51 protein-coding genes, 1 tRNA gene and 1 riboswitch (1 of these 53 only partly in view) are annotated in these 57,102 nt (G+C 69.7%); of the genes, 36 read left to right on the forward strand and 16 right to left on the reverse strand.

Going from position 1 to position 57,102, the window contains the following annotated elements; translation table 11 throughout:
• The 3 genes from topA to ACFVVM_RS23180 all read left to right on the forward strand — a co-directional run.
• Positions 1-1,335: the final stretch of a type I DNA topoisomerase gene (gene topA / locus ACFVVM_RS23170; RefSeq protein ID WP_387622350.1), read on the forward strand. The gene continues 1,551 nt to the left of window position 1, outside the view; only the last 1,335 of its 2,886 coding nucleotides appear in the window; its start codon lies off the left edge, out of view; the stop codon is at positions 1,333-1,335.
• Between the two features lie 201 nt (positions 1,336-1,536).
• Positions 1,537-2,736 (forward strand): DNA polymerase III subunit delta', encoded by a 1,200-nt coding sequence (locus ACFVVM_RS23175; RefSeq protein WP_387621774.1) that lies wholly within the window; start codon positions 1,537-1,539, stop codon positions 2,734-2,736.
• A gap of 57 nt (positions 2,737-2,793) precedes the next feature.
• Positions 2,794-2,869 (forward strand) — tRNA-Thr (locus ACFVVM_RS23180).
• Positions 2,870-2,977: 108 nt separating this feature from the next.
• On the opposite strand, the gene ACFVVM_RS23185 is transcribed toward ACFVVM_RS23180, so the two are convergent.
• The gene (locus ACFVVM_RS23185) at positions 2,978-4,330 is read right to left on the reverse strand and encodes a DUF1214 domain-containing protein (RefSeq protein WP_387621777.1); all 1,353 of its coding nucleotides are present in this window, start codon (positions 4,328-4,330) and stop codon (positions 2,978-2,980) included.
• Positions 4,327-5,709 (reverse strand): DUF1214 domain-containing protein, encoded by a 1,383-nt coding sequence (locus ACFVVM_RS23190; protein WP_387621779.1) that lies wholly within the window; start codon positions 5,707-5,709, stop codon positions 4,327-4,329. The genes ACFVVM_RS23185 and ACFVVM_RS23190 overlap by 4 nt, the downstream gene beginning before the upstream one ends.
• A gap of 236 nt (positions 5,710-5,945) precedes the next feature.
• On the opposite strand from ACFVVM_RS23190, the gene ACFVVM_RS23195 reads away from it, so the two are divergent.
• Positions 5,946-6,497, forward strand: a complete 552-nt coding sequence (locus tag ACFVVM_RS23195) for a dihydrofolate reductase family protein (protein ID WP_387621782.1) — start codon at positions 5,946-5,948, stop codon at positions 6,495-6,497.
• On the opposite strand, the gene ACFVVM_RS23200 is transcribed toward ACFVVM_RS23195, so the two are convergent.
• Complete coding sequence (locus tag ACFVVM_RS23200) at positions 6,491-7,375, reverse strand: hypothetical protein (RefSeq protein WP_387621785.1); 885 nt, start codon at positions 7,373-7,375, stop codon at positions 6,491-6,493. The genes ACFVVM_RS23195 and ACFVVM_RS23200 overlap by 7 nt on opposite strands.
• A 105-nt stretch (positions 7,376-7,480) precedes the next feature.
• On the opposite strand from ACFVVM_RS23200, the gene ACFVVM_RS23205 reads away from it, so the two are divergent.
• Positions 7,481-8,065 (forward strand): ArsR/SmtB family transcription factor, encoded by a 585-nt coding sequence (locus tag ACFVVM_RS23205; RefSeq protein WP_387621788.1) that lies wholly within the window; start codon positions 7,481-7,483, stop codon positions 8,063-8,065.
• 9 nt (positions 8,066-8,074) lie between these two features.
• Positions 8,075-9,439 carry an alpha/beta hydrolase family protein gene (locus ACFVVM_RS23210; protein ID WP_387621790.1) on the forward strand — a complete coding sequence of 455 codons (1,365 nt, stop codon included), beginning with the start codon at positions 8,075-8,077 and terminating at the stop codon, positions 9,437-9,439.
• Positions 9,440-9,532: 93 nt separating this feature from the next.
• Here ACFVVM_RS23210 and ACFVVM_RS23215 read toward each other — a convergent pair whose 3' ends face one another.
• Entirely contained in the window at positions 9,533-10,603 is a 1,071-nt protein-coding gene (locus tag ACFVVM_RS23215) for an alpha/beta fold hydrolase (RefSeq protein ID WP_387622353.1), read from the reverse strand.
• Positions 10,604-10,831: 228 nt separating this feature from the next.
• On the opposite strand from ACFVVM_RS23215, the gene ACFVVM_RS23220 reads away from it, so the two are divergent.
• Together ACFVVM_RS23220 and ACFVVM_RS23225 are read left to right on the forward strand one after the other, a co-directional pair.
• Entirely contained in the window at positions 10,832-11,293 is a 462-nt protein-coding gene (locus ACFVVM_RS23220) for a DUF2752 domain-containing protein (RefSeq protein ID WP_387621792.1), read from the forward strand.
• Positions 11,294-11,331: 38 nt separating this feature from the next.
• On the forward strand, positions 11,332-11,517 hold the full coding sequence (locus tag ACFVVM_RS23225) for a hypothetical protein (protein ID WP_387621795.1): 186 nt from the start codon (positions 11,332-11,334) through the stop codon (positions 11,515-11,517).
• On the opposite strand, the gene ACFVVM_RS23230 is transcribed toward ACFVVM_RS23225, so the two are convergent.
• From ACFVVM_RS23230 to ACFVVM_RS23240, 3 genes are all read right to left on the reverse strand, one after another.
• Positions 11,502-12,857: a M1 family metallopeptidase gene (locus ACFVVM_RS23230; protein ID WP_387621798.1), complete on the reverse strand. Its 1,356-nt coding sequence runs from the start codon at positions 12,855-12,857 to the stop codon at positions 11,502-11,504. The two genes, ACFVVM_RS23225 and ACFVVM_RS23230, sit on opposite strands and share 16 nt — an antisense overlap.
• On the reverse strand, positions 12,857-16,783 hold the full coding sequence (locus ACFVVM_RS23235) for a Pls/PosA family non-ribosomal peptide synthetase (RefSeq protein WP_387622355.1): 3,927 nt from the start codon (positions 16,781-16,783) through the stop codon (positions 12,857-12,859). Before ACFVVM_RS23235 ends, ACFVVM_RS23230 begins: the two co-directional genes overlap by 1 nt.
• Before the next feature lie 156 nt (positions 16,784-16,939).
• Complete coding sequence (locus ACFVVM_RS23240; RefSeq protein ID WP_387621801.1) at positions 16,940-17,374, reverse strand: MarR family winged helix-turn-helix transcriptional regulator; 435 nt, start codon at positions 17,372-17,374, stop codon at positions 16,940-16,942.
• A 240-nt stretch (positions 17,375-17,614) separates the two neighbouring features.
• Positions 17,615-17,729: riboswitch (SAM riboswitch) on the forward strand.
• Between the two features lie 48 nt (positions 17,730-17,777).
• On the opposite strand from ACFVVM_RS23240, the gene ACFVVM_RS23245 reads away from it, so the two are divergent.
• A complete protein-coding gene (locus tag ACFVVM_RS23245; RefSeq protein WP_387621804.1) occupies positions 17,778-19,094 on the forward strand; it encodes an aminotransferase class V-fold PLP-dependent enzyme in 1,317 nt (438 codons plus the stop codon).
• A 254-nt stretch (positions 19,095-19,348) separates the two neighbouring features.
• On the forward strand, positions 19,349-19,891 hold the full coding sequence (locus ACFVVM_RS23250) for an excalibur calcium-binding domain-containing protein (RefSeq protein WP_387621806.1): 543 nt from the start codon (positions 19,349-19,351) through the stop codon (positions 19,889-19,891).
• Positions 19,892-19,990: 99 nt separating this feature from the next.
• On the opposite strand, the gene ACFVVM_RS23255 is transcribed toward ACFVVM_RS23250, so the two are convergent.
• Positions 19,991-20,626, reverse strand: coding sequence for a Uma2 family endonuclease (locus tag ACFVVM_RS23255; protein ID WP_387621809.1), 636 nt, complete (start codon positions 20,624-20,626; stop codon positions 19,991-19,993).
• Between the two features lie 40 nt (positions 20,627-20,666).
• On the reverse strand, positions 20,667-21,134 hold the full coding sequence (locus tag ACFVVM_RS23260) for a flavin reductase family protein (protein ID WP_302876327.1): 468 nt from the start codon (positions 21,132-21,134) through the stop codon (positions 20,667-20,669).
• Positions 21,135-21,349: 215 nt separating this feature from the next.
• Between ACFVVM_RS23260 and ACFVVM_RS23265 the strand changes: the two genes are divergently transcribed.
• Complete coding sequence (locus ACFVVM_RS23265; protein WP_387621811.1) at positions 21,350-22,492, forward strand: Fic family protein; 1,143 nt, start codon at positions 21,350-21,352, stop codon at positions 22,490-22,492.
• 1 nt (position 22,493) lies between these two features.
• On the opposite strand, the gene ACFVVM_RS23270 is transcribed toward ACFVVM_RS23265, so the two are convergent.
• Positions 22,494-22,970 carry a YbaK/EbsC family protein gene (locus ACFVVM_RS23270; protein WP_387621814.1) on the reverse strand — a complete coding sequence of 159 codons (477 nt, stop codon included), beginning with the start codon at positions 22,968-22,970 and terminating at the stop codon, positions 22,494-22,496.
• Between the two features lie 141 nt (positions 22,971-23,111).
• On the opposite strand from ACFVVM_RS23270, the gene ACFVVM_RS23275 reads away from it, so the two are divergent.
• From ACFVVM_RS23275 to ACFVVM_RS23290, 4 genes are all read left to right on the forward strand, one after another.
• Positions 23,112-23,933, forward strand: coding sequence for a crotonase/enoyl-CoA hydratase family protein (locus tag ACFVVM_RS23275; RefSeq protein ID WP_387621817.1), 822 nt, complete (start codon positions 23,112-23,114; stop codon positions 23,931-23,933).
• An 87-nt stretch (positions 23,934-24,020) separates the two neighbouring features.
• Positions 24,021-24,512, forward strand: a complete 492-nt coding sequence (locus ACFVVM_RS23280; RefSeq protein WP_387621820.1) for a MarR family winged helix-turn-helix transcriptional regulator — start codon at positions 24,021-24,023, stop codon at positions 24,510-24,512.
• Positions 24,509-26,284, forward strand: a complete 1,776-nt coding sequence (locus ACFVVM_RS23285) for an MDR family MFS transporter (RefSeq protein WP_387621822.1) — start codon at positions 24,509-24,511, stop codon at positions 26,282-26,284. The genes ACFVVM_RS23280 and ACFVVM_RS23285 overlap by 4 nt, the downstream gene beginning before the upstream one ends.
• Positions 26,285-26,425: 141 nt before the next feature.
• On the forward strand, positions 26,426-29,404 hold the full coding sequence (locus ACFVVM_RS23290; protein WP_387621825.1) for a BTAD domain-containing putative transcriptional regulator: 2,979 nt from the start codon (positions 26,426-26,428) through the stop codon (positions 29,402-29,404).
• A 177-nt stretch (positions 29,405-29,581) separates the two neighbouring features.
• Here the strand turns inward: ACFVVM_RS23290 and ACFVVM_RS23295 are convergent, their stop codons facing one another.
• Positions 29,582-30,070 (reverse strand): inorganic diphosphatase, encoded by a 489-nt coding sequence (locus tag ACFVVM_RS23295; RefSeq protein ID WP_387621828.1) that lies wholly within the window; start codon positions 30,068-30,070, stop codon positions 29,582-29,584.
• 165 nt (positions 30,071-30,235) lie between these two features.
• Between ACFVVM_RS23295 and dacB the strand changes: the two genes are divergently transcribed.
• The 5 genes from dacB to ACFVVM_RS23320 all read left to right on the forward strand — a co-directional run bounded on the left by dacB (position 30,236) and on the right by ACFVVM_RS23320 (position 35,450).
• Positions 30,236-31,687, forward strand: a complete 1,452-nt coding sequence (dacB, locus tag ACFVVM_RS23300; protein ID WP_387621831.1) for a D-alanyl-D-alanine carboxypeptidase/D-alanyl-D-alanine-endopeptidase — start codon at positions 30,236-30,238, stop codon at positions 31,685-31,687.
• Between the two features lie 12 nt (positions 31,688-31,699).
• Positions 31,700-32,758 carry a zinc-dependent metalloprotease gene (locus tag ACFVVM_RS23305; protein ID WP_387622357.1) on the forward strand — a complete coding sequence of 353 codons (1,059 nt, stop codon included), beginning with the start codon at positions 31,700-31,702 and terminating at the stop codon, positions 32,756-32,758.
• Positions 32,759-32,842: 84 nt separating this feature from the next.
• Positions 32,843-33,955, forward strand: coding sequence for a tRNA lysidine(34) synthetase TilS (tilS, locus tag ACFVVM_RS23310; protein ID WP_387621833.1), 1,113 nt, complete (start codon positions 32,843-32,845; stop codon positions 33,953-33,955).
• Positions 33,925-34,476: a hypoxanthine phosphoribosyltransferase gene (gene hpt / locus ACFVVM_RS23315; RefSeq protein ID WP_387621836.1), complete on the forward strand. Its 552-nt coding sequence runs from the start codon at positions 33,925-33,927 to the stop codon at positions 34,474-34,476. The genes tilS and hpt overlap by 31 nt, the downstream gene beginning before the upstream one ends.
• A 101-nt stretch (positions 34,477-34,577) precedes the next feature.
• Positions 34,578-35,450 (forward strand): GyrI-like domain-containing protein, encoded by an 873-nt coding sequence (locus ACFVVM_RS23320; protein WP_387621839.1) that lies wholly within the window; start codon positions 34,578-34,580, stop codon positions 35,448-35,450.
• Here the strand turns inward: ACFVVM_RS23320 and ACFVVM_RS23325 are convergent.
• On the reverse strand, positions 35,443-37,833 hold the full coding sequence (locus ACFVVM_RS23325) for a protein kinase (protein WP_387621841.1): 2,391 nt from the start codon (positions 37,831-37,833) through the stop codon (positions 35,443-35,445). The two genes, ACFVVM_RS23320 and ACFVVM_RS23325, sit on opposite strands and share 8 nt — an antisense overlap.
• Before the next feature lie 223 nt (positions 37,834-38,056).
• Between ACFVVM_RS23325 and ACFVVM_RS23330 the strand changes: the two genes are divergently transcribed.
• Positions 38,057-39,391: an amidase gene (locus ACFVVM_RS23330; RefSeq protein ID WP_387622359.1), complete on the forward strand. Its 1,335-nt coding sequence runs from the start codon at positions 38,057-38,059 to the stop codon at positions 39,389-39,391.
• On the opposite strand, the gene ACFVVM_RS23335 is transcribed toward ACFVVM_RS23330, so the two are convergent.
• The gene (locus ACFVVM_RS23335) at positions 39,388-40,284 is read right to left on the reverse strand and encodes a LysR family transcriptional regulator (protein ID WP_387621844.1); all 897 of its coding nucleotides are present in this window, start codon (positions 40,282-40,284) and stop codon (positions 39,388-39,390) included. The genes ACFVVM_RS23330 and ACFVVM_RS23335 overlap by 4 nt on opposite strands.
• Positions 40,285-40,654: 370 nt before the next feature.
• On the reverse strand, positions 40,655-42,205 hold the full coding sequence (locus ACFVVM_RS23340) for an aldehyde dehydrogenase family protein (RefSeq protein WP_387621847.1): 1,551 nt from the start codon (positions 42,203-42,205) through the stop codon (positions 40,655-40,657).
• 106 nt (positions 42,206-42,311) lie between these two features.
• Between ACFVVM_RS23340 and ACFVVM_RS23345 the strand changes: the two genes are divergently transcribed.
• The gene (locus ACFVVM_RS23345) at positions 42,312-43,529 is read left to right on the forward strand and encodes a PucR family transcriptional regulator (RefSeq protein ID WP_387621850.1); all 1,218 of its coding nucleotides are present in this window, start codon (positions 42,312-42,314) and stop codon (positions 43,527-43,529) included.
• On the opposite strand, the gene ACFVVM_RS23350 is transcribed toward ACFVVM_RS23345, so the two are convergent.
• Positions 43,514-43,786, reverse strand: coding sequence for a DUF2277 domain-containing protein (locus tag ACFVVM_RS23350; protein WP_387621853.1), 273 nt, complete (start codon positions 43,784-43,786; stop codon positions 43,514-43,516). The two genes, ACFVVM_RS23345 and ACFVVM_RS23350, sit on opposite strands and share 16 nt — an antisense overlap.
• Before the next feature lie 74 nt (positions 43,787-43,860).
• Here ACFVVM_RS23350 and ACFVVM_RS23355 point away from each other — a divergent pair, with 74 nt between their 5' ends.
• Entirely contained in the window at positions 43,861-44,718 is an 858-nt protein-coding gene (locus ACFVVM_RS23355; RefSeq protein ID WP_387621855.1) for a DUF1266 domain-containing protein, read from the forward strand.
• Between the two features lie 21 nt (positions 44,719-44,739).
• On the opposite strand, the gene ACFVVM_RS23360 is transcribed toward ACFVVM_RS23355, so the two are convergent.
• On the reverse strand, positions 44,740-45,675 hold the full coding sequence (locus ACFVVM_RS23360) for a hypothetical protein (protein WP_387621858.1): 936 nt from the start codon (positions 45,673-45,675) through the stop codon (positions 44,740-44,742).
• A gap of 275 nt (positions 45,676-45,950) precedes the next feature.
• Between ACFVVM_RS23360 and ftsH the strand changes: the two genes are divergently transcribed.
• The 13 genes from ftsH to ACFVVM_RS23425 all read left to right on the forward strand — a co-directional run bounded on the left by ftsH (position 45,951) and on the right by ACFVVM_RS23425 (position 56,985).
• The gene (ftsH, locus tag ACFVVM_RS23365) at positions 45,951-48,293 is read left to right on the forward strand and encodes an ATP-dependent zinc metalloprotease FtsH (RefSeq protein ID WP_387621861.1); all 2,343 of its coding nucleotides are present in this window, start codon (positions 45,951-45,953) and stop codon (positions 48,291-48,293) included.
• Positions 48,294-48,455: 162 nt separating this feature from the next.
• On the forward strand, positions 48,456-49,046 hold the full coding sequence (gene folE, locus ACFVVM_RS23370) for a GTP cyclohydrolase I FolE (RefSeq protein ID WP_387622362.1): 591 nt from the start codon (positions 48,456-48,458) through the stop codon (positions 49,044-49,046).
• Positions 49,043-49,912, forward strand: a complete 870-nt coding sequence (folP, locus tag ACFVVM_RS23375; RefSeq protein ID WP_387621863.1) for a dihydropteroate synthase — start codon at positions 49,043-49,045, stop codon at positions 49,910-49,912. The genes folE and folP overlap by 4 nt, the downstream gene beginning before the upstream one ends.
• A complete protein-coding gene (gene folB / locus ACFVVM_RS23380; protein WP_387621866.1) occupies positions 49,909-50,331 on the forward strand; it encodes a dihydroneopterin aldolase in 423 nt (140 codons plus the stop codon). The genes folP and folB overlap by 4 nt, the downstream gene beginning before the upstream one ends.
• Positions 50,328-50,867, forward strand: coding sequence for a 2-amino-4-hydroxy-6-hydroxymethyldihydropteridine diphosphokinase (gene folK / locus ACFVVM_RS23385; protein ID WP_387621868.1), 540 nt, complete (start codon positions 50,328-50,330; stop codon positions 50,865-50,867). The genes folB and folK overlap by 4 nt, the downstream gene beginning before the upstream one ends.
• Complete coding sequence (locus ACFVVM_RS23390; protein WP_387621871.1) at positions 50,861-51,334, forward strand: DUF3180 domain-containing protein; 474 nt, start codon at positions 50,861-50,863, stop codon at positions 51,332-51,334. The genes folK and ACFVVM_RS23390 overlap by 7 nt, the downstream gene beginning before the upstream one ends.
• A 68-nt stretch (positions 51,335-51,402) precedes the next feature.
• Entirely contained in the window at positions 51,403-52,509 is a 1,107-nt protein-coding gene (locus ACFVVM_RS23395; RefSeq protein ID WP_387621874.1) for a DUF6779 domain-containing protein, read from the forward strand.
• Positions 52,510-52,690: 181 nt separating this feature from the next.
• The gene (locus ACFVVM_RS23400; RefSeq protein ID WP_387621877.1) at positions 52,691-53,605 is read left to right on the forward strand and encodes a Rossmann-like and DUF2520 domain-containing protein; all 915 of its coding nucleotides are present in this window, start codon (positions 52,691-52,693) and stop codon (positions 53,603-53,605) included.
• A complete protein-coding gene (gene panC, locus ACFVVM_RS23405; RefSeq protein ID WP_387621880.1) occupies positions 53,605-54,561 on the forward strand; it encodes a pantoate--beta-alanine ligase in 957 nt (318 codons plus the stop codon). Before ACFVVM_RS23400 ends, panC begins: the two co-directional genes overlap by 1 nt.
• A gap of 14 nt (positions 54,562-54,575) precedes the next feature.
• Positions 54,576-54,995 carry an aspartate 1-decarboxylase gene (panD, locus tag ACFVVM_RS23410; RefSeq protein WP_302876420.1) on the forward strand — a complete coding sequence of 140 codons (420 nt, stop codon included), beginning with the start codon at positions 54,576-54,578 and terminating at the stop codon, positions 54,993-54,995.
• A gap of 18 nt (positions 54,996-55,013) precedes the next feature.
• The gene (locus ACFVVM_RS23415; RefSeq protein ID WP_387621883.1) at positions 55,014-55,796 is read left to right on the forward strand and encodes a type III pantothenate kinase; all 783 of its coding nucleotides are present in this window, start codon (positions 55,014-55,016) and stop codon (positions 55,794-55,796) included.
• 161 nt (positions 55,797-55,957) lie between these two features.
• Positions 55,958-56,554: a cysteine dioxygenase gene (locus tag ACFVVM_RS23420; protein WP_387621885.1), complete on the forward strand. Its 597-nt coding sequence runs from the start codon at positions 55,958-55,960 to the stop codon at positions 56,552-56,554.
• Between the two features lie 8 nt (positions 56,555-56,562).
• Entirely contained in the window at positions 56,563-56,985 is a 423-nt protein-coding gene (locus ACFVVM_RS23425) for a rhodanese-like domain-containing protein (protein WP_387622364.1), read from the forward strand.
• The last annotated feature ends 117 nt before the right edge of the window (positions 56,986-57,102 follow it).

Raw genomic sequence — 57,102 nt, forward strand, 5'->3', positions numbered from 1 at the left:
TCCTCGATCATCAAGACGATTCTCGATCGCGGCTATGTCTACAAGCGTGGCAGCGCGCTGGTGCCGTCGTGGGTGGCGTTCGCGGTGATCGGTCTGCTCGAGTCGTACTTCGGCCGGCTCGTCGACTTCGACTTCACCGCGGCCATGGAGGACGATCTCGACGCGATCGCCGGTGGCCGCGAGCAGCGCGGAAACTGGTTGTCCAGCTTCTATTTCGGTGGCGATCACGGTGCCGAGGGTTCGGTCGCGCGGTCGGGCGGCCTCAAGAAGATGGTCGGCACGCAGCTCGACGACATCGACGCCCGAGAAGTGAACTCCATCAAGATGTTCCGCGACGAGGAGGACCGTGATGTCGTGGTCCGCGTCGGCCGGTTCGGGCCGTATCTGGAGCGGATGGTCGTCAATCCCGATGACCCGGACGGTGATCCGATCTCGCAGCGGGCGAACCTGCCCGACGATCTGCCGCCGGACGAGCTGACGCCCGAGGTCGCCGAGAAGCTGTTCTCGACGCCGCAGGAGGGTCGTTCGCTCGGCGTCGACCCGGTGTCGGGGCACGAAATCGTCGCCAAGGAAGGACGTTTCGGCCCGTACGTCACCGAGATCCTGCCGGAACCGCCCGCGCCGGACCCGGCCGCGACGCCCGCGAAGAAGACCACCAAGAAGGCGGCCGAGGTCAAGCCGCGGACCGGTTCGCTGTTCAAGTCGATGGATCTGGCCACGATCACCCTCGACGACGCGCTGTTGCTGCTGTCGCTGCCCCGGGTGGTCGGCGCCGACCCCGCCTCGGGCGAGGAGATCACCGCGCAGAACGGCCGCTACGGCCCGTACCTGAAGAAGGGCACCGACTCGCGCTCGCTCGCGACGGAGGACCAGCTGTTCACCGTCACCCTGGAGGAGGCGCTGAAGCTCTACGCCGAACCCAAGCGGCGGGGTCGGCAGGCGGCCAGCGCGGCACCTCTGCGAGAACTGGGCAAGGACTCGGCCACCGACAAGCCGATGGTGATCAAGGACGGCCGGTTCGGTCCGTACGTCACCGACGGCGAGACCAACGCGAGCCTGCGCAAGGGCGACGAGGTCGAGTCGATCACCGACGCCCGCGCCTCCGAACTCCTCGCCGACCGCCGTGCGCGCGGGCCGGTGAAGAAGGCGGCCAAGAAGACCACCGCGAAGAAGGCGGCCAAGAAGGCGCCCGCCAAGAAGACCGCGGCGAAGTCCACCGCGACCAAGACGGCCACCAAAACCGCGGCCAAGAAGACGGCCGCGAAGAAGACGGCCGCCAAGAAGGCCCCGGCGAAGAAGGCCGCGGCCAAAACTGTTGCCACGGAAGAGGACTGAGTAGTCCAGCGCCCACTGGGCGGCTCCGCCCTTTCGCGCGGGCCTTGACCTGGACCGTTGATCACCAGGCGGTGGTGGCGTTCGCTACTCGGCCGATGCTTACCTGAGTGCCTGGTGATCAATCGTCCAGCATCGAGGCATGGAGGATTCGTGGGTCGGCCGTCCGGTGACCTGTCGGAGTGCGCGACTAGGGTGTGTGCCGTGGCAGGTGTCTTCGATCGACTGGTCGGCCAGGACGTGGTCGAGGCGGAACTGACCGCTGCCGCGACGGCGGCGCGGGGCGGGATCGTCACCGGGGCGATGACGCATTCGTGGCTGTTCACCGGGCCGCCCGGTTCGGGGCGTTCGGTGGCGGCGCTGTGTTTCGCGGCGGCGCTGCAGTGCACCGATCCGGATGTCGTCGGGTGCGGGCGTTGTCACGCGTGCACCACGACGATGGCGGGCACGCACGGTGACGTCCGGCGGATCATTCCCGAGGGCCTGAGCATCAGTACCAAGGAGATGCGCGCGATCGTGCAGATCGCGGCGCGCCGGCCGAGCACCGGCCGCTGGCAGGTCGTGGTCGTCGAGGACGCCGACCGGCTCACCGAGGGCGCGGCCAACGCGCTGCTCAAGGTGGTCGAGGAGCCGCCGGACCGCACGGTGTTCCTGCTGTGCGCGCCCACCGTCGACCCCGAGGACATCTCCGTCACCCTGCGCTCACGCTGCAGGCATGTGCACCTGGTGACACCGTCGGTCCCGGCCATCGCGCAGGTGCTGCGCGAGCAGGACCAGCTGGACGCGAAAACCGCCGACTGGGCGGCCGCGGTGAGTGGCGGCCATGTCGGCCGAGCCCGACGCCTGGCCACCGACGAGGACGCCCGCGCACGTCGCCAGCGCGCACTCGCCCTGGTCACCGCGACCGAGCGCCCCGGCGCCGCCTACACCGCCGCCGACGAACTGGTGAAATCGGCCGACGACGAGGCCAAGCTGATGAGCTCCGACCGCGACGACCGCGAACGCGACGAACTCGCCACCGCCCTCGGCGCGGGCGGCACCGGCAAGGGCGCCGCCTCGGCCACCCGCGGCTCGGCGGGCATTCTCAAGGAACTGGAACGCCGCCAGAAATCCCGCGCCACCCGCACCGGCCGCGATGCCCTCGACCGCGCCCTCATCGACGTCGCGGGCATGTACCGCGACGCCTTGGCCATGCGCTTCGCCGGCCGCGGCGCCACCATCACCCTCACCCACCCCGACATGGCCGCCGAGATCACCGACCTCGCCACCAACGTCCGCCCCGAAGGCCTCCTGCGCAGCATCGACGCCGTCCTCGCCTGCCGAGAAGCCCTCGACCTCAACGTCAAACCCCGCTTCGCCGTAGCCGCCATGGTCGCCACCCTCATCACCGCCCGCTCCACCTGACCACCCGTTTTCGCGTTCTGCCCGCTCCCGCGATAGACTCTCGTCGCCGAAAGGCACGCCGCCTTAGCTCAGTCGGTAGAGCGCTTCACTCGTAATGAAAAGGTCGGGGGTTCGATTCCCCCAGGCGGCTCCAAAACTCCAGTTCAGGGCGGGTATCGGGATGAGTCTCGGTGCCCGCCCTGACCTGATTTCCCAACTAGTTCCCTATGTTGGCCGTTGCGGACCGGGCAGGGCCGATCGTTCAGGTGGGGTTGGCGAGGCGTTCGGCGTCGCGTAGGGACCATTGCTTGGTGAGGACCTCTGGGCCGACTCCGTAGAACCGGAACATCAATTCGAAGCCGGTGGAGTTGCCTGTTTCGATGAAGTTGGCTTCGTGGCCGGGCAGGGCGTGTGGACCGAAGTAGACGTCGACCGTGCCGTCTGGGTTGGTCGTCAGGCCGGGGGTTTGGGAGGAGACCGAGTATTTGGTGTTGCCGCGGATGAATCCGTGGGTGTCGGCGTCGTACATGGTGACGGACCAGTACTGCGAGACCGGTACGTCGGCTGGTACCGGCATGCGATAGGTGTTGGTGGAGTCGAAGAGGGCGCCGTCCTTGTCGCGTAGGTTCACGAGGTAGAACTGGCCGACGCCGAGGTGTTTGAGGCCGATGAAGGCCATGTGGTAGATCACTCCGCGGCTGGTGTACGGGTACAGCTGGTCGTGTGCCTCGAACCCGTCGCGCTGGGCTTCGATGAAGTCCTGGGTGGCGGGGAAGAACCACTGGCTGCCGGTGAAGAACGGCTCGAACGTCTCCCGGTATGCCGTGCGCAGCCATTCGTGCGCCTCGGCGATGGCCGCTTCGAGAACGGCGATGTGCTGTGGGCTCGGGTTGAAGTCTTTGCCCTTCTCGATGCCGATGCCGGCGAGCATTTCCGCGAATGCCCGATCGCGGGCCAGCCACGGCTCGTCCTGGATGACGCGGTGCAGCAGCCGGTAGAACCGGATGTCGTAGGGGATCGTGGTGTCGACGATCGCACCGTCGAGATCGCGCGCCCGGGTCGGCGGCGGGTCGGCGGCCTGTGCGAGCGGATAAACCTGGATCCGTCGGCACAGTTCCAGTCCGCGGTCCAGCGCCTGCTGGGTTCCTTCGCTGAGCACCGAGCGCAACAGCGCGTAGCTGCCATAGGTCTCCGAGCGCAGGGCGATGTACTCCTCGGGGACCGGGCTGTCCCATTCGGGCGGGAGGATGAGGTATTTCGCCCCGCGTCCCTGGTCGACGCCGAAGTGGCCGACGTCGGCGAGGGGCACCTGCCACAGGTTGCAGATGGTGCCGTTGAGGGCTTGGCCCGCGCTCTCGGCCGGGATCTCCACCACGACGGGTCCATCGTGGGTGTCGAAGAACGCCATGTAGTAGATGAGATCGGGGTTCGGGGTGAGTGTCTGGTTGTGCCAGTCCAGCAGATGTGACCAGTACACGAACGTGTTCGATTCTCCCGCGGCCAGCACTTCGCGCATCAGTTCGAAGTTGACCGCCGGCATCGCCCACACGGCCGACTCCACTGCTCGTCGATGGATGCCGCGGTCGAGCGTGCTGCGAACCGGATCGGCGTTCATGCGAGCCCTCCATCGATCGTGGGCTCGAAATCGCCCGGCTTCCAGCTGTTGTCGAACGCGCCTTCGGTGGGGCCGTAGATGCGGAAGTACACGAACCAGCCCGCGCCGGGAATGGTCTGGATCCATGGCTGTCCGGCGGGTGCGGTGGGACCGAAGTACACGGTGACGGTGTCGCGGTCCAGGTGTTCGCGCAGTTCGAACAACGATCGCAGTGCCGCCTGTCCCTGGGCGGTGTCGATCTGGCTGCGGGTGCGCGCGTCGTAGACGGTGATGCTCCAGAAGAGCGCGGCCGGTACCGGAAGTGGCAGTGTGAGTGAGTAGTTCGAGCCGCCGTCGAGATAGCGGCCCGTGCTGTCGTGCGCGCAGAACCAGTACAGCGACCCACCACCGGCCCGGCGGCGGAACATCGCCGGGGAAGTGGCGATGGCCTGGTAGAACCAGGTTTCGCGGGCGGTGACGTCGAGCATGCCGTCTCGTTCGAACGCGGCGTTCTCCGGGCGCAGGCTCACCCACTCCCACTGACGGTCCGCCCACGCGACGCGATCGTCGCGACGATCGGCCAGCGACTGCACCCGCATCTGGGTATCGGCGTCGGTGGCGGCACGGGCGAGCAGGGACACCGCGCGTTCGTCGGTGGGCAGCGGCTCCCCGGCCCGGATGCCGAGCTCGGCCAGGTGCGCGGCGTAGATCTCGTCCGTCGCGGTCGCGCCTTCGACGGTGAGGTAGTCGCGCACGAGTTCCCAGAACTTCGGTGTTCCCTGCACCGCGTTAGGACTGGTGTCCTGGGCGACTCCGGTCATGTCGATCCAGGTCGGCTCGCTCCACGGTGTCTCGGGGTTCACGGGGGTCACTCGCGTTCGGCGCAGCAGCGCGATCGCGGTGTCCAGGTCACCCGCCAGTGGCACCGCCCGCAGGCCGGCCAGCACGTGCCGGGTGGTCGCGCGCACGGTGATCGCGTCCGCGATGTCGACGTGCTCGCTCTCGCGGGGCAGCACGAGGTATCGGCCGCCTTCCCCGTGATCGGCGCCGGGGATGCCGACGTCGGCGATCCAGGACTGATCGGCGTTCAAGATCGCCCCGAGCATCGCTCCGGCGGGAATGTCGAGGAACATCGGGCCGAGGGCGAGGTCGAGGACGACCGGCGCGTACGGGGTGTCGGAATTGAGCGTCAGCCCGACCTGCCCGGGGCGGGTGTCCATCGTCCCGAAGATCTGGTTCGGCACGATCCCCGCCGCCGCGCACCCTCGCAGAATGGCCATGCCCGACACCGCGGGGAAGAAGTGTTTGTAGCAGGTGATCGCCCGGGTGAGGTCGGCGGCGTCGTAGGCCGCCTGGACGACGTCCGGTGCCGGAAATCCGTCCGGGTTCGTTGCCGGCATTGCAGCTCCTCATCTGGACCATCGGAACGATGTCCGCTCTTCGGCACTGCTGATGCCGGTGTCCGCGCCGGTGGGGCCGCCCGCGCAGCTGTCACGGTATGGCTGGGCCTCGTGCGTGACCTCACCCGATGGGGGTGAATTCGCCAGCGACCCGCGTTCGTCTTCGGCGTGTGCGATGAATGTCGGGGTGTGAGCTCGTCTGAAGTAGAAGGGGGTTCGAGGAGAGGAGGGCTGGGATGCGGTCGTTGGTGGTCACGCAGAACATCACGGTGGATGGGGCGGTGGAGATGTTGGGAGACTGGTTCGATCCGGAAGGGGCGGACGACTCCGAGCAGGTGGGTGAGTTGCTGGCGCAGACGGCGCGGTCCGATGCGTTGGTGCTGGGGCGGCGGACATTCGAGGATTTTCGGAGTTACTGGCCGAAGCAGGTGGACGATCGGACGGGGATCACCGAATCGCTGAATCGGCAGAACAAGTACGTGGTGTCGGCGACGATGACCGATCCGGAGTGGGAGAACACCACGATTCTGGACGGTGATCCGGTCGAGCGGGTGCGGCGGCTCAAGGAGCAGGCGGGGGCGGACATCGTGGTGACCGGGAGTATTCGACTGTGTCACGCGCTCATCGGTGCGGGGTTGGTCGACGAGTATCGACTGTTCGTCTATCCGGCTGTGCAGGGTGGTGGGCGCCGGTTGTTTCCGGCCGGATACGAGGTGCCGCGGCTGTCGCTTCGGGAGTCCAGGGTGTTCGCGGGTGGGGTCGTCTACTCCCGCTACTCGGTTCACTGAGTTCGGGGGCCGCCGAGGAGGGTCCAGACTGTTTCGCGTTCCTGGGGGACGTCGATGGGGGTGTCGGCGAGGGTGGACAGCAATTCTGGGAGGGGCCAGGTGGCGAGGTGGCCGTAGCGGGCGGAGTAGAGGGCGAGGTCGGTGAGGGCGTAGGTGTCGGTGTGGTCGAAGAGGGCGTAGGCGATGAGTTGGTAGAGGTCGGTGGTGGTGAGGGCGTCGGCGCGGGTGCCGGTGCGGGGGTTCTTCGGGCCGAGGTGGGTTTTGAGGTCGAGGAGCAGGCCGCCTGCGATGAGGTCGGCGTCGGCGTTGCAGAGGATCGAGGCGTCGAAGGTGGGGCCGGGGTGAATGGGCGGTGCGAGGTGGGGGAGGAGGTGTTCTTCGGCTACGCCGCGGAGTTCCCAGAGTTGGCGGATGGCGTCGGCGGGGGTGAGGGCGAGCAGGGTGGGGACGGTGAAACGGTTGCTCGTGAGCAGGTTGTCGAGGGCCGAGCCGCGCAGGAGGCCGCGGCGGTAGATGTCGGTGCACAGGGCAAGGGCCCAGCAGGCGCGGCTGAGGCGGTCGACGTCGGAGGCGGCGACGGCCTCGTGGGCGGCCTCGATGACGCCTTCGACAACGGCGGATTCTCGCGGGTGGCCGAAGAAGCCGAGCAGGGGCAGGAGGGGCGCGTGGCCGGGGGCCGCGAGGACGCGGGTGGCGAAGTCGAAGGCGGCGCCGAGGGTGGCGGGGTTGGCGCCGCCGGTGTCGACGAGCAGCGGTCCGGCCGTGCGGCGGTACTCGGCCTGGACGGGCCGGGTGTGCGGGTAGCGCTGGTGCAGGTACTCGCGCAGCGGTGAGGTCTTGTCGCGCAACGCGGCGGACAGGTTCGTATAGACGTACACGGGCCCTCCGTCTCCGGACGAGTCGAGCGTGCTTTCGATGGTGCCACGCCGCTCATGCAAAGAAATATTTGCATAGATAGTTGTGCAAAGAGTACTCTGCAACTCATGGCCGACGAGATTCCCGCACCCAGGGAGATCAGCGATCCCGCCGCACTGCGGGCCCTGGCACACCCCCTTCGACAGCGCATCCTGCGCGCGCTCGCCGAGAACGGTCCGTCCACCGCGACGGCACTGGGCGCGCTGCTGGGCGAGAACACCGGTGCGACCAGCTACCACCTGCGTCAGCTGGCCGAGCACGGGTTCATCGAGGAGGCGCCGGAGCTGGCGAAGGGCAAGGAGCGGTGGTGGCGGTCGCCGCCGAAGGACCTGCGGTATCGGATGGATCGCGCGCAGTCCCCGGAACTGCGCGGGCTGCTGGAAGGGCTGTTCGAGCAGCACATCGCCGATGATGTCGCGGCCTTCCAGCAGTACCAGGCCGAGCGCGACGAGCTGGGCGAGTGGGCCGACATGATGCCCTTCTCGCGCGGCGCGATCTACGCGACGCCCGCCGAACTCGAAGCCTTCTTCGAGGACTATCTGACGTTGCTCAAACGCTTCCAGGCCACCCACGACCGTGACCGCCCGGGCACCCGCCGCGTGCTGACCCGCTTCCTCGCCTTCCCGGCACCCCGCACGACTCCCGCAGAGTAAGGCTCCGAAGTGTTGTTCCGCCGAATCCTCCTGCTCGCGTTCCTCTTCGCCGCCGTGATCGGGTTCCCGCCCGCGCACACGCAGACCACGACGACCGACATCACCTTCGCCCGCGGTGACGGCACCACGACCACCGGCACGGTCCACGCACCGCCCGGGGCCACGGGCAGGCCGGGCGTGGTGCTGGTCCACGGTTCGGGCGACGGCACCGGGAAACAATTCGACCTGGTCGCGAAGGCGCTCGCCGATGTGGGCGTGGTCGCGCTGCGCTACACCAAGCGCACCGAGGACTACACGCCCATGCACCGCGACTACTCCCTGCTCGCCGACGACGCGCTGGCCGCCCTCGCCGCGTTGCGTGCGCGGCCCGAGGTGGACCCGTCCATGGTGGGAATCTGGGGACTCTCCGAAGGCGGTTGGGTGGCGCCACTGGCTGCCTCGCGTTCGGCCGAAGCCGCCTTCCTGATCACGATCGCGGCGAACTCCCGCCCGCCCGCCACCCAGCAGGCGTGGGCGAACGAGACCTGGCTGGCGGCGGCCGGGGTGCGCGGCTCGATGAAGGACGCGCTGGCGCACAACGCCCTTCGCCAGCTCGTCGCGGCCGGTCAGTTCGCCCAGGCCGACTACGACCCGATCCCGGTGCTGGCGGCGATCCGTCAGCCGGTGCTGGCCATCTGGGGCGACAAGGACCGGCTGACCCCGCCGGGCGACAGCCTGCGCGAGTTCCAGGCCACCTTCGACCGGGTCGGGAAGACGAACTACACGCTGCGCACCCTGCCCGATGCCCAGCACGGCGGGCATCCGACCACCGACGGCTTCGACAAGCTGCCCGGCCTGGCGCCCGGCTACGCGGAACTCATGGGCGAGTGGATCACGGGACTTCCCGCGACAGCCGCCGGGCCATCAGTGGATGAGCCTGCGGTGCAGGAACGTTCGGTGCGCGCGCTCGAACCCACCGCCTGGTGGGAGTCGACTGGTGTGCAACTCGCCCTGCTGTTCGGTGTGGTGCTCGCCTTCGGCGGCTACGTGGTCACCGGCCTGGTCAGGACATGGCGATTGTCGACGCCACTGCCGGGCCGAATCCTGGTGTGCACGACACTGATCGCGATCGCCGGGACGATCGTTCAGCTCGGCAGTCTGCTCACCAACCGCGCGATGTCCTTCGGTCCCTTGCTGTTCGGGCGCACCCTGCCCTGGCTGGCGCTGCAGGCGACGGCCCTCGCCGCGCTGGTCGCGCTGGGCTTCGTCCTCGCCCGGGCCCGGCCGGTGCTCGCCGGAGCGAGCACGGGCGCGCGCGTTCGCTGGGCCGTACTCGTCGGCGGGGGAACGGGATTCGTGCTCTGGGCGCTGTATTGGGGACTGCTGCTGCCCTGAAACGCCGAGAAGGCCCCCGACCGAGGTCGTGGGGCCTTCTGCGTGACTCCTGAGCCGATCGCCGTTGACCGCGCTCAGGAGACCTGACTCGGGTCAGCGGGCGGCGACGTTGCGGCGGGTGGCCCGAGAGTTCTTGGTGGAGCGCAGGATCTGACGCAGGACACGATCGAAGGCGTCGGTGTCTTCGATATTGCTGAGGTGGCCGTGCGGCAGCACGTGGAAATCGGCCAGATGACCGGTGCGGCGCAGGATCTCGACCAGCGGGCGGGACATGCGCTGCGGGAGCAGGCGATCCTTGGCACCGGCGATCACGGTGGTCGGCACCGTCAGGTTGGCCGTGCCCTCGGACAGATCCATATCGGCCATCGCCGCGGCATGACGGCCACGAGCGAGCGGACGACAGGAACGGATGATGCCGATCGCGAAGTCGACCTCTTCGTCGCTCGCCTCCGGCGTGAGGATGCGGTTGCGGAAGACCTGCTCGGTGACCCAGCCGCCGGGAATCGGCAGCGGGGCGAACAGCAGCGACTCGCTGACCGGCTGCGGCATGCGCACGGGCGCGCCGAGCACGGTGACCGGGTGCGTCGCGATGGTCAACTGCTTGTTCAGCAGCGGCAGCAGATCGGTTTCGCCGCGGATCTCGCCGTTGGCGGTGTTGGCCAGCAGCACCGCGGCGGCGCGCTCGCGGACCTGCTCGGGATGATGCTTGGCCCAGGCCTGGATGGTGAGCCCGCCCATGCTGTGCCCGGCGAGTACGGCCCGTTCGCCCGGACGCAGCGTCGCGTCGAGGACGGTGGCGAGGTCGTCGGCGAGGGTGCGCTCGCTGGGTGCGACGGTGCCGAGGGTGGACTCGCCGTGCCCGCGCTGGTCGTAGGTGACCACCCGGTACTCGTCGGCGAAGGCGCTGATCTGCGGGTTCCAGTACTCGATGCTGCACGCCCAGCCGTGGATGAGAACCAGGGTGGGGGCGGTATCGGGGCCGTAGACGTGGACCCGGAGGTCGGCGCCGTCGGCGGTGGTCACCGGGACGACCCGATGCTCGGCGGCGGGAGCGTTGAGCTTCGCTGTCGCGAAACTGCGGGTCCGCAGCGCGGCACGGAACTGTGCGGTCAGTGCGCCGGTCTCGAGGTGCGAGACCATGGATCGCGCTGCCACGAATGTCATCATCGACTTCGCAAGCATGTCGGCACTCCTTTGTGTCGTAGGCCACCGTACCGTGCGAGCTGGGGTGCTAGCTAGTGTTAGCGGGTCAGAGTGTCCCATTTGTTGTCGACTGTGTGTTCGGGCACATCGACACTGTGAAATCGCCTGGAATCGACGGAAGATTACGGCGTGCCGAGACGGTCGACAGGCGTGCTGGCGGCGTCGCGGGGCCGCCAGTACGGTGAAGGCGTGGACAGCACGCCAGTCACGGCCGCATTCTCCGGCGCCGGTTCGAACCAGGAACCCGTTCCGGTCTGGCGTCGGATGGCGCCCCCGCTGATCGCCGCGGGGATCGGCCTCGGCACGTTGGCACTGCTGCACTTCCGCGATCCGCACGTCGAGGGTTCCTATGGTCTGTGCCCGGTGTACGTGCTGACCGGGGTGTACTGCCCCGGCTGCGGCGGCATGCGGGCCATCCACAATCTGACCGACGGCCGGGTCCTCGACTCGCTGCACAGCAATGTGCTCGTACTCCCGCTGCTTCTCGCGTTCGCGGTGTTCGTCGCGGACTGGCTGATCCGTGCCCGCCGCGGGCAGCCGTGGCGGTTGCCGCGATTGCGCGCCGTGACGGTGTGGTCGTTCGTCGGCCTGCTCACCGTCTACACCGTGTTGCGCAACACGCCGTGGGGAACCTGGCTCACCCCGGTCTGAGACTGGAAACCGCGCCGATCAGCGGGCAAGCTCGAGGTATGCGCGATTCACTGAAGGACCGAGTCCGGCAGAAGTTGCAGCGCCAGCTCGCCGAGGACGGCCCCGACCCCGAGCGCGACGACACCCGCGGCATCTCGGTGTCCGACGATCTCGAGGCGCTGGAGATGGTGCCCGCCGACGACCCGCTCGTCGAGGAACTGGCCCAGCGCTATCTGGTGTTCTGATGCCCCTGCCCGCCCAGCGGCGGTAGTTGCGGCAGTGGCTTGGCGCCCAGCCAGATCGCGAACAGCCCGCGCAGCGGCGCGACGCTGTAATGGCCTGCCAGATCGACGAATTCCTCGGTGGTCACCGAGGAATGGCGGTAGCGCGCGGTCCACTCCCTGATCAACTCGAAGAACAGGTGGTCGCGCAGTTCCAGCCGCAGCGCGTGCAGGGCAAGCGCACCGCGCTTGTAGACGCGGTCGTCGAACATGTCCTTGGGACCGGGATCGCCGACGACGATGTCCTGCGGATGCCGGGCCAGATTGGCCCTGGCGGCGCGGGCCAGCTGATCGGCGCTCGGCCCGCCCGCGGCCTCGGACCAGATCCACTCGGCGTAACAGGCGAAGCCTTCGTGCAGCCAGATGTCGCGCCACTGCTTCAGGGTGAGGCTGTTGCCGAACCACTGGTGGGCCAGTTCGTGGGCGACCAACCGCTCCGAACCGCGCTTGCCGTCGCAGTGATTGGCGCCGAACACCGAGATGCCCTGTGCCTCGATCGGGATGTCGAGCTCGTCGTCGGTGACGAGCACGGTGTAGCTCTCGAACGGATACGGCCCGAACTTCTCGCTGAACAGCGCCATCATCTCGGGCTGACGGGCGAAATCGTGGTCGAAGTTGGTGCGCAGCCGCGGCGGGACCACCGCCTGCATCGGCACCGGTTCGCCGGGCGCGCCGATCCGGTACTTGCGGTAGTTGCCGATCTGGATGGTGGCCAGATAGCTCGCCATCGGTTCGGGCGCCTCGTAGACCCAGGTGGTCTGGCTGGCCTTGGCCTGTTTGCGGACCAGGGTGCCGTTGGCGAGGGCGTAGAACGGGCTGTCGGTGGTGATCGAGATCCGGTAGGACGCTTTGGAACTCGGATGGTCGTCGCACGGGAACCAGGAGGCGGCGCCGTTGGGCTGGCTGGCGACGAGCGCGCCCTCGGTGAGTTCCTCCCAGCCGACCTCGCCCCACGGTCCGCGCACCGGCTTGGGCGTGCCCGCGTAGTGCACGGTGATCTCGAGGACGCCGCCCGCGGGGATCTTCTGCTGCGGGGTCACCGCGAGCTTGCCCTGCTGATGCGCGAACTTGGCGGCCTTGGACCCGTTGACGAACACCTTCGACACGGTCAGCGCCTGCGACATGTCCAGGGTGAACCAGGTGCGCACCGCGGTGGTGACCGCGATGACCACCGCGCGCCCGGCCAGCCGGTTGCTGGCCGGTTTGTAGCTCAGTTCGAGCTCGTAGCGCGAGACCCGGTAGCCGCGATTGCCGTTCTGCGGCAGGTAGGCGTCGATCGGGTCCTCGTAGAACTTGCTCCGCATCAGGCGGCCCCGCGCTGCCTCGACTCCAGCGTCGAGACGGGCTCGGTCCACGGCGAGATGGGATTGCCCCACCAGCGCGTCGACGGCGGGACCACATCGCCGCGCATCACCAGCGACGCGGGTCCGATGGTGGCGCCCGCGCCGATATGGGCGGCGGGCAGGGCGACGCAGTGCGGGCCGAGGGTGGCGCCCGCGTCGAGGGTCACGGTGTCCATGGACATGATCCGGTCGTGGAAGAGGTGGGTCTGCACCACGCAGCCGCGTTCCACGGTCGCGCCGTCACCGAGTGTCACCAGGTCCGCCTCCGGTAGCCAATAGGACTCGCACCATACCCCGCGGCCGATCTTGGCACCGAGTCCGCGAAGCCACAGGTTCATCACGGGAGTACCCGTGGCGGCGCGGGCGAACCAGGGCGCCGCGACGGTCTCGACGAAGGCGTCGGAGACCTCGTTGCGCCACACGAACGAGCTCCACAGCGGATGCTCCACGGCCTTGATCCGGCCGACGATCAACCACTTCGCGGCGACCGCGATCGCCCCGGCGACCGCACCGGCGGCCATCAGCACCACGCCCGAAACCAGCGCGGCGACAAGGTAATCGGTGTGCTGGGCGATCAGGGCGAGCACGAACAGCACGCCGAGGCCGATGGCGAAGGTGATCATCACCGGGATCAGCCGGCAGGTCTCGACGACGGCGCGGGCCAGCTTCAACCGCAGCGGCGGATCGAAAGTGCGCGCGGTGTCGGAGGAGTCGGTGTCGCGGCGCAGGCGCACCGGCGGGCTGCCCAGCCACGACGAGCCCGCCTTGGACTTGATCGGCGCGGCCGAGAGCACCGCGACGAGGCCGTTCTTGGGCACCCGCCGGCCGGGCGCGGTCATGCCGGAGTTGCCGAGGAAGGCGCGCTTGCCGACCTTGGCCTCGCCGATGCGCAGCCAGCCGCCGCCGAGTTCGTAGCTGCCGATCATGGTGTCGTCGGCCAGAAACGCGCCGTCGGCGACCACGGTGAACTTGGGCAGCAGCAGCACCGTCGAGGCTTCGACGTTCTTGCCGATCCGGGCGCCGAGCAGGCGCAGCCACAGCGGGGTGAGCAGGCTGGCGTAGAGCGGGAACAGGAAGGTGCGCGCGGAGTCGAGCAGGCGTTCGGTGGCCCACACCTGCCAGCCGGTGCGGCTGCGCACGGGGTGGTAGCCCTCGCGCAGGCCGATGCCGAGCAGGCGGACCGCGATCACGGTGGCGGCCGCGTAGACACCGAGGCTGAGCAGGGTCGCGACCGGGAGGATGGCGAACCCGCGCAGGGCGGCGGCGCCGATGGTGGTCTCCTCGCGGACCCACCAGGCGATGAAGGTGCCGCCCACGGCGAGGCCGAGCACGGGCATCGCGGCAAGTGCCATCGACGAGATGCCGAAGACCACCAGCCAGTGCCTGGCGCGTTCGGGGGTGTGGTCGGGCCAGCGGCGCGGCGCCTTACCGGTCTTCGCGGCCGGGGAGCCCGCCCATTCCTGTTCGCCCTTGACCTTGCCCGAGACGGCCGAACCGGGGGCGATCTCGGCCTTCTTGCCGATCTTGGTGCCGGGCAGCAGGATCGAGCGGGCGCCGATCACCGCGCCCTCGCCGATGGTGATGCCGCCGATGTGCACGATGTCGCCGTCGACCCAGTAGCCCGACAGGTCGACCTCGGGTTCCACGCTGGCGCCGTCGCCGAGTTCGAGCATGCCGGTGACCGGGGGCAGGGTGTGCAGGTCGACGCCCTTGCCGATCTTGGCGCCCAGCGCGCGGGCGAACGGGACCATCAGCGGTGCGCCGGACAGGCTTTCGGCGCCGCTGGCCTCGGACAGGCGGACCGCGGCCCACAATCTGAGGTGGACCCAGGAGCCGCGTGGATACGAACCCGGCCGTAGCCCGGCCAGCAGGATGCGAGCGCCTGCCACGCACAGCGTCATCCGGCCGATCGGCGAGATGAACAGGACGAAGGCCAGCACGATCCACCACCACGACAGGCGGGGCAGCCACGGCAGCGAACCCGACCAGGCGGCGATGCCGGAGACCACGGTCAGCCAGGTGACCCATTGCAGGCCGGTCAGGGTGGTCAGCGGGATCGTGGCCAGGACCTGGGCGAGCTGGGCGCGGCGGGGAGTCGGGGCGACCACGCGTTTGTCGACGGCCGCGACCGGCGCGCTGCCGTCGAGCAGCTCGACCAGCGAGCCGAGCCGGGGGTGATCGTAGAGATCGGCAACCGTGACGTGCGGGAACCGTTCGCGCAGCGCGCCGACCAGCTGGGCCGCGGCCAGCGAGCCGCCGCCGAGATCGAAGAAGTCGGCGCTCAGATCGGTGGCCTCGGCGCCGAGGATGGCGTCCCAGAGCCCGGCCACCCAGGCCGCGGTGCCGCCGAGACCGGAGTCGGATGTCTCCTCGGTGCTCGGCAGCGGCCAGGGCAGCGCGTCGCGGTCGACCTTGCCGGAGGTGCGGGTCGGCAGGTCGGCGACGATCGCCAGGCGCGGCACCAGCGGGGCCGGAAGTTGTTCGGCCAGAATCTCTCTGGCCTTCTTCACGTCGAAATCGGGTCCGGCGCCGGTGAGGTAGCCGACCAGGATCTTGTTGCCCGCCTTGGTGGTCCGGATCGCGGCGGCCGCGCCGCTGATGCCGGGAAGGTGCTGCAGGGCGTTGTCGAGCTCGCCGAGTTCGATGCGGCGGCCGCCGATCTTGATCTGGTCGTCGGCGCGGCCGAGGAAGATCAGGCCCTCGCGGTCGTTGCGCACCAGATCGCCACTGCGGTAGGCGCGTTCCCAGCCCAGCGAGGGCAGCGGGGCGTACTTCTCGGCGTCCTTGGCCGGATCGAGGTAGCGGGCCAGGCCGACGCCGCCGATCACGAGTTCACCCGACTCGCCCTCGGGCACGGGATTGCCCTGCGGGTCGACGACGGTGAGATCCCAGCCGTCCAGCGGCAGGCCGATCCGGATCGGCATCCCGCCGTCGAGCAGCGCGGCGCAGGCGACGACGGTGGCCTCGGTGGGGCCGTAGGTGTTCCACACCTCGCGCTCGACGCCGCCCGCGAGACGTTCGGCCAGCTCCGGCGGCACCGCCTCGCCGCCGAAGATCAACAGCCGCACCGACTCCAGCGCCTCGGCGGGCCAGGTCGCGGCCAGGGTCGGCACGGTGGAGACGATGCTGATCTCGCGGCGCATCAGCCAGGGGCCCAGGTCGGCGCCGGTGCGGACCAGGTCACGCGGGGCGGGGACCAGGCAGGCGCCGTGCCGCCAGGCCAGCCACATCTCCTCGCAGGAGGCGTCGAAGGCCACCGAGAGACCGGCGAGCACACGGTCGCCGGGGCCGATCGGGGCGCGCTGGAGGAACAGCCGGGCCTCGGCGTCGACGAAGGCGGCGGCGTTGCGATGGGTGACCGCAACGCCTTTCGGGGTACCGGTGGAGCCGGAGGTGAAGATGATCCAGGCGTCGTCGGCGGGGGTGGGCAGGGTGTTCCAGTCCGAGACGTCGGTGCGGCCCGCCGCGGCGGTGGCCGACTCGATGCCGTCGCCGGTGGCGATCGCGCTCACTCGCGCCTCGCCGAAGACCAGTTTGGCCCGTTCCTCCGGGTCGTCGGCGTCGACGGGGACATAGGCGGCGCCGCAGTAGAGCACGGCCAGGATCGTCACGTAGAGCGCGGCGCTGCCGGAGGGCATCCGCACGCCGACCCGGTCGCCGGGGCGAACGCCCGCCGCGGTCAGCTCGGTCATCCTGGACTCGATCGCGGCGATCAGTTCCAGGTAGCTGAGCACGACCGTGCCGTCGTCGATGGCAGGCGCGTCGGGATGGGCGAGTGCGGTGCTGGTCAGGATGTCGACCAGGGTGCGCGGCGGTGCGGCGAGGTCGGCGCGCAGCAGCGGATCGCGCAACGTCCCCGTCGCGGCCTCGGTGCGTGGCTCGAGCATGGCGATCGGTCCACCTCTCATCGGTTGACCCCCATCGGTGGTGTCTGTTGTTTCACGGCCGGGTTACCAGGGGGCAAACGGGATGGTCACCGGATGCCAACGGTACTCGCCGGATGGTGTGGCCCACGGCAACCGCGGGCGGGCGTCGTCGCGGGATCACGACGCCGCGGGCGGCGGCTCGTCGAGTGCGGTGCGGGCCAGCCGGTGCAGGGCGGCCTGCTCGTCGGCGTCCAGTGGCGCCAGGACGCGGGCGGTGGCCTCGGCGATGATCTTGTCGGTGCGCTTGCACTGCTTGCGTCCGGCCTCGGTGATCCGCAGCCGGTACTTGCGCCGGTCCTTGCCGTCGCGGGTGCGTTCGACCAGGTCGGCGCGCTCGAGCGCGTCGATGAGGCGGACCACTTCGCTGCGGTCGATGCCGAGCGCGTCGCCCACCTTCTTCTGGGTGAGGTCGGCGTTCTCCGCGATGAAGGTGAGTACCCAGTGATCGCGCAGTGGGATGCCGATCTCGGCGTGCAGTGCCTTGGTGAGCCGTCCGAGCGCGTACACCGGGTAGCGCGGCAGGCCGCGGACGGAGTTCGTGTTCGTGGACATGTCGGCCACCCTAGCAAATAGTGGGGGAAATCAATCATTTGGGATGTCCATGATCGGGAGTGTCGACTGTTTCGGTGGATGTGGTAGAGGGGCAATTCGGTGGCAATCCGGCCGGGTGCGCACCGTCACGTGCGGTGTGTTCGCCAGAAGATGTTGCGGTGCAAGGGATTCCGGGCGGTCGGTTCCGGCTCGCCGAAAGGTGGTTGACATCCTCGGCGCTCGTCTGTCACTCTCGATGCAGGTCACGAGTACCAGCGACAAGCCCCGGCTAGCTGGTCGGCAACCCTCCTCCGCGGTGGGGTGCTCCGGGTGACGACCAGGCCGCCGTCCGCTGTGGGCGCGGCAAGCGCGGACTCTTGCACCCATTTCGGGAACGAGTCCCTGAGCCGACGGGATACTCCTGATGACTGCTGTGATCGACCCCACCTGTGCCCTGGCGACCGTCTCCGGCGCCGACCTCCAGGTTCCGCTCGTGCAGGGCGGCACCAGCACCTACGCCAACTTCGACTATGCCGCGAGCGCACCCGCGTTGCGGCAGGTCACCGACCGGATCTCGCAGCTGCTGCCGTACTACGCCAGCGTGCACCGCGGCGCCGGCTACGCCTCGCGGATCTCCACCGAGTGCTACGAGGCCTCGCGCGGCGCCGTCGCCCGGTTCCTCGACGCCGCCGACGACCAGGTCGTCGTGTTCACCCGCAACACCACCGACTCGCTGAACCTGCTGGCCGGATGCGTGCCGGGGGAGACCGTGGTCCTCGACATCGAGCACCACGCCAACTTCCTGCCGTGGACCGCGCACGGGCGCCGCGTCGTCGAGGCCGCCGACACCGTCGAGGAGACGATCCGGCGGGTCGTCGCCGAACTGTGCAGCAAGCCCGCCGCGCTGCTCGCGATCACCGGGGCGTCCAATGTCACCGGTGAGGTGCTGCCGCTGGAGCGCCTGGCCACCATCGCCCACCTGTGCGGTGCGCGGATCCTCGTCGACGCCGCCCAGCTGGCGCCGCATCGCCGGATCTCCCTGCGCGAGACCGGCATCGACTACCTCGCCTTCTCCGGGCACAAGCTGTACGCGCCGTTCGGCGCCGGTGTGCTCGTCGGCCGACGGGACTGGCTGGACGCGGGCGAGCCGCATCTGGCCGGCGGTGGTGCGGTGCGCGAAGTCGGTGTGGCGCAGGTCGAATGGGCGCCCGCGCCGCAGCGGCACGAGGCCGGATCGCCGAATGTGCTCGGCGCGGCCGCCATCGCCGCCGCCTGTGACGCGCTGGCCGCGTTCGATCCCGCCGAACTCATCGAGCACGAACGCTTCCTGGCCGATCGCCTGCGCGACGGGCTCACCGCGATTCCCGGGGTCTCGCTGGTCAACATCTGGTCCGACAGCGCCGATTCCGTCGGGATCGTCGCCTTCACCGTCACCGACCACGCCCCCGGCAAGGTCGCCGCCTACCTCTCCGCCGAACACGCCATCGGCGTCCGCGACGGCCGCTTCTGCGCCCACCCCCTGCTCGCGAGCCTCGGCCTCGACGCCGCCCTGCGCGCCAGCATCGGCCTCGGCACCACCGCCGCCGATGTGGACCGGTTGATCGGCGCCATCGCGACGTTTGTCGAATCCGGTCCCTCGTGGGAGTACGCCACCACCGACGGTCTGTGGAATCCGACCCCCGAAACCCGCCCCCTCACCGCCGATTCGCCCGCGGGCGCGGCACCCTGCCTGATCGGCTGAACGGGTGAGGCCTCGGCGTCGTCGTGAGTTCGGCGTCGGCTGACCCCGGGCCACTGTGGATCCAAACGAATCTTGGCCGCTGAGAGGTGTTCTCGGCGGTCGAGTTCGTTCAGCGGGCAAGTGGCACGATGTCCTGACGATTCGGGCTCGCCCGTCGCGAATTTGCAGGTTTAGAACCATGCTGAATGGGTAACGCACGTCGGGTCGGTCGCGATCAAACCCCTATAGCTTGCTCGTCCACTCAAGGGGAGATTGTGACTCGACCGATTCAGTCGCCCGATCCATGGGCTCGCCCGCCCCGGCAGCCGGACAAGAAGCGGCGCTGGCCCGTTGTTGCCGGGATCGGCGCGGCCGGTGTGGTCGGACTCCTCGTTGGCGTCGGAGTCGGTGAAGAGGAGTCCTCGGTCGCCCAAACCACGACGATCACGTTGGTCGAAACCGTCACTGCCACATCGGCACCGACGACCACCTCCACCGACCCGGCCACGCCGACGGCCGAACCGACACCGACCGCCGAGGTGACACCGACCGCCACCGAGGACTTCCCGGTAGCGCCGCTGGCCCCGCCGGTACCGACCACGACCATCGTCGCGCCACCGCCGCCACCGGTCATCCTGCCCGCGCCGACCACAACCGTGCCCGCCCCACGCGTCGCCGAGGTTCCCCCACCCGCCCCCAGTGCCTACTACCCGAACTGCGCCGCGGCCCGCGCCGCCGGAGCCGCGCCGCTGTACGCGGGCGAACCCGGCTATCGCTCCGGGCTCGACCGCGATGGCGACGGAGTCGCCTGCGAATAGGGCTCGATCAACTCGCGCTCCTCGACCACGCCTTCGGCGGCGTCGCGTGCCGAACCGGCCAGCACGGCGCCGTCGTGAGTGGCCGTCGGGCGGTTCGGCTCAGTCGAGGTCCGCGTCGAGTGCGTCCCAGGTGATGGTGACGGCGAGTGGGTCGGTGATCGCGATCGCGGTGGGGCTGTGGGAGCGGAAGCGGGTTTCGGTGGAGATGTAGACGCCCGCGGTGTTGAGGCGGAGGATTTCGATGGACTTCACGCGTCCGTCGTTGTTCTCCATGCGGACGATCCAGTACTGCTCGATACCGAGGCGCGCGTATTCCGCTCGCTTGTCGACGCAGTCGGCGGTGATCGTCGCCGGTGACACCACTTCGACGACGAGGAGGGTGTCTCCCGCTGTCGGTTTCGTCTTCCACTTGTCGCGCGGGTCCTCGATGCAGCGATACACGATGGCATCGGGACGGCGGAAGTTGAAGGGCACCTCGGAGACCAACATGTCCAATTCGCCACTGGCTTTCAGGCATGGTTGCCCAGGACTGCGCTTGCGGATCGCTTCCCGCAGGGACTGTTTGATCACGTCGGCGATGGTGATGTGATTCGGCGAGGGTGAGTCGCAGTGCACGAGGAGGCCGTCCTTGACCTCGATCACTCGGGCGAGGTCTTCGGGCATCGCCAGATACATGTCCAGGTCGATATCCGGGACACCGGCGCGCAACCACGACCAGTCGTATGCCTCGCTCACCGGACCAACACTAGCTGTCGCACGCTGGTCGACGGCCCGATCAGGTGTCGAGGGCGGTGGGGCGGTGGTATTTGCCGTTGTAGTAGAGGAGGGGGGCGGCGGAGGGGGAGATGTCGGTGTCGTCGTGGACTCGGGTGACCAGGCCTACGGCGAGGGTGTGGTCGCCGATGTCGATGAGGTTGTGGATGGTGGTGCGCAGCCAGATGGGGGTGCCGTGCAGGACGGGTTCGCCGGTGTCGAGGGTGGTCCAGAGGGCTCGGTCGGTGAAGCGGTCGGCGGCGGTGCGGGAGAAGCGGTGGGCGAGGTGGTGCTGGTGTTCGCCGAGGAAGTGGATGACCACGGAATCGGCGGCGCGCAGGGCTTCGATGCTCGACGAGGTGTGCGCGATGTTGAACGACACCAGGGGCGGTTCCAGGGAGAGTGAGGCGAACGAGGTCGCGGTGAACCCGACCGGCCCGGCCGCCGACCCGATCGTCACCACGGTGACCCCGGCCGGATAGTGCCGCATCGAACCCCGGTACTGCTCGGCCGTGATCGGACTCAGATCGTCGGGAACCACCAGTTCGTCCGGAGAACGTCGCACATCACCCACCGCCCCAAACTACGCCGGGGTTCCGTCGGTTTCCCAGGGTCCGTGCTGTCCGGTTGATCCAGATCACTCGGGGGCGGGATCGCGGGAGCGAGAATCTTGACGTAATGATTACGTCAATGCATCATTGAGAGATGTTGTTTCCCACGCCCGCTCTGACGGCTGCCGACGAGGCAGTGCTGGCCGAGGTCGATCTGATGCGCGAGGCGCTGCGGTTCGAACTGCAGAGTGTCCCCGCGGTCTGGGCGGGCGGGCTGCGGAAGTTCTTGACCGCCGACGCGGTGTCGGCGTCGAATTCGATCGAGGGATTCAAGGTCTCGACGGTCGATGTCGAAGACCTCCTCGCGGGTGAGCGAGATGTCGAGGTCTCGGAAGAGAATCGGGCCGAGACCGCGGCATATGCCCGGATGATGACCTACGTCCAGACGCTGCACGACGTCGACGACTTCACCTACAGCGCGGGCTTCCTCAACGCGCTGCACTGGATGCTGCAGGGTCATCGGCACACCAGGCGCAAGCCTGCCGGGCAGTGGCGGCGCGGGCCGGTATACGTCACCGATGCTCGCGACCCCAGCATCGCCGCCTACACCGCACCCGAGGTGGGTCGGGTTCCGGTGCTGATGGGTGAGCTCGTGGATTGGCTGAACGACTCCTCCGACGCACATCCCCTGGTGTCGGCCGCGATGGCGCACCTGCATCTGGTGTCGATCCATCCCTGGGCCGATGGAAACGGGCGGATGTCCCGATCGCTGCAAACCCTGATGATCGCGCGGGAAGGGGTGCTGGCGCCGGAGTTCTCCTCGATCGAAGCCTGGCTCGGCAGGCCGGGAAATACCTGGGAGTACTACCAGGTGCTCGGCAGGCGGGGCAACGAGTACCGCCCCGATCAGGATGTGTCGGAATGGATCCGGTTCAATCTGACCGCTTACCACCAGCAGGCGCAGACCGTGCACGCTCGGGTAGACCGTTCGCGTCGCGTGTGGGAAACGGCCACGGACTATCTCCACGCGACTGGATTCGACGAACGCATCGTTTCCGCGCTGCACGATGTGGCGATGTCGGGGCGCGTGCGCCGGACCCGCTATGAGCAGGCGGAGGGGCTCAGTGCGCAACAGGCGCAGCGCGATCTGCGCGAGATGGTGCGTCGTGACGTGTTGGCCCCGGTTGGCCGTACGCGGGCCAGGTACTACGTTGCGGGCGAACAGTTCCCGGACCGGATGATCGAGATAGCCCGGACGCCTGCGGGTTTGGCCGACCCCTATCGCGACCGCGCCTGACTCAGTCGACCTCGATCGGCAAACCCGCGGTGATGCGGACCAGTTCGCGGAAGTTGGTGCGGAAGACCGTGTTCGGGTGGCCGCCTGCGGCCCAGACTTCGCGGTGGTCGGCGAGGGCGGTGTCGACCCAGGTGGGGAGGTTGGTGGGGTGGCCGACGGGGGCGGTGCCGTCGATGGGTTGGCCGGTGATGCGTTCGATGAGGGCGGTGGGGGCGGGGGTGAGGGTGCCTTCGAGGCGTTTGCCGGTGCGGGTGAGGTCGACGTGGTGGTGGCAGGCGACCAGGAGCAGGACGGGGTCGTCGTCGAGGAGGAAGACCTGGGCGGTGGTGATCGCGGTCGGGTGGGCGCCCAGGGCGCGGGCCGCCTCGGTCGCGGTGGCGGCGGGGGTCTCGGGCGAGACGATGACGCCGTGATGCCCGCGGGCGATGAGCGTATCGGCGACGCGGCATGCGACCGCCGGTAATGACGACCTGCGCATGAATCCAGAGTAGGTCGACAAACGGGAATATGGCGGGGGAGTAGGTAATTCGGTTTGCCGAAGGTGCGCCGGGGCCCGGTTCTTACTCACCGGTCAGGGTGCGGTACCGGTGCGAATCCGCCACCAGCGATAATCGTCCCCATGACTGAATGGCAGGCCTTTACCGTCGAGATCGCCGACCACGTTGCTCAGGTCACCCTGATCGGGCCGGGCAAGGGCAATGCGATGGGACCGGATTTCTGGCGTGAGCTGCCGGAGATCTTCCGCGCGCTCGACGCCGATCCGCAGGTGCGGGCCGTGGTGATCACCGGCGCGGGCAAGCACTTCTCCTTCGGGCTGGACCTGGCGGCGATGGGCGGCATGCTCGCGCCCGTGCTGGCCGACGACGCCAAGGCCGCCCCGCGCACCGAGTTCCTCAAGGTGATCCGCAGCATGCAGGACTCGGTGACCTCGGTGGCCGAGTGCACCAAGCCGGTGATCGCGGCCGTGTCCGGCTGGTGCATCGGTGGTGGTCTCGACCTGATCGCCGCCGCCGACATCCGTCTGGCCAGCGCCGATGCCAAGTTCAGCCTGCGCGAGGCGAAGGTGGCCATCGTGGCCGACATGGGTTCGCTGCAGCGCCTGCCCGGCATCATCGGCGAGGGTAATCTGCGCGAGCTGGCCTATACCGCCAAGGACATCGACGCCGCGCGCGCCGAGCGGATCGGCCTGGTCAACGAGGTGTTCGACGATCAGGAGGCGGTGGTCGCTGCCGCGCACGCGATGGCGCGCGAGATCGCCGAGAACCCGCCGCTGGTGGTGCAGGGCATCAAGGACGTGCTCGAGCAGCGGACCAGCCCGGCGGTGGCCGAGGGCCTGCGCTACGTGTCGACCTGGAACGCGGCGTTCCTGCCGTCCAAGGACCTCACCGAGGCGATCACGGCGGTGTTCCAGAAGCGCGCCCCGGAGTTCAAGGGCGAGTAAAGGCAGTTCAAACGGTTGCCCCGGCAACCGTTCTGTCTACATACTTGCATCACACAACTAATTGTTTGATGCAAGTAAGGGTGAGGCATGAGCGAGATCGAGCCGTCGATCGACACCATCGCGACCCAGCTCGTGCGGCTGCACCGCCTGCGCGATCGGACGATGGCCCAGGTGAAGGACCGCTCCGGGATCGACCCGGCGGGCTTCGTGGTGCTGTTCCGGCTGGTGTGCGACGGGCCGATGCGCTCGGGCGCGCTGGCCGAGGCGGTGCACTCGGACGCGTCGACGGTCAGCAGGCAGGTCGCGCAACTCGTCGAACGGGGACTGGTGGTGCGCACCGCCGACCCCGACGACGGCCGCGCGACCGTGCTCCAGGTGACCGACCACGGCCGTGAGGTCGCCGCGCGCATCCGTGTGCGGCGACAGGAGAGCGTCGCCGTCGTCACCGAGCAGTGGTCCAGCGAGGACCGCGCGGTCTTCGCCGCCCTGCTGACCCGCTTCGTGACCGACTACGACCGGGCCCGGCCGCTCCTCGCCGCCCGCACACCCGCGCTGAGCACTACGGAGAACCTTTCGTGACCACAACCGCGGCACCGGTGGACTCACCCGCCGGTTTCACCCACCGCCAGATCCTGACCGTGCTGTCCGGGCTCATGCTCGGCATGCTGCTGGCCTCGCTCGATCAGACGATCGTGTCGACGTCGATCCGCACCATCGCCGATGACCTGGGCGGCTACTCGCTGCAGGCCTGGGCGACCACGGCCTACCTGATCACCGCGACGATCAGCACCCCGCTCTACGGCAAGCTCTCGGACATGTTCGGCCGCAAGCCGTTCTACCTCACCGCGATCGGGCTGTTCGTGATCGGCTCGCTGCTGTGCACGCTGGCCGGGTCGATGTATCAGCTGGCGGCGTTCCGCGCGTTCCAGGGGCTGGGCGCGGGCGGCTTGATGTCGCTGTCGCTGGCCATCATGGGCGATATGGTCGGGCCCCGCGAACGTGCCCGCTACCAGGGGTATTTCCTCGCCACCTTCGGCCTCTCCAGCGTGCTCGGCCCGGTGCTGGGCGGTCTGCTGGCCGGACAGGACACCATCCTCGGCGTCACCGGCTGGCGCTGGGTGTTCCTGGTGAACGTGCCGCTGGGCCTGCTGGCCCTGGTGGTGGTGACCCGGGTGCTGCACCTGCCGCGCAAGCCGCACGCCACCCACCGCATCGACTTCGGTGGTGCGCTGGTGCTCGCGGTGGGCCTGGTGCCGCTGCTGATCGTGGCCGAGCAGGGCCGCGAATGGGGTTGGAGCAGTACCGCTTCGGTGGCCTGCTACGTGATCGGCGCGCTGGGCGTGGCCGGGTTCGTCGCGGTGGAGAAGTACATGGGTGACGCCGCGCTGATCCCGCTGCGGATCTTCGGCAATGTCACCTTCGCGCTCGGCGTGGTGATCTCGTTCGTCGTCGGCGCCGCCATGTTCGGCGGGATGCTGCTGCTGCCGCAGTATCTGCAGGTCGTGCGGGGGACCAGTCCGACCGAGGCCGGTCTGCAGATGCTGCCGATGGTGCTCGGGCTGATGATCGGCTCGATCGTGTCGGGCCGCCTGATCTCGAAAACCGGCCGCTACCGGGCCTTCCCGGTGATCGGCGCGACCATGCTGACCCTGGGCCTGTTCCTGCTGCACCTGCTCGACGCCGACAGCCCGCTGTGGCTGGCGATGATCTTCATGGCCTGCACCGGCTTCGGCCTCGGTAACCTCATGCAGCCGCTGACGCTGGCCCTGCAGAACGCGCTGCCGCCCAAGGACATGGGCGTCTCGACCGCGTCGGCGACGTTCTTCCGCCAGATCGGCGGCACCCTCGGCGTCGCGGTGTTCCTGTCGATCCTGTTCTCGGTGCTCACCCCGAACATCACGGCGCAGATGCAGTCCGCGGCCAACGACCCCGCCTATCGGCAGGCCATCGCCGCGGGCGCGCAGAGCACGAATCCGGCCGACGTCGCGCTGGCGAAGGGCCTGCTGGCCAACGACACCTCGACGGCCGGCCAGGTGCTGCAGGACAGTTCGATCATCCAGCAGCTGAATCCGGAACTGGCCAGACCGTTCCAGGTGGGCTTCGCGGAGTCGATGTCGACGGTGTTCCTGGTCGCCGCCGGTGTCGCGCTGCTGGCGCTGCTGCTGGTGCTGTTCTGGAAGGAGGTGCCGCTGCGCATGTCGGGCGGCATCGAGGCGGCGGGCGACGCCAAGGCCGCCGAGGGGGCCGGTGCGCTGGCCGAGACGGTCGCGCAGTCGAGTGCGCCCGCCGAGGACTCCTACGACGACACGAGGGCGGCTGGTCGTACCGGAGCAGGCGCGCCGCCGGGCTGATCGACCGATCGGCGGCGCGCCCGCCGCTCTCGGCGTCCCCTGGTCGACGAGCCGACCGCTCGGTACGATCCCGGCTGCGGCACTGGCCCTCCTCGCGCTAGATTGTCGGGTTCGGTGTTGTCGTGAGTAGGGATTGCCAGGATGCTGAAGTTCGCCGTGCTCGGTGAGGTCCGCGCCTGGCGGGACGACGCCGAACTCGAGCTCGGGTCGCGTCAGCAGCGGGCCGTACTCGCTGTGCTGCTGTTGCGCAGCGGCCGCTCGGCGACCGTGGACGAACTCATCGACGACGTCTGGGGCGACAATCCCACCACCAGCGCCGTCGGGGCGCTGCGCAACCACATCCTGCAGCTGCGCCGGGTACTCGAACCCGACCGCGCAGCGGGGGAGCCCGCCCGCGTGCTGGTCGGCCTCGGCGGCGGGTACGCGCTGCGCCTGCCCGCGGGCCGGGTCGACATCGAGCAGGTCGACGAACTCCTCGACACCCTGCGCACCGAGCCGGAGCCCGGCCGCGCGCGCGGCATCGTCGACGCGGCCCTGGCGCACTGGCACGGCACTCCGCTGGCCGGGCTGCCCGGCCCGTTCGCCGAACGACGTCGCGCGCACTTCACCGACCGGCGCCTCGCGCTGCTCGAACAGCGCGGCGAACTCGACCTGCGCCGCGGCCACTTCGGCGAGGTGATCGCCGAACTCACCGCGCTGTGTGCGCAACATCCGCTGCGCGAACGGCCGCGCGGGCTGCTGATGACCGCGCTCTATCACTCCGGCAGGCAGGCCGAGGCGCTCGCCGTCTACGCCGACACCCGGCGCGAACTCGTCGAACAGCTCGGCATCGAACCCGGCCGCGCCCTCGTCGACCTGCACCGGCGCATCCTGGCCGGTGAACTCACCCCGCCGCGCGAGACCGCGGCACCCGAGCGCCCTCGGGTCGTGGCGCGGGTGGCGCAACTGCCCGCCGATGTCGTCGACTTCACCGGCCGCGCGGAGGTGGTCGAGCTGATCGCGGCCCGGCTGACCGCCGAGGGGCCGGGGGTGCCGGTGTGCGCGATCGGCGGGATGGGCGGGATCGGCAAGAGCGCGCTGGCCGTGCACGTGGCGCATCGGGTGCGCGGGCGGTTTCCCGACGGGCAGCTGCACGTCGACCTGCACGGATTCGCGGTCGACCGGGCGGGCGGCGGCGCCACCGCGGCCGACACGCTCGGTGATTTCCTGCGCGCGCTCGGCGTGCCGGAGGGCGAACTGGCCGCCGGCGCGGCGGAACGGGCGGCCCAGTTCCGCAGCCGCCTCGACGGCAAACGCGTGCTCGTCGTGCTCGACAACGCCCGCTCGGTGGACCAGATCGCGCCGCTGATCCCCGGCACCTCCGGTTCGGCCGTCCTGATCACCAGCCGTTCGGCACTGCCCGAACTGCCGGGCACCACCGCGGTCCGGCTCGATGTGCTCACCGACGCCGAGGCGCACAGTCTGCTGACCGGGATCGCCGGAGCGGCTCGGATCGAGGCCGAGCCCGAAGCGGTCGCCGCGGTGCTCGACGCCTGCGGTGGGCTGCCGCTGGCGGTGCGGATCGTCGGGGCGAGATTGGCCGCGCGACCGGCCTGGACCGTGCACAGCGTGGCCGAGCGATTACGCGACACCGCCGGGCGACTCAGTGTGCTGCGCACCGGGGAACTCGCCGTGGCGGTGGCCTTCCGGATCAGCTACGACCAACTCGACGCCGCCCACGCGCGCGCGTTCCGGATGCTGGCGGTGCCCGAGGTCGACGAGATCCGCACCGAGGGCGCGGCCGCGATCCTCGGCATCGATGCCGCGCAGGCCGAGCAGGTGTGCGAGGAACTCGTCGACCTGAATCTGCTCGAGACCACCGCGCCCGGCCGCTACACCTATCACGATCTGCTGCGCCTGTTCGCCAGGGAACTGCCGAGCACCGGCGGCGCCGACCCGCCGCTCACCGCGCTGCGCAGGCTGCTCGACTTCTATCTCGCCACCATGAAACATGTTGTGGCCGTGTGTAATCCGGGTACCAGACTACCCGAACACCTGCGCCCGACCACCTCGGAGGGGCTGCGTTTCGCCGACCAGTACGCGGCGCAGGTCTGGCTGGCGGGTGAGCGGCACAACCTGGTCTCGCTGTACCGGCAGTGCGCCGAGGTGGGCGGGCCCGTGCTCGCCCCGGCCGCCGACATCGCCTGGGCCACCGCCGAACTCATCGACGGCGGCGCGAACTGTCTGGAGGTGGCGCGGGCGCTGGAGGAACTGCTCGACGCCGCGCTGCGCACCGGCGACCGCTCGGTCGAATGCCGGGTGCGGGTCGCGCTGGGCGCGCTGTTCGCGTATTCGCTGGGCGCGCTGCGGCAGGGGCGCGATCATCAGCGGATCGCGCTGTCGCTGGATCGCGGCACGATCAGCGATGCCAGACTCACCGCTTTCGCGGCGCAACTGCTCTCGTCCTCGACCCGGCGCGGCACCGAAACCGCCGCGCCGCTGGCACATTCGGCCAGGGCGATCCGGTTGGCGCGCCGGGTCGGCGATCGCGCGGTCGAATGCGCCTGTCTCGTCCACGAAGTGAAGACGCTCTCGGACGCGGGCGAGTTCGCGGCCGCGCTCGAACGGGCGGTTCTCGCGCAGCGGCTGGCCGTCGAGCTGGGTAATCGCTCGCTCGAGGTGATGGCGACCCACGAACTCGGGGTCACCCTGGTCTATCAGGGGCGCACGGCCGAGGGTGTGCGGATCTGCGAGGACGCGGTGGCGCTCGGCCGGGTCGGCGGGAACGAGCTGCGCCTGGGCTGGGCGCTGTCGCGGCTGGCGCACGTGCTGCTCATGGCGGGGCGCGCCGACGAGGCCGAACCCGTTGTCGACGAGGCGATCCAGGTGCTCACCCGGGCGATCGGACCGCTCACCAGGGCCAGGGTGCTGGTGCTGCAGGGGCTGATCAAGAACGCGCAGGGCAAGACCCAGCAGGCCGAGGACTGTTTCGGCGCGGCGGCGGAGGCTTTCGCCTCGATGCAGGACCCGCACCTGACCCACGAGCGGCTCGACGCCGAACTCGAGGCGCCGATCATGGTGCTGCTGCACGACCATCTCGCGGCCCTGCGTGAGCGGCGACGCGTCATCACGGCGTCATAGCAAGATCATCGCGCGGGTCCACTGGTAGCGGTGCGGTAGCGAACAGTGTTGTTCGCGCGATAGATTGCGTTATGTACCCGGATCCGCGTCGTCGCCGGGGGGTCGGCGGCACTGCCGGGTAACGAAAACGGGAAGTCCGAAAACCTTCGGACTTCCCGTTTCTCGTGGGTGGTCGGCTCAGTGGCCGGATTCCTTCAGCCGGGCGAAGGACTCGTCGATGATCTTCTCGGCCTCGGCGCGGCCCAGCCACTCCGAACCCTGCACGAACTTGCCGGGCTCGAGATCCTTGTAGCGCTCGAAGAAGTGCTTGATCGCCGACAGCTCGAACTCCGAGACGTCACCGAGCTCCTGGATGTGGTCCCAGCGCGGGTCGCCCGCGGGCACGCACAGCACCTTGTCGTCGCCGCCGGCCTCGTCGGTCATCCGGTACACACCGACCGGACGCGCCTCGACGATCACACCGGGGAACACCGATTCGGGCAGCAGCACCAGCGCGTCCAGCGGATCGCCGTCCTCGCCGAGGGTGTTCTCGATGAAGCCGTAGTCGGCCGGGTAGCCCATGGAGGTGTACAGGTACCGGTCGAGCTTGACCCGGCCGCTCTCGTGATCGACCTCGTACTTGTTCCGAGAACCCTTGGGAATCTCGATGGTGACGTCGAACTCCACGCCATCTCCTTGCTCGTTCGATGCTTGTCGTAGCCGAATCGCCAGATCGTTCTGGGGAACCGTTGCGCAACGAGGATAGTGTGGTGTGCTGGAACACCGGTGCGGCAGGCGGCCCAGCGCGCAGTCGAAGCGTGTCGGACGGCGCGATAGGGAGAGACGACGGTCGTGATCGGTCGAGGCGAGGAAAATCCGGGATCGCCGGCGCGGCGGGGCCGTGGCTGGATCTGGCTGTCCGCGGTGGTGGTGGCGGTACTGCTGATCGCGGGCGGTTTCGCCGCGATCGCACAGCCGTGGACCCCGGAATTCCGGCACGGCGGATTGACCGTCGCACCGCCCCCGAACAGCGCGCCCGCGCACACCGAGATCACCGCGGCCAGGTCGGACGCGCCCGCGCCGACCGTGGAAGGAATCGGCGCGGCGCTCGCGCCCGTGGTCGGCAATCCCGATCTCGGGGCCTTCGCTGGTCAGGTGAGTGATCCGAGCAGCGGTGCGGTGCTGTGGAGCCAGGATCCGACCAAGGCGATGATCCCCTCCTCGACCGCGAAGATCATGCTGGCCGCGGCCGCGCTGCTCACCCTGCCCGACGATCAGCGGCTCACCACCAGGGTGGTCGCCGGTGCGCCCGGCGAGCTGGTGCTGCTCGCCGGCGGCGACCCGACGCTGACCGCCGCCGAATCGGGCGGCTACTACACCGACGGTGCGCGGATCGGGGATCTGGCCGCGCAGATCAGGGCGGCCGGGGCACAGGTCAACGCGATCGTCGTCGACATCTCCGGCTTCACCGGGCCCACCATGGCCGCGGGCTGGGACCCGATCGACATCCCCGAGGGCTCGATCGCCCCGATCGAAGCGATCATGCTCGACGGCGGCCGGTTCGATCCGTCGGCCGACTACTCCCCGCGCTCGGCCACCCCCGCCCTCGACGCCGGTCGCGCGCTCGCCGCGGCACTCGGCGTCGACCCCGCCGCGGTGCGGGTCGGACAGGCCGCGCACACCGGTGCCGAGATCGCGAAGGTGGAATCCGCGCCGCTGCGAACTCGCCTGCACGACATGATGATCCGCTCCGACAACGTGCTCGCCGAGACCGTCGGACGCGAACTCGCGCTGGCCACCGGGCACGAGGCCTCCTTCGCCGGTGCCGTCGCGGCGACCACGGCGGCGCTGACGGCGGCCGGGTTCGACGTCACCGGACTGCATCTGGCCGACAACAGCGGCCTCTCGGTCGACGACCGGGTGCCGCCGCGCCTGCTCGACACCATCATCGCGACCGCGGCCAAGCCCACCGGCGACGCGGCCGTCGTCCCGGCCGGAACCCAGGCCAGGCCCGAAAACGACCCGCGCGCAGCGGCTCTCGCGCCGCTGCTCGACGATCTGCCCGTCGCGGGCGGGACCGGCACGCTCGCACCGCGCTTCGTCGTGCAGAACCGGCACGGTGCGGGCTGGGTGCGCGCCAAGACCGGAACTCTGAGCGTGGCCAGCGCGTTGGTCGGGTATGTGCTCGACCGCGACGGCCGGGTGCTGACCTTCGCGCTCATGTCCAACGATCGCTTGCCCGAGGTCAGCAGGCCCGCGCTCGACGCGGTGGCGGGCGCGCTGCGCAACTGCGGATGTTCCTGAGAGCGGGTGGCTATGACCGAGGGCAAGTCCAAGAACTCCGGGTTCAACGGAGCCGTCGACTGGCGGTTGGCGGCACGCACGGGGGCGTTGCTCGCGCCCGCCGGGCCGCGGACCTCGCGGCAGACGGCCGAGCAGATCGTCGACGAGCTGGCCAGTGCGTCGGTGCGGGCCGAAGGGCCGGTGCGTGAGGTCAGCGGGTTGCTCGACGACCGGCCGGTGCCCGAGGCCAGGATCGTCGACCGGCCCGGCTGGATCGCCGCCGCGGCCGACTCCATGTCGGTGCTCACTGGCATCGAGACGACCGAGAGCGGCAAGCTCGTCGGCAAGCCCGCCGGAATCCAGGCCGGGACCATGCTGGCGTTCCTGTCCACCGCGATCCTCGGCCAGTACGACCCCTTCACCGGCGAGGACGGCACGCTGCTGCTCGTCGCGCCCAACATCCTCGGCGTCGAACGGGCGCTGCGCGTCGATCCGTCCGACTTCCGGCTGTGGGTCTGCCTGCACGAGGTGACCCACCGGGTGCAGTTCTCCTCGGCGCCCTGGCTCGGCGACTACATGCGCACCAATGTCGACACGCTCAGCGAGGTCGGCGAGGAACCGATGAGCGAGCTGCTCACCCGGCTGCTCGGCGAGGTGAAGGCCCGCCGCGACGGGTCGGCCGCCGACGACCCCAACAGCCGCGGCATCGTCGGCCTGCTGCGCGCCGCCCAGGCCCCACCCCAGCGCGAGGCCCTCGACCGCCTCCTCATGCTCGGCACCCTCCTCGAAGGCCACGCCGACCACGTGATGGACGCCGTCGGCCCCGCCGTCGTGCCCTCCGTCGCCCAGATCCGCGCCGCCTTCGACCGGCGCAGACAGAAGCCCACCAACCCGGTCCAGCGGCTGCTGCGCGCGCTGCTCGGCGTGGACGCGAAGGTCGCCCAGTACGTGCGCGGCAAGAAGTTCGTCGACGCGGTCGTCGACCGGGTCGGCGTGACGGAGTTCAACACCATCTGGACCAGCGGCGAAACCCTGCCCCGCCTCGACGAGGTCGACGACCCCGACCGCTGGATCCGCCGCGTCCTGGCCTAGATCGCCCACCCCCGCGCGCCTGCTCGGGGGGATGGGTGCGTTCGGCGGGGTTGTGGGGTGGGTGGGGGTCGGTAACCTGCAGGCATGACGCGGTTGCCGGAGACCGGCGCGGTGCTGGCGGTGCGGCGGGGAGTGCGGGGGTGGGTTGCCGCGCGGGGTGGGCCGGAGGCTGTGGTTGTCGGGTTGTCGGGTGGGGCCGATTCGTTGGCGTTGGTGGCAGCGGCGGCTGTCGAGTGTGGGGACGTGACGGCCGTGGTGGTGGATCACGGGTTACAGGACGGGTCGGGGGAGGTTGCCGAGTGGGCGGTGAGGCAGGCGCGGGCACTGGGATGTGCCGAGGCGTTCGTGGTGCGGGTCGAGGTCGGGCGGGACGGGGGTGTGGAGGCGGCCGCGCGGGCGGCTCGGTACGCGGCGCTGGAGTCGGTGCGTGATGGGCGGCCGGTGCTGCTCGGGCACACCCTCGACGATCAGGCCGAGACCGTGTTGCTCGGGTTGGCGCGGGGGTCCGGCGGGCGGTCGATTCAGGGGATGGCGGCATGGAACGCGCCGTGGGGGCGGCCGCTACTCGGTGTGCGGCGGGCCGAGACAGTCCAGATGTGTGCCGATCTCGGCATCGAACCGTGGGACGACCCGCACAACAGCGACCCCGCCTACACCCGCGTCCGCCTGCGCACCGAGGTGCTCCCGCTGCTCGAGGAGGTCCTCGGCGGCGGCGTCGCCCAGGCGCTCGCCCGCACCGCCGACCAGCTACGCGACGACGGCACCGTCCTGGACACCCTCGCCGAGGATCTCCTGCGCGCCGCCCGAGTGCCTGCGCGGCCGTCCGACGGCGTGGTCGACGGTGCCCCGGCCGAGTCGACGCCCGCCGACAGTGGCGCCGACGACACCGATCGGCCCGCCCTGACACTCGAGATCCTGGCCACTGCGCCCGCCGCGCTGCGTCGCCGGGTGGTGCGGGCCTGGCTGGCCGAGCAGGGGATCAGCGGGGTGCTGAACGCCCATTTACAGGCGATCGACGAGCTGGTGACCAGCTGGCGGGGGCAGGGCGGGGTCGCGGTGGCGGGCGGGGACCGGGTCCACCGGTTGGTCGTGACGCGCGAGCATGGCACGCTGACGGTGCGGGCACAGCCGCGCCGGGATCGACACCACGAAGGGACACCACTTCCGTGTACGGAGACGACATCGCGTCGGTACTGATCACCGAAGAGGAGATCAAGGCCAAGACCGAGGAACTGGCCGAGATCATCGCCAAGCGTTACCCGCCGGATTCCCCCGAGGGTGACCTCCTGCTGATCGGTGTCCTCAAGGGCGCGATCTTCTTCATGACCGACTTCGCCAGGGCGCTGCCGATCCCCACACAGCTCGAGTTCATGGCCGTGTCGTCCTACGGCTCGTCCACCTCGTCCTCGGGCGTCGTGCGCATCATGAAGGACCTGGACAAGGACATCGCGGGCCGCAACGTCCTGATCGTCGAGGACATCATCGACTCCGGTCTCACCCTGTCGTGGCTCAAGCGCAACCTGTCCACCCGCAACCCGGCCTCGCTGGAAGTGGTGACCCTGCTGCGCAAGCCCGACGCGCTGCGCACCCCGGTCGACGTCGCCCACGTGGGCTTCGACATCCCCAACGAGTTCGTCGTCGGCTACGGCCTCGACTACGCCGAGCGCTACCGCGACCTTCCTTACATCGGCACCCTGAACCCCAAGGTCTACTCGTAGGCGCCTTCGCGCCGCGACCGGCAGCGGGCTGATCGGATCGGACCGCGATGGTCGGGTGCGGTGCGAGCTCGTCGGCGAGGGTTGATGCCGAAGGAGGTTCCGTGATCGCGGTACTCAATCGGCTCGCCGACCTCGTCGAGGAGCGGCTCACCGAGGAATTCGACATCGGTGGTTTCGCCGTGTCGTACGGCACCACCGAGTATCACCTGCGGCGGATGTTCTCGTCGCTGGCCGGGATGCCGCTGTCGGAGTACGTCCGGCGGCGACGGATGACCGTCGCCGCGGCCGATGTGGTCCGCGGCGGTGACGATCTGCTCGACATCGCGGTGCGGTACGGATACGGCTCGACCGAGGCATTCGGGCGGGCGTTCCGGGCCGTGCACGGTGCCGGTCCCGGTGATGTCCGCCGTGCCGGTGGCCCCCTTCGCACACAACCGCAGCTCAGGTTTCGCCTGACCGTCGAAGGGAGCAACCCCATGGACACCCGTATCGCCGATCGACCCGCGTTTCGCCTCGTCGGCCACGCCGCGCGCGTTCCGCTGATCCACGAGGGCGTCAATCCGCACATCCAGCAGCACATCGCCGCCTTGCCGCCGGAGGCGCACGCGCGGTTGAAGGCGCTCGGTGACGGTGAGCCGCGCGGCCTGCTGCAGGTCAGCGATGATCTCGACCCGGACGGTGCCGAGGGCAGCGAGCTGACCTACCTGCACGGGGTCGCGGTCGCCGAGGGCACTCAGGTCCCCGATGACCTCGACGTCATCGCGGTACCGAGCGGCACGTGGGCGGTCTTCCACACCACCGGACCCCACCCGCAGACACTCCAGACCACCTGGGCCGCGACCGCGACCGAGTGGTTCCCGTCCAACCCGTGGCGCCTGCGCCCCGGCCCGTCGATCGTCGCGATCCTCGACCGCACGGCCGATTTCAGTACCGCTACCTGCGAACTGTGGCTCCCGGTCGAACCGGTCAGCTGACGACGCGTTCCAGGGCGCGCAGGTCGGCTTCGAGTGCGCGGAACAGCAGGTAAGAGCCGACGAAGGCGATGATCCCGCCGACGCAGAGGACGCGGACGGCGAGGATCACCGAGGGGATGTCGCCCGCGGGCAGGAAGGTCACCCCGGCCACCGCGAGGAGAGGGACCGAGGCGGCCACGGCGAGGTACCAGGTGCAGCGGCGGCTCAGAGAGCGCAGCCAGATGCCGTCGTCGGTGCTGGTCTCGCCGTGGCGCAGGAAGATCGGGTAGATGCAGCGCACGAGGTAGAAGGTCACCAGGAAGAACGGGTACGCGACCGCGATCGCACCGCAGACCAGCAGCGATGCCAGGAAGTGGACGACGGCGCGGGCGGGCACGTCACCGGCGGCCAGGTGCAGGGCGATCGGGAAGGTGACCCCGGAGATCGCCCAGAGCGAGAACGCGACGATCACCACCTGGTCGCCCAGGCGCAGGGTGTCGTGTCTGGTGCGGCGCAGCGTGGCCGCGTCGTATCGTCGGCCGTGGCGTAGCCCGCGGGGGACCGACAGCACGAAACGGGCGAGGTAGAGCAGCACGATGGTGCCCAGCGGGAAGAACACCAGGTTCACGCCCGCGGTGATCACCACGAACGACTGCTGGGCCGTGTCGCCGAGCCTGCTGACCACCAGCGACTGGTTGTGCAGGATGTTGTACCAGGACGCCAGCGCGTTCGGCACGCCGATCGCCAGGACCAGCACCAGCAGCGGCCACCGGCGCAACTGCAGCCGCCAGCTGTGCGGCGGCGGGTCGACCAGGTCGCGGGCCCGCGCGTCCAGGCACAGGTCGAATTGTTTGGCCAGCACCGCGCCGCTGTTCCAGCGCCGGGAGCGGTCCGGTTCCAGGCAGGTCAGCAGCACCCGGCGCAGCGCGGTCGGGCAGTCGTCGGGCACCCGGTCCAGCGCGACCGGGTCGACCCCGCCGGTGCGGCGTTCGAGCATCGCCTCGAGGGTGGTCTCGTCGCCCTTGCCCTCGGCCTCGGCGGTGCTGTCGTCGAAGGGCTTGGCGCCGGTCAGCAGTTCCCACAGGACCACGCCGAGGGAGTAGATGTCGGCGCGGGTGTCGAGGTCGGCGGCGGTGCGGGGCAGGCCGGAATGGCAGGCCTCGAGCTGTTCGGGCGACATGTACGACAGCGAGCCGCCGAAGTAGGCGACCGGGCTGGTGCCGGCGACCTCGCGGCTGAAGCTGATGTTGAAATCGGCGAGCTTGGGCACGCCCTCGGCGGTGAGCAGGACGTTGGCCGGTTTCACGTCGCGGTGCAGCACGCCGTGCGCGGCCGCGTAATCCAGCGCCTCGGCCAGCCGCCTGCCCAGCCAGGCCACGGTCTCCGGCCAGCTCAGCGCGGCCAGTTCGGCGCGCACGCTGGAATCGGTGGGGCGGATCTCGCCCTTCTCCTCCATCGCCGCGTCCACCGCGTCGAGCAGGAGTTTGCCGCTGCGGTCGGCGGGCGGGGTGGCGCGCACCCAGCGCAGCAGGCCGAGCAGGGTGCCGCCGGGCAGGAACTGCATGTAGAGCAGGCGCAGCCGGCGCGAACCCGAGGGGGCCGAGCCGGTGTCGAGCAGCTGCTGATCGAACACCCGCACGATGTAGTCGTGGTCGAGCTGGGCCAGGGTCTGTGGCTCGGTGCCGCGGTCGGCGGAGATCTTCACCGCCACCAGCCGCTGCATCGAGCGCTGGCGCGCCAGGAAGACCCGCGCGAACGCGCCGGTACCGAGCCCGGTCAGCAGTTCGAAATCGCCGATCCGCTGTCCGATCTCGATCCGGTCCAGCGGCTCGAACGCAGCCGCCATGGAATCGGCCGCGGTGGCTGCCGCGGTGGCGGTGAGGTCGAGCTGCGGGCTGGTCATCTCGGTACTACGCACCGTGTCGGGCGGATGGTTCACCGTCGCGTCGAGGTCGTCGGCGCGGTGGGTGCTCTGTTCGAGGTCGTCGCTGTTGAGCAGCGCGCGCAGGCTGGCCGCCTGATCGGGGTATTCGCGCAGGCAGTCGCGCGGGTCGACGCGCTCACCGCTGTGCCTGCGGATCACGAACTCCTCGAACACCAGACCCGGCGGAAGGGTGCTCACCTCGAGCTCGGGGAACTCCGCGCAGTAGTCGACCAGCCGCTTGCGGGTGACCGACTCGCCCGCGTGATGCAACCACCGGTGCCGCAGATCCACCCGGATCAACTCGTGCAGCGCCTGCCTGCGCAGGGTGCGCGCGTCGGGCAGGAACTCGGCGATCTCGGGGGGTTGCACGGTGGCCGAACTCCACGCGGCGGCGAACGCCTCGACCATGTCCGCGCGCACATTCGTGGCCCGACCGGCGCTCGCGTCGGGTAGTTCACCGCTTCCGGTGCCTTCGCTCATGATCGATCCTGAGGTTCGCGCGGATCGGTTCGAAATTCCTTCCGCCACACCCGACGTCATCGTGCCCCGAGCCGTACTCGAAATGATAACTTGCGCCTCTAGAGCAGATCACCCGAATCTCGACGACCATGCGACGGGGGCGAATCCGCAGATGCACGATGACCTCACAGCGGTAGCATGGGAGTCCGTCGACGACGACGGCGTGACGGACGCTGAGGTGACCATGGGTCCCGGCGAATACCCCATCGGCGGCCCCGCGGCGGCACTCGCCGCGCGGGTACGCGCGGGCACGATCACGCCCGTCGACGTGGTGACCGAGGCACTGGCCCGGATCTCCTCGGAGAATCGCAAGATCAACGCCTTCACCGTCGTGCGCGCCGACCGTGCCCGTGCCGAGGCACGGGAACTGGCCGCCCGCGACGACCTCGACGAGCTGCCGCTGGCCGGGGTGCCGGTCGCGGTGAAGCAGAACATCGCCGTCGCGGGGGAGCCGACCCGCGCGGGTTCGCAGGCCACCTCGACCAGCGACGAGAGCGTCGACCACCCGGTGGTCGCGCGGTTGCGGGCCGCGGGCGCGATCGTCGTCGGGTTGACGGCGATGCCTGAACTCGGGCTGTGGGCGAGTACCGACGAGGACGGGCGGGTGACCCGCAATCCGCGCGATGTCGGTCGCAGTGCGGGCGGGTCGTCGGGCGGTGCGGCCGCTGCGGTCGCCGCCGGACTCGTGCCGATCGCGCACGGCAACGACGGGCTGGGCTCGATCCGGGTGCCCGCCGCGGCGTGCGGTGTCTTCGGGATCAAGCCTGGTCGACAGGTGGTGCCCTCGGCGATCGGCGCCGATTCCTGGGCGGGCCTCGCGGAGAACGGGGTGCTCGCGACGACGGTCTCCGACGCGGCACTGGCCCTGTCGGTGCTGGCGGGCCGCTCGGACCTGGCCGAGCTACGCGCGCCCCAGCGACTACGCATCGGACTGGCCGTGGCTCCGCCGTCGCGGCTGGTCCGAATGGATCGGCACTGGACGGCGGCGGCGCGCACCGCGGGTGCGCGCGCGGCGGCGGCCGGACACCAGGTGGAACCGGTCGAACTGCCCTACGGCGACGCGGCGCTGGCCATGCTGCTGCGCTGGCCGACCGCCGGTCTGGCCGACGCGGCCCGGCTACCGAACCCGGATCTGCTCCAGCCACGCACCCGGCGTCATCTGGCGCTGGGCCGGTTCATCCGGCGCCTGCGGCTGGTCCGGCCCGATCAGGTCGACCGGACCGAGGCCAGGATGCTGGAGTTCTTCGAAGACTTCGACGTGGTGATCACGCCCACGCTCGCGGCGCCGCCACCCAAGGCCCGGCAGTGGAGCGGGCGCGGCTGGGCCGCCAATGTCGTCTCCTCGGTGCGCTACGCACCGTTCACGGGCCTGTGGAATCTGATCGGCTGGCCCGCCGCGTCGGTGCCGATGGGGGTGCACCCGGAGGCGCACACCCCGCTGGCCGCGCAACTGGCCGGACCACCGGGAAGCGAGGCCAGCCTGCTCGGCCTCGCCGCCCAATTGGAACTGTCGAACTAGACCGCGACCGGCTGCGGCTGGGCCTGCGGCTCGGAGAAACCACCGTCGACAGCGCGACCGGCGAACTCCAGGATGGTCGGACGGGTGTCGTCGGCACGCCAGGCCACCGCCAGCTCACACGGGGTGAGCCCGGCGACCGGTCGCGCGGTGAGTCCCGGCCAGCGGTACATCGGGACGTTGTTCTCCGCGAGCAGGCACACGCCGAGACCGAGGCTCACGGCCTCGAGCTTGTCCTCGGGGGTGGCTGCCTCGGCGCCGATCTTGGCCGCGCGGCCGCCACGGGCGTCGTTGCCGAGCCAGAAGTCACGCACCGCGCCCGCCTCGGTGGGCAGGGCGACGAAGGGCTCGTCGAGCAGATCGGCGAAGTCGATGCTCTCCTGCTCGGCCAGCGGGTGGGACTCCGGCAGGAGCACCCAGCGCGGCTCGGTGCGCAGCACCTGCCAGCGGTAACGGTTGGGGTCGGGCAGCGGCAGCCACACCAGGGCCAGGTCGGCCTGGCGACCGGCCAGGCCGCTGGACGGGTCGTTCCAGGAGGCGGCGTGCAGGGCCAGGCGGTGTCCGCTGGCGCTCTCGAGGTCGTTGAGCAGACCGCGGCCGAGCGCGGACTGGATGCCGACGCGCAGCACCTCACCCGCTTCCTGCAGGGAGACGTTGGTGACCTCCCAGAGCTCGAGGATCTTGCGGGCGCCTTCGAGCAGTTCCTTACCGGCGACGGTGAGGGCGACACTGCGCTGGTTGCGGTCGAACAGGACCACGTCGAGCTGGCGTTCGAGCTGGCGGATCTGGCGTGACAACGTCGGCTGAGCGATGTGCAGCCGCTGGGCGGCGTTGGTGAAATGCAGTTCCTCAGCGACGGCGACGAAATACCGCAGATCGCGCAAATGCGGGTCCATAGCACCTTGCTATCAGAATCGGTCGGGAAAATCCAGCCAAAACGGGCAAGGAAGTTCGCGTAAGTGGATCAAAACAGTCACCAGGTCGGTATTGCACAGCATATGGCCTGACATGGTGTGCTGCATCATCGAGGCGTCATTTGCTCGTCGAGAGCGGGTGCGGCGCTGCGGGAGTAGCACAGCTGGGCGGTTGACCAGGGAAAATGCGGTCGGGTTCACACCTGGTCCGATGCGGTGCGCGGCGTCACCGGGCGGGCGGAACCGGCCGCTGACCTCTGCTCGCCCCTCGGGCAGTGAAGTTGATCACAAACAGGTTTCGGGACACCGAATTCCGGGCCGCGGTGACCTGATCACCGCGGCCCTGACCGGCCTATCCGCCGTTCTTGAGCCGCAACACCGCGGGCAGGTCGACGCGCCGCAGACCACGCGCGCCCGCGGCCCGCATCGCGCCGAGCATGACCAGCAGCTTGTTCATGTCGTACGGGTACCAGAACAGTTCCTTGGCCATCGTCGGCAGCTTCGGCCGCGTGAGCGCCTGCGCGCGGCAGTACTTCCGGATCCCGGCCGCGCCGCCCCAGCGCGCGCCGACCCCGGACTGGCCCCAGCCGCCCATCGGCATGGCGAAGTTGAACAGATTCGAGAACACGTCGTTGACGTTCACCGCGCCCGCGTTCAGCTGCCTGGCCACCCGCTCGCCGCGCGCCTTGTCGCCGGTCCACACCGACGCGGACAGCCCGTAGATCGAATCGTTGGCCAGCCGGATGGCCTCGGCCTCGTCGGCCACCTTCATCACCGGCAGCGTCGGCCCGAAGGTCTCCTCGGCGACACACGCCATCGAATGGTCGACGTCGACGAGCACGGTCGGCTCGAAGAACGTGCCGACGCCGGTGCGTTTGCCGCCGGTGGTCACCCGCGCGCCCGCGGCGACCGCCTCGTCGACGTGGCGCTGCACGATCCGCACCTGATTCTCATTGGCCAGCGCGCCGACATCGTGCTTCGATTCGCGCCCGTCGGCGCCCTGGCGCAGGGCCGCGACCGCGGCGGTCAGCTTGGTGACGAACTCGTCGTACACCGGCGCCTCGACGTAGACCCGCTCCACCGAGATGCAGACCTGGCCCGCGTTGAACATGCCGCCGAAGGCGATGCCGTGCGCGGCCCGGTCGATGTCGGCGTCGGCCAGCACCAGCGCCGGGTCCTTGCCGCCGAGTTCGAGGCTGTAGGGCACCATCCGCTGCGCGCAGGTCGCGGCGATCTTGCGGCCGGTCGCGGTGGAGCCGGTGAACTGGACGTAGTCGGCGTTGCCGACCACGGCGGCGCCGGTCTCGCCCGCGCCGGTCACCACCTTGAACACCGGCGGCGCGCCGATCTCGGCCCAGCCGCGCGCGAGTTCCACCGCCGAGAGCGGGGTCACCTCCGAGGGCTTGAGGATGACGGCGGCACCGGCGGCCAGCGCGGGGAACACATCGATCGCGGGCATCGCGAGCGGGAAGTTCCACGGCGTGATCACCCCGACCACCTGGTACGGGCGGTAGGCGACGGTCAGGGTCTTGAGCCGGGCCAGCGGGGTGTGCGGGGAGGGGTGGTCGTCGGCGAGGAATTTCGCCGCCCTGCGCGCGTAGTAGCCGAGCAGGTCGACGGCGAAGGCCGGGTCGATGAGCGCGTCCGCGCGCGGTTTGGCGGTCTCGGACTGTAGTACGTCGGCGAGGTGTTCGGTGTTGTCGATCAGCCAGTCCTGCAGTTTCAGCAGCCACTGCTTGCGCCCGTCCGGCCCGATCGCCTCCCATTCGGGCTGGTAGAGGCGCAGTTCGCGGACCGCGGCCGCCACGTCGTCGGGCGTGGTGATCGGTACGGTCCCGCTGCGTTCGCCGGTCGCCGGATTGCGGACCTCGATCACCGAGGCGCTCTGGTCGAGTTCGGTCACTGTCGTGCTCCCCACTGCGTTGTGTGAATCAGTTCACCATCTATCAGCCTGGCACAATGAGGGCGCGGATTCTTGGCCGTTCACGTCAACGAAATCGGATCAACTTGTGCCTGGAGAACAGAATCGGGAAGAACTGCGCGGCTGGTTCGCGGAGTTCGTCTTCGAGCTGCTGCGCGCGCAGACGATGGAGGGCATCGTCGCCCGGCTCGACGCGGCCGTACTGGCCGGCGTCCCCGAGCTCGACGACCCCGACATGCGCCGCGATCTGGCCGCCAGCACCCGCGCGCACGCCAGGGTGGTGCTCAGCGGGCTGGCCAGCGACACCGCCGAGCTGGTGCTGCCCGAGGAAGCCCACGCGCTGGCCAGGACCATCGCCCGGCGCGGCCTCGACGTGCGCGTGCTGCTGCGCGTCTACCGGACCGGGCTGACCGAGGTGTTCGCGGTGATGACCGAGACCGTCGCGCAGGGACAGGTGCCGCCGGAGCTCGAGCGGGCGGTGCTGATGCGGATGTTCGAACGCTCGACCACCTGGATGGGGCTGTCGGTGGAGGCGCTGACCGGCACCTTCATGGCCGAACGTGAACGGGTGCTGCGCGAGGCGCTCAACACCCGCACCGAGCTGGTGCACGCGCTGCTCGCCGGTGCCGAGGTCGACGTCGACCAGGCCGCGATCGTCCTCGGCTACCGGCTGTCCCGGCGCCACCTCGCCTTCGTGCTGTGGACCGGCGACGCGGGCGGCGACGAATCGGCCCTGCTGCTGGACCGGGCCGCGACCAAGATCGCGTCGACCCTCGGCGCGAGCGGACTGCTCACCGTCGCGGCCAGCGCCAGCGGGCTGTGGGCCTGGGTGGGCGTCGAGGACGAGATCGACGAGCGGATCGCGCGGTGCGAGGTGCCGCCGCCGGTGCGGGTCGCGTTCGGCACGCCCGGCACGCAGGTCGACGGATTCGCGACCAGCCACCGGGAGGCGGTCGCCGCGCGTCGCGTGGCCGAGTACGGCGATCGGCCCGTCACCAGTTACCGCGAGGTCGAGATCGCCTACCTGGCCGGTGTCGACACGCCCGCGATGCGCGGACTGATCGCGCGGGAACTGCGCGGGCTGACCGGCACCGACCCCGCTGCGGTCCGCCTGCGGACGACGCTGCACGCCTACCTGCGCGCACACCGCAGCCCGGAGGACGCGGCGCGCCGCCTGGGGGTGCACAAGAACACGGTGCGCTACCGGATCCACCGCGTGGAGGAACTGCTCGGCCACCCGGTGGCCGAGCGCGCGCTCGCCTTGGAGATCGCGCTCGATTGTGTCGAGACCTACGGAGTCCGGTGAACCTCGCCATCGCGGGCGGCGATCCGCCGTAGTGGTGGTTCGGTCGGCGGCGGGACGCGGCGATCGGGAAGTTCGGCGAGCAGCGTCGTCGTGGCCGCGGCGATGGCGGCGACGGCCTTGTCGACCGCGGGTTTGGTGGTGCTGCTCAGTCCGGAGATGCCGCCGACTTTGCGCACATATTGCAAGGCGGCAGCGTAGATCTCCTGCTCGGTGGCGGCAGGCTCCAGACCACGCAAGACGGTGATATTTCTACACATGACAGAACAATAGACTGTGTGGCAGATCACGGCAGGACAAGAGAGAACCGCCGAACGGCACTAGACTCGGCCGCATGCCTGCCAGGGGAGTACCAGCGCTGACCACATTTCCCTATCCGGAACTGGACGAGCGCGAGGAAGACCACTGGTCCGGCGCCGGTGTGAGCGACGACGAACTGCGCGCACTGGCACTCGGTGCCTTCTACTCCACCCGCTGGGACGCCTTCCACGACGCCATGCTGCTCGGCCCCGAACGCGAACATCCGCTCGGTGACCGCCGCGAACTCGCCATCGACACCCTCACCGGCGCCTGGGGCATCACCGACGGCACCGAGGCCCGCGCCTCCATGGAACAGCTGCTCGAGGGCATGCACGCCCCGCTCTACGCGCTGGTGCATCCACTGGTCATGGCCTCGGTCAACGCCAGCGAGCGTGACCGCTTCGGTGAGCGCGCCGACCGGCACCGCGCCTTCCTCCGTCAGGTCGGCTCGTTCCGCGGCATGGACAACCCTGAGGCGCTGGTCCGCGACTACGACATCTGGGCCCAGGCCATCAAGATCGGTTTCACCGAACACCTGTCCCGCCCGCTCCCCAACGACATCCACGCCTGGGATCTGGCCCGCGTGGTCGCGGTCGCCAGAATGGCCTTCACCGCCGGCTACCTGGAAGCGGACATGGCCTGGGAGTACGTCATGCGCGCGCTACCGCCCGCCCAGCGCCGCTACCGCAACTGGCGCCAGTTCGGCGACGCCTACCTGGCGGGCTGGACCTACTGGCAGGCCACCGAGGACCTCGCCGAACTCAAGAACGGCGGCGTCGACCGGCGGATGGAACTGCTACGCCTATGGACCCGCCCGACCAGCCCGTGGCGCCGGATCGAGCTGAACGAGCCGGAACAGAAGACCGAAAGCGAAGCGGCCGAACCGAATTGATCGGTCCGGCCGTTCGGTGAATCAGAGACTGCGCAGAATGCCGCGGCCGTAGCGCTGGAACTGGGTGTCGTCGACCATGCCGAGCGAATGCCGCTCGACCAGGAGTTCCCATTCCGCGTAGAGCTGGGACACACCGGGATCGGCGGGCCCGGCGGCGCCGTCGGCGGCCTGCCTGCGCACGGCGAAATTGACCGCGCAGGTGACGCGTTCGATATCGGCGCGGTCGACTCCGGCGAAATGCAGCGTGCGATTGCCGTCGCTGACATCCATGCCCGAACCGCCGTGCCTGGTGTCGACCTCGCCGGGTGCCGAGCGCGCGCCCTCGACGGTGCGGGCGCCGAGAATCGCGGCCACGGCCAATTCATAGGCGTAGCGGTCGCCGTTGCCGATGGAGATGAACAGCAGCCGGGTGGTCGTCGCCGCGAGCAGGCCGGTGCCCGAACCCGCCGGTGCCGCCGCGACGGCGATGGCGGTCTCGAGCACGTATTCGTCCGGGGTGACGTAGCGATGCAGCGCGGTGACCGCCGAGCGGGCCTCCTTGCGCGGCGCCATCCGGCGCACGGCGCGCTCGACATCGGCGCGGACCGGCCCGGACTTGCCCCACTCGGGCGCGGGCGGGGTGAGATCGGGCGCGGCGACATCGATACGCTGGGTCGCCATGATCTGGTCGTTGATCCGGTCGACGATGCCGACCGCGGCGGGCACGTCGTGCTCGGCGATCAGCACGGGCAGCGGCGTACGGTCGGCGGGGACGCCGGTGAGCACGGGGGTGGGATAACGCAGGAAGATCTCGATCACCACCGCGTCGTCGGCGCGCCGGTTGAGACGCACCTTGAGCAGTTCGGCGATGGGCACATCGAGTACCCGTTCGCCGTCGGTACCAGGTCGCAGGACGGTCAGACGTCCACGGCCGTGGCGCAGAATCGCTGTGGGTGTTCGTAGCTCGACGATGTCCATACCCCCTGCGCTGTAGTTGTGTCGTCGCCCACGATATGGCGGGCATGACATGATTGTGGCCACTTGCAACAACCCGGTCGGGGCATTCGGGAACCTCTCCCGTTCTCCGACCGTTTACCAGTGCAACTGCACCAGCAGCCGAACTGCGCGATGTATCGACTAGACCGTACGCGGTAACGTGGCATGTCCGCATCCGAAACCCGCCGATCTCGACGCTTCGCTAGGCACACCCGGAGAAATAACCGGAAAGGACTGGGCCGTCCGGCCGACGCTCTATGAACCGCAAGACAGTGTTTCGCACTTTGGCGATCATCTCGGGCATCATGCTCATGATCTGGCTGTTCAGCTTCCTCAGCGATGACACGCGCGGCTGGGAGAGTGTCGACACCTCCGTGGCGCTCAGCCAGCTCGAGGACAAAGCCAATGTCAAGCAGGTGCAGATCGATGACAAGGAGCAGCAGCTCCGCATCGAACTGAACAATGGCAACGAGGCGACCAACGACAACACCAAGATCGTCACCAAGTACCCCGGTGGCGGTGAGAACTCGGCGAAGATCCTGGACGCGGTCCAGGCCTCCGGCGCCGAGTACGACACGGTGGTCAAGCAGGAGAGCTGGCTTTCCCAGCTGCTGCTGTTCATCGTGCCGATGGTGCTGCTGGTCGGCCTGTTCATCTTCGTGATGTCGCGCATGCAGGGCGGTGGTCGCGGCGGGATGATGGGCTTCGGCAAGTCGAAGGCCAAGCTGCTCACCAAGGACATGCCGAAGACCACGTTCCAGGATGTCGCGGGCGCCGACGAGGCGGTCGAAGAGCTCTACGAGATCAAGGACTTCCTGCAGAACCCGGCCCGCTACCAGGCACTCGGCGCGAAGATCCCGAAGGGCGTGCTGCTGTTCGGTCCGCCCGGCACCGGTAAGACCCTGCTCGCGCGCGCCGTCGCCGGTGAGGCGGGCGTGCCGTTCTTCACCATCTCCGGTTCGGACTTCGTCGAGATGTTCGTCGGTGTCGGCGCCTCGCGCGTGCGTGACCTGTTCGAGCAGGCCAAGCAGAACAGCCCCTGCATCATCTTCGTCGACGAGATCGACGCGGTCGGCCGTCAGCGTGGCGCCGGCATGGGCGGCGGTCACGACGAGCGTGAGCAGACCCTCAACCAGCTGCTCGTCGAGATGGACGGCTTCGGCGACCGCACCAACATCATCCTGATCGCGGCCACCAACCGGCCCGACATCCTCGACCCCGCGCTGCTGCGCCCCGGCCGGTTCGACCGGCAGATCCCGGTCGGCAACCCCGACCTGGCCGGCCGCCGCGCGATCCTGCGGGTCCACTCCGCGGGCAAGCCGATCGCGCCCGACGCCGATCTCGAGGGCCTGGCCAAGCGCACCGTCGGTATGTCCGGCGCCGATCTGGCCAATGTCATCAACGAGGCCGCGCTGCTCACCGCCCGGGAGAACGGTTCGCTGATCACCGGCGAATCGCTCGAGGAGTCGGTCGACCGCGTCATCGGCGGTCCGCGGCGCAAGAGCCGCATCATCAGCGAGCACGAGAAGAAGATCACCGCCTATCACGAGGGCGGTCACACGCTCGCCGCGTGGGCGATGCCCGACATCGAGCCCGTCTACAAGGTGACCATCCTGGCGCGCGGCCGCACCGGCGGTCACGCCATGACGGTGCCCGAGGACGACAAGGGCCTGATGACCCGCTCGGAGATGATCTCCCGGTTGGTGTTCGCGATGGGTGGCCGCGCGGCCGAGGAACTGGTGTTCCACGAGCCGACCACCGGCGCGTCCTCCGACATCGACCAGGCGACCAAGATCGCGCGCGGCATGGTCACCGAGTACGGCATGAGCGCCCGCCTCGGCGCGGTCCGCTACGGCCAGGAGCAGGGCGACCCGTTCGTCGGCCGCTCGATGGGCAAGCAGGCCGACTACTCGCACGAGGTGGCCCGCGAGATCGACGAGGAGGTGCGCAACCTCATCGAGGCCGCGCACACCGAGGCGTGGTCGATCCTGAGCGAGTACCGCGACGCGCTCGACGCGCTGGCGACCGCGCTGCTCGAGCGCGAGACCCTGCACCGCAAGGATCTCGAGCTGATCCTGGCCGATGTGGTGAAGCGTCCGCGGATCACCGCGTTCAACGACTTCGGTGACCGGCATCCCTCCGACAAGCCGCCGGTGAAGACCCCGGGTGAGCTCGCGGTCGAGCGCGGCGAGCCGTGGCCGCCGCCGGTGCCGGAGCCGGTGCCCAACGGCGCTCCGTCGCTGGAGAAGCCCAACGGCTACCCGCCGCAGCAGCCCTACGGTCAGCCCGCACCGCCCGCCGCCGGTTACCCGTTGCCCGCCGCGCCGACCCAGGCGTTCCCGCGCCAGGGTGGTACGCAGGGCTCGCGGCCCGACTACGGCGCCCCGGCCGGTTGGTCGGCGCCGGGCTGGCCCCCGCGCGAGGAGCAGCCGCAGCAGCCACCGCAGGGCCAGGGCAATCCCTGGGGGCGGCCGGAACAACAGCAGCCCCGCCCGGGTTTCCAACCGTGGGGCGAGCCGCCCGCCGCGCCGCCGCAGCAGCCTGCGCCCGGCACGGAACCGGAGAACAACGACTGGGAAGGGCCGAACGGCCGCCAATGATCGGCGGCCAACTACGCTCGACCGTCGGATGCCGGACGAATACCGGCGTCGACATGTGGAGGTGCGGAGAAGTTGTCGGCCAACAAGAAGGTCGCTGAGCCAACCAGCAATGGGTCGGGCGCCGACCCGGCCGGTGAACTCGGCGCGACCAGCCCGGCGCAGTTGACGGCGCTGGCGACCGGCCGTCCGTTCGATCAGGCGCGGGCCGAGAACGCGGTGCGCGAACTGCTGCTCGCGGTCGGCGAGGACCCCGATCGCCCCGGCCTGCTCGACACCCCGGCGCGGGTGGCGCGCGCCTACCGGGAGATGTTCGCCGGGCTCTACACCGAGCCCGACGAGGTCCTGGCGACGACCTTCGACGAGGGTCACCAGGAACTCGTGCTGGTCCGTGACATCCCGATGTACTCCACCTGCGAGCATCACCTGGTCTCGTTCCACGGTGTCGCGCACGTGGGCTACATCCCCGGCACGCACGGCCGGGTGACCGGACTGTCCAAGCTGGCCAGGGTCGTCGACCTCTACGCCAAGCGTCCGCAGGTGCAGGAGCGGCTGACCAGCCAGATCGCCGATGCCGTGATGCGCAGGCTGGACCCGCGCGGCGCGATCGTCGTGGTCGAGGCCGAGCATCTGTGCATGGCGATGCGCGGTATCCGCAAGCCCGGCGCGAGCACCACCACCTCGGCGGTGCGCGGCCTGTTGCAGACCAACGCCGCCTCGCGTTCCGAGGCGCTGGACCTGATCCTGCGCAAATGAGCGAGCCTCTCGTGGCCGCGCGCGACGGTCGCTCGTGTGTGGTCATGGGCGTGGTCAACGTGACCGCGGATTCCTTCTCCGACGGAGGCCGTTACCTCGATCCCGAGCGCGCGATCGCGCACGGTGTCGCGCTGTACGAGGCGGGCGCCGACATCGTCGACGTCGGCGGTGAGTCGACCAGGCCGGGTGCCGACCGGGTCGACCCGGCCGCCGAGGTCGGGCGGGTGGTCCCGGTGATCCGCGGACTGGTCGCCGCCGGCGTGCCGACCAGCGTTGACACCATGCGCGCCGAGGTGGCCGAGGCCGCGCTCGAGTCCGGTGTCGCGGTGGTCAACGACGTCTCCGGCGGGCGCGCCGACCCGAACATGGTGAAGGTGGTCGCCGCCGCCGGGGTGCCGTGGATTCTCATGCACTGGCGAGCCGGGGCCGACTACCGCCACACCGGTCCGGCCGACCATTACGACGACGTGGTGGCCGATGTGCGCGCCGAACTGGCCGTCCAGGTCGACCTGGCCGTCGCCGCCGGGATCGCGCCCGACCGGCTGATCCTCGACCCCGGCCTCGGCTTCGCCAAGAACGCCGAGCACAACTGGGAACTGCTCGCCGCCCTGCCCGAACTGGTCGCCGACGGCGCCCCGATCCTGGTCGGCGCCTCCCGCAAACGCTTCCTCGGCACGCTGCTGGCCGATGCCGACGGTCCGCGTCCGCCGGACGGCAGGGAGACCGCCACCGCCACCGTGTCCGCGCTCGCCGCGACCCACGGCGCGTGGGGGGTGCGGGTGCACGACGTGCGTGCCTCGCTGGACGCGATCGCCGTCGTCGACGCGTGGCGTCGAGCCACCGCTGCCCGAGGAGTCACCCGATGAGCACACATCTGCTGCCCCCGCCCGCCGACCGGCCCGCGTCCTCGCGGATCGAGCTGCGTGGCCTGCGGGTGTTCGGCAGGCACGGCGTGTTCGACTTCGAGCGTCGCGACGGCCAGGAGTTCGTCGTCGACCTGACGGTGTGGGTGGACTTCGCCGCGGCCGCCGCCTCCGACGATCTGGCCGACACCGTCGACTACGGTGCGCTGGCCGAACGTGCGGTGCGGATCGTGGCCGGTCCGCCGCGCGATCTGATCGAGACGGTGGTCTCCGAGATCGCCGACGACGTGATGGCCGACCCGCGAATCGAGGCGGTGGAGGCGGTCGTGCACAAGCCGTCGGCCCCGATCCCGCACACCTTCGCCGACGTGCGGGTGGTCGCGACCCGGTATCGCACGGTGGATCCGGGGGCGCGCCGATGAGCCGGGCGGTGCTCTCGATCGGCGCGAATCTCGGCGACCGGCCGGCCGCGCTGCGCAGCGTGCTCGACGCGCTGGGGGAGCGCGCGGTCGCGGTCTCGCCGGTCTACACGACCGCGCCGTGGGGCGGCGTCGACCAGGACGACTACCTGAATGCCGTTGTCGTGGCCGAGGATCCGAGCTTCGACGACTACGCCTGGCTGCGCTTCGGGCAGGAACTCGAGCAGGCGGCGGGCCGGGTGCGCCAGGTGCGCTGGGGTGCGCGGACACTCGATGTCGACGTGGTCCAGTGCACCGGCGACACCGGCGCACCTGTCGTCCGCGCCACCGATCCCACCCTGATCCTGCCGCACCCGCAGGCGCACAATCGCGCCTTCGTGCTGGTGCCGTGGCTGGATGTGGAACCGGCGGCGCGGCTGCTCGTCGACGGTGTCGAGGTGCCCATCGCCGACCTGCTGGCCAGGCTCGATCCGGCCGAACGGGCCGGGGTGGTGCGGACCGAGCTGGTGCTGCGCGACGAGAGCCCGCATCCGTGCTGAGACCCACCCGGCTGCTCGACCTCGCGCTCAACGTGGTGGTGGCCGCGGCGGCGGCCTGGGTCGCCACCCGCTTCGCCTACTCGACCTTCCCGTCCATCTCGGTACTGGCCGGTGCCTCGCTGCTGCCGGTCGCCGCGATCGAGGCGGCGCTCGGCTTCGTGATCAAGGCCAAGATCGCCGACGAGCGGATCGGTGACGGGCTGCGCGAGCTGCATCCGATCAATGTGGCGCGCGCGGTCGCGCTGGCCAAGGCCTCGCTGCAGGTGGGTTCGCTGGCCGCCGGTGTGTGGCTCGGCTTCCTGCTGTGGGTATTCCCACAGCGGGGGACGGTGGTGGCCGCCGCGGCCGATTCGCCGGGCGCCGTGGTGGGCCTACTGGCCGGTTCGGCCCTGGTTGCTGCGGCTTTGTGGCTCGAGTACTGCTGCCGGGCGCCGGAGGATCCGCCGGACGAACCGGCTACCACATAGCAACTTGCAGATGGAATCACCGTGGGCTTTGGTGGGCCGACCAGCCGATTCCGGCTACCCTGGCCCACATGGTTTCACCCTCCCGTAGCACAACGCCCCGTCGACGGCGGGACGACGCGGGAAAGCTCTTCGTCGGCCTCATCATCGCGCTCGGCCTGACAGCCAGCGTTTTCCTCGTCTTCAGCGACAACCTGCAATACGTGCGGATCGGCCTGGTAGCGGCCCTGTGGGCGGCGGTGATCGGCGCGCTCGCGGCCACTCGCTACCGCAAGGACGCCGCGGTCGACAACGCGAAGGTGCGCGATCTGCAGACGGTGTACGAGTTGCAGCTCGAGCGCGAGATCAACGCCCGTCGCGAATACGAGATGGGTGTGGAGGCGCGGGTGCGCGCCGAGGTCGGCGCCGACGCCACCGAGATCGCGGCCCTGCGCGCCGAACTCACCCTGCTCCGGCAGAACCTGCAGGTCCTGTTCGACGGCGCGCTGCCCGACGAGCAGCCCGCGCTGCAGGCCGACGCCTACCGCATCGACGCGCTGCCCAGCGGCGGCTTCGATGCCTTCGACGAGCCGGAACGCGATTTCGACGATAGCCCCGAGGATGCCACCGCCGCCTGGTTCGGTCCGTGGCAGCAACCGCCCAGCGCACTGAAACCTGTCTTCATGCAACCGGTTTCGGCCAATTTCGCCGATCCGTACGACGATCCGGTCACCGCGGAGACCTCGGCCATCCAGCTCGACGAATACGCCGAGACCCAGCAGCCCGAGCCCACACCGGAATCCGAACCCGCGAAGACGTCGAAGACTCCGCCGCCGCGCCTGTCCGCTCCGCACACCCGTCAGGTGAGCGACGAGGGCCTGCCGGTCGACCCGATCGGTACGCCGGCGGAACCCGCCGCAGCCGCCCCTGCCGCTGAGAACGCCCCCTCGGGGCCTGATGGGAATGCCCCTGCCGCGCCCGCTGGGAACCCTCCCGCCGTGCCCGCGAACGCCCCCGCCGCGAACGCCGTGACGGAACCCGAGCAGCCTGTCGCCGGCAAGCCCGTACCGGCGAAGCCCGCTCCCGCTCCCGCTGTCGGCACCAGCTCCCGCCGCCGCCGGCGCGCCGAATCCGAGGACTCCCCGCGCCTGTCCGTGGCCGACATCATGGCCAACCTGCAATCGGAGTCTCGTTCCTGAGCGCACCAGGAATGCGTTAGCGGACACCGCGATGTAGATCACGCTGGTGGCCCGTGGCGTGGCGTGTGTGTCGACCGCTACTCTCGACTCGTAACGTCTGGTACCTGCTCGGCAGGACTGGAACGCGAAAGTCGAGAGGACAACGTTGACCTCTAGAAGTGTCAATTCCGATGGCGCGAACGTGGGTGTTGACCCGGCGCCCGCACGGCTGACGGTGGGAATCGTCTCGGCGGGACGGGTGGGTTCGGCGCTCGGTGTCGCGCTCGAGCGCGCGGGCCATGTGGTCTTCGGTGTCGCCGCGATCTCCGATGCCTCGGTACATCGCGCGCAGTCCCGGCTGCCCGAATCGCAGATCCTGCCGATCGAGCAGATCGCCCAGCGCAGTGAACTGCTGCTGCTCGCGGTGCCCGATGCCGAGCTGGCGGGGCTGGTCCGTGGTCTGGCGAGCGCGCAGGTGGTTCGGCCCGGCACGATCGTCGTGCACACCTCCGGTGCGAACGGTGTCGGTGTGCTGGCTCCGCTCACCGAGCAGGGCGCGCTCGGTCTGGCCATCCATCCCGCGATGACCTTCACCGGCCACGACGAGGACATCGACCGGCTCGGCAACGCGTGTTTCGGCGTCACCGCGGCCGACGAGGTCGGCTACGCCATCGCGCAGGCGCTGGTGATCGAGATGGGCGGCGAGCCGGTCCGGGTCTCGGAGGAACACCGCACGCTCTATCACGCCGCGCTGGCCCACGGCAGCAATCACCTGGTCACCCTGATCGTCGACGCGGTGACCGCCCTGCGCGCCTCGCTGGCGGGCCCGGGCCTGCTCGGTCAGCCGGTGGTCGACGACCAGCCCGGCGGCCTGCCGGAACGTCTGCTCGCCCCGCTGGTCTCGGCCGCGCTCGACAACGCGCTGCGCCGCGGCAAGTCCGCGCTGACCGGCCCGGTCGCCCGCGGTGACGTCGACGCGGTGGCCGCGCACCTGTCCGCACTCGATTCGGTGGACGAACGCCTGGCCGCGGCCTACCGCGCCCTGTCATTGCGCACCGCCGAACTCGCCCAGACCAATCCGGCCCTGCTGGACCTACTCGCCGAGGAAGGCCACTGATGGAACCCGTAGAAGTCCGTCACCACCAGGGCGGGGCGAGGGCGACCGGCGCCTACAAGCCGGGCGCGCTCACCGTGCACCACGACCCCGAGGTCGTCGCGACGGTGACGAAGGCGCTGCGCGGCGCGGGCCGCACGATCGGTTTCGTGCCGACCATGGGCGCACTGCACGAGGGCCATCTGCAGCTGATCCGCCAGGCCAAGCGCACCAATCAGCTCGTGCTCGTGTCGATCTTCGTCAACCCGCTGCAGTTCGGCCCCAACGAGGACCTCGACGCCTACCCGCGCACCCTCGACGCCGATCTGGAACTGCTGCGCACCGAGGGCGTCGAGCTGGTGTTCGCCCCGAGCGTGTCCGACATGTACCCCGACGGCCCGCGCACCACCGTGCTGCCCGGCCCGCTCGGTGCCGATCTCGACGGCGGCACCCGCCCGACGCATTTCGCCGGGATGCTGACCGTCGTGGCGAAGCTGCTGCAGATCACCCACGCTTCCGAGGCGTACTTCGGGGAGAAGGATTACCAGCAGCTCACCCTGATCCGGCAGCTGGTGCGCGACCTGAACTTCGACGTGAAGATCGTCGCCTACCCCACGGTCCGCGAGCCCGACGGCCTCGCGCTGTCCTCGCGCAACCGCTACCTCGACGCGTCCGAACGCGAATCGGCGCTCGCCCTCTCGGCGGCGCTGGCCGCGGGCAGGCACGCGGCCGGCCTCGGCCCGGAGGCGGTCGTCGCGGCGGCGCGCGGCGTGCTCGACACCGTCGACGGCGTCGACCTGGAATACCTCGAACTGCGCGATGCCAACCTCGGCCCCGCCCCCACCGCGGGCAATGCCCGGCTCCTGGTCGCGGCCAGGGTCGGCCAGACCCGCCTGATCGACAACGCTCCCCTCGTCCTCGGCGCCCAGATCGACGGGCATCCCGACGCGAACTCCCTGCCTGCCTCGCAGGCGCAGTAAGAAAGGCGACGCTGATGTTGCGCACCATGATGAAGTCGAAGATCCACCGCGCCACGGTGACCCACGCCGACCTGCACTATGTGGGCTCGGTGACCGTCGACCAGGATCTGCTCGACGCCGCCGATCTGCTCGAGGGCGAGCAGGTCTGCATCGTCGACATCGACAACGGCGCCCGCCTCGAGACCTACGTGATCGCGGGCGAGCGCGGCTCGGGCGTGATCGGGATCAACGGCGCCGCCGCCCATCTCGTGCACCCCGGTGACCTGGTCATCCTGATCGCCTACGGCCAGCTCGACGAGGCCGAACTGCGCGACTACGCGCCCAAGGTGGTCTTCGTCGACGAGCGCAATCGCCCGGTGGAGCTCGGTGCCGATCCGGCGCACGCGCCCGAGGGCTCCGGCCTCACCTCCCCGCGCTCGCTGTCGTTCGCCTGAGCGCGGCGGGGGGACGAGATGCTGCTGACGATCGACGTCCGCAACACCGGCATCGAGCTGGGCCTGTTCACCGGCAGCGGTGAGCACGCGAAGCTGGTGCGGCAGTGGCGGATCCACACCAACCCGCTGATCACCGCCGACGAGTTCGCCATGCAGGTGCGCGGCCTGGTCGGCGCGGAGCTCGACCAGGTGGTCGGTGTCTCGGCGCTGTCGACGGTGCCGCCGGTGCTGCGGGAACTGCGCATCATGCTCGCGCGGTACTGGGATCACGTGCCGCACGTGCTGGTCGAGCCGGGGGTGCGGACCGGCATTCCGCTGCTGGTCGACAATCCCAAGGAGGTCGGTGCCGACCGCATCGTCAACTGCCTCGCCGCGTTCCGCCGCTTCGGCGGTCCGGCGATCGTGGTCGATTTCGGCACCGCGACCTGCGTCGACCTGATCTCGGCCAAGGGCGAGTTCCTCGGTGGTGTGATCGCACCCGGCGTCGAGGTCTCCACCGAGGCGCTGGTCGAGCGCAGCGCGCTGCGCCGCGTCGAGCTGGCCCGGCCGCGTTCGGTGCTCGGCAAGAACAGCATGGAATGCATCCAGTCCGGCGCCGTGTTCGGTTTCGCCGGTCTGGTCGACGGCCTGGTCGACCGCATCCGCGACGAGTTCGACGCCTTCGCCGGTACCGATGTCACCGTGGTGGCCACCGGTGCGGGCGCGCCGCTGATCGTCCCGGAATCGGAGACCATCGACCAGCACGAGCCGCACCTGACCCTGACCGGCCTGCGGCACGTCTACGAGCGCAACAAGAAGTGACATCTGTGGTGCGCGTCATTTTCGCTCGAGCTGAGCGGCCTGCTAAACTCACGCTTGTGTATTTCCGTGTGAGCACCCAGGAGTGTTGTCGAGGCTGACCTGCCTCGACCGTTCGAGGCTGACGTTTCCCTCGACCGATCTCACCTCCTGGAGATGCGCTCATGCGTTCCTCTGTTCTTTCCCTTTCCTCCGCGCGTGACGACTACTCCGCGACACCCCCGCTCGACCGGGCGGTGGCTTCGGCGTTGCCGACCCGGCTGCGGCCCGCCGACCTGCTGCGACTCACCGACGAGGGCGCCGAAGACGTCCTGGCCGGTCGCTTCGATCACCTGCTCCCCGCCGACGGCATCTGGCCCGCCGACGAACGCTGGGCGACACGACTGTCACATGACGACGAGGTCGACGTCTGGCTGATCAGCTGGACCCCGGGAAAATCCACCGAATTACACGATCACGCCGGTTCCCTCGGCGCGCTCACCGTGCTCAGCGGCGCGCTCTCGGAATTCCGCTGGAATGGCACGGAGTTGCGCAGGCGAACCCTCGCCGCCGGTGATCAGGCGTCGTTCCCGATCGGCTGGGTGCACGATGTCGTGCGCGCGCCCGCCGCCGCCGAATCGGTCGGTCCGCTGGATCCCACGCTGAGCGTGCACGCCTATTCCCCGCCCTTGTCGGCGATGTCGTATTACGAGGTGACCGGTCACGGCACCCTGCGGCGAACCAAAACCGTCCTCACCGACCAGCCCGAAGGTGACCTGTGATGAGTCGTTTGACGATTGATCAGATGCTCGACAACGCCCGCGCCCAGCTACGCAGGCTCTACGTCTACGACGTGCCCGCCGCATTGGCCAGGGGCGCGATTCTGGTCGACATCCGGCCCGCCGCCCAGCGGGTGCGCGAAGGATCGTTGCCCGGCGCGCTCGTGATCGAACGCAATGTCCTGGAATGGCGGCTCGATCCGACCTCCTCGGCGCGTTTGTCGCTGGCCGCCGATCACGACGTGGAATGGATCATCTTCTGCTCGGAGGGATACACCTCGAGTTTGGCCGCGGCTTCGCTGCAGCAGCTCGGTTTGCACCGGGCCACCGATCTGATCGGCGGATACCAGGCGTTGAAGTCGGCGGGCCTGTTGACCGTCGGTGTCGGCGTCCCGCACTTCGCGCGCGAGTTAGATGCCCTGGCCTCGCTCTGAACGACGCCTTCTCCCAACGTTTTTCCGCAGGTACGCCCGGATCGAAGCATGATCCGGGCGTACTGCTGTGTGACGCAGCTTTCACCGCGGCGTGGATTGATCGCCGGCGGCGCCGGT

Origin of the sequence: Nocardia sp. NPDC058176, assembly GCF_042883805.1 — a bacterium.
Lineage (GTDB): Bacteria > Actinomycetota > Actinomycetes > Mycobacteriales > Mycobacteriaceae > Nocardia.

Bases quoted from the DNA above. Each gene is read 5' to 3' on its own strand.
- ACFVVM_RS23185 (WP_387621777.1), bottom strand. From the start codon at position 4,330: ATGAACGCCGATCCGGTTCGCAGCACGCTCGACCGCGGCATCCATCGA.
- ACFVVM_RS23190 (WP_387621779.1), bottom strand. From the start codon at position 5,709: ATGCCGGCAACGAACCCGGACGGATTTCCGGCACCGGACGTCGTCCAG.
- ACFVVM_RS23195 (WP_387621782.1), top strand. From the start codon at position 5,946: ATGCGGTCGTTGGTGGTCACGCAGAACATCACGGTGGATGGGGCGGTG.
- ACFVVM_RS23205 (WP_387621788.1), top strand. From the start codon at position 7,481: ATGGCCGACGAGATTCCCGCACCCAGGGAGATCAGCGATCCCGCCGCA.
- ACFVVM_RS23215 (WP_387622353.1), bottom strand. From the start codon at position 10,603: ATGACATTCGTGGCAGCGCGATCCATGGTCTCGCACCTCGAGACCGGC.
- ACFVVM_RS23225 (WP_387621795.1), top strand. From the start codon at position 11,332: ATGCGCGATTCACTGAAGGACCGAGTCCGGCAGAAGTTGCAGCGCCAG.
- ACFVVM_RS23230 (WP_387621798.1), bottom strand. From the start codon at position 12,857: ATGCGGAGCAAGTTCTACGAGGACCCGATCGACGCCTACCTGCCGCAG.
- ACFVVM_RS23235 (WP_387622355.1), bottom strand. From the start codon at position 16,783: ATGCTCGAGCCACGCACCGAGGCCGCGACGGGGACGTTGCGCGATCCG.
- ACFVVM_RS23240 (WP_387621801.1), bottom strand. From the start codon at position 17,374: ATGTCCACGAACACGAACTCCGTCCGCGGCCTGCCGCGCTACCCGGTG.
- ACFVVM_RS23245 (WP_387621804.1), top strand. From the start codon at position 17,778: ATGACTGCTGTGATCGACCCCACCTGTGCCCTGGCGACCGTCTCCGGC.
- ACFVVM_RS23260 (WP_302876327.1), bottom strand. From the start codon at position 21,134: ATGCGGCACTATCCGGCCGGGGTCACCGTGGTGACGATCGGGTCGGCG.
- ACFVVM_RS23265 (WP_387621811.1), top strand. From the start codon at position 21,350: ATGTTGTTTCCCACGCCCGCTCTGACGGCTGCCGACGAGGCAGTGCTG.
- ACFVVM_RS23270 (WP_387621814.1), bottom strand. From the start codon at position 22,970: ATGCGCAGGTCGTCATTACCGGCGGTCGCATGCCGCGTCGCCGATACG.
- ACFVVM_RS23275 (WP_387621817.1), top strand. From the start codon at position 23,112: ATGACTGAATGGCAGGCCTTTACCGTCGAGATCGCCGACCACGTTGCT.
- ACFVVM_RS23280 (WP_387621820.1), top strand. From the start codon at position 24,021: ATGAGCGAGATCGAGCCGTCGATCGACACCATCGCGACCCAGCTCGTG.
- ACFVVM_RS23290 (WP_387621825.1), top strand. From the start codon at position 26,426: ATGCTGAAGTTCGCCGTGCTCGGTGAGGTCCGCGCCTGGCGGGACGAC.
- ACFVVM_RS23305 (WP_387622357.1), top strand. From the start codon at position 31,700: ATGACCGAGGGCAAGTCCAAGAACTCCGGGTTCAACGGAGCCGTCGAC.
- tilS (WP_387621833.1), top strand. From the start codon at position 32,843: ATGACGCGGTTGCCGGAGACCGGCGCGGTGCTGGCGGTGCGGCGGGGA.
- ACFVVM_RS23325 (WP_387621841.1), bottom strand. From the start codon at position 37,833: ATGAGCGAAGGCACCGGAAGCGGTGAACTACCCGACGCGAGCGCCGGT.
- ACFVVM_RS23330 (WP_387622359.1), top strand. From the start codon at position 38,057: ATGGGTCCCGGCGAATACCCCATCGGCGGCCCCGCGGCGGCACTCGCC.
- ACFVVM_RS23335 (WP_387621844.1), bottom strand. From the start codon at position 40,284: ATGGACCCGCATTTGCGCGATCTGCGGTATTTCGTCGCCGTCGCTGAG.
- ACFVVM_RS23350 (WP_387621853.1), bottom strand. From the start codon at position 43,786: ATGTGTAGAAATATCACCGTCTTGCGTGGTCTGGAGCCTGCCGCCACC.
- ACFVVM_RS23355 (WP_387621855.1), top strand. From the start codon at position 43,861: ATGCCTGCCAGGGGAGTACCAGCGCTGACCACATTTCCCTATCCGGAA.
- ACFVVM_RS23360 (WP_387621858.1), bottom strand. From the start codon at position 45,675: ATGGACATCGTCGAGCTACGAACACCCACAGCGATTCTGCGCCACGGC.
- ftsH (WP_387621861.1), top strand. From the start codon at position 45,951: ATGAACCGCAAGACAGTGTTTCGCACTTTGGCGATCATCTCGGGCATC.
- folP (WP_387621863.1), top strand. From the start codon at position 49,043: ATGAGCGAGCCTCTCGTGGCCGCGCGCGACGGTCGCTCGTGTGTGGTC.
- folB (WP_387621866.1), top strand. From the start codon at position 49,909: ATGAGCACACATCTGCTGCCCCCGCCCGCCGACCGGCCCGCGTCCTCG.
- folK (WP_387621868.1), top strand. From the start codon at position 50,328: ATGAGCCGGGCGGTGCTCTCGATCGGCGCGAATCTCGGCGACCGGCCG.
- ACFVVM_RS23395 (WP_387621874.1), top strand. From the start codon at position 51,403: ATGGTTTCACCCTCCCGTAGCACAACGCCCCGTCGACGGCGGGACGAC.
- panC (WP_387621880.1), top strand. From the start codon at position 53,605: ATGGAACCCGTAGAAGTCCGTCACCACCAGGGCGGGGCGAGGGCGACC.
- panD (WP_302876420.1), top strand. From the start codon at position 54,576: ATGTTGCGCACCATGATGAAGTCGAAGATCCACCGCGCCACGGTGACC.
- ACFVVM_RS23415 (WP_387621883.1), top strand. From the start codon at position 55,014: ATGCTGCTGACGATCGACGTCCGCAACACCGGCATCGAGCTGGGCCTG.
- ACFVVM_RS23420 (WP_387621885.1), top strand. From the start codon at position 55,958: ATGCGTTCCTCTGTTCTTTCCCTTTCCTCCGCGCGTGACGACTACTCC.